Here is a 57,671-nt window from a genome sequence, read left to right as displayed (position 1 = left end):
CGACCGGCACCTGGCCCAGCGGCGTCCTAAACAAATCGTCGCTTACAATCTCTACACCGCCCCCTGTCGGCGGGCAGACGCTCAACCAATCAAGACGAAGCGCATTACCGCAGGTGATCCAATTCTCATTGCGCAACGGCAGAAATTCCAATAGCGCCAATTTCTGCCCCCGATATAAAACATCGCACTGATACTCAGCAATAACCAGGGCAAGGCGTGCAATTTCAGCCGGAAAGTCACGCAACTCTATTCCGCGAAAGTTAGTAAGCGGAATCTCTGACGCACGATCCGGCTCGCCGCGTCGACGATTAATGTCGGCCTCGATGGCACGCATTTCCTTATAAGCAATAACAAGAAAGTTTCCGGACCCACACGCCGGATCAAAAACTCTGATCTTCGTCATGCGCTTGCGCAGATTAAGCAAGATGCGCTGATTATCGCCCGCACCTGAAAGCTTTGAGCGCAGGTCATCAAGGAACAGCGGACCCAACACCTTAAGAATGTTTGGCACGCTGGTGTAGTGCATGCCCAGCTCCCCGCGCTCCTCGTCGTCGGCGACCGCCTGAATCATCGAGCCAAAAATGTCGGGGTTGATCTTGGTCCAATCCAAGCTCCCAACATGCAGCAGGTAAGAGCGGGCGATTCTGCTGAACCGAGGCACTGCGTTGCTTCCCGCGAACAACTGGCCATTGACGTAGGGGAAACTTTCCGCCCAACGTGGAATGTTGGCTGCCGCCCGATCCTCGCGCTTGGTATTCATGGCGCGGAACAACGTAGCGATAACCTCGTCAGTGTTCGTCGAGTCCTTTGCGCTCATCACCGTCACAACTTCGGTGAAGCCAGCCCTCCCAACGAAGATGTCGGTATCCTCAGCGAAGAAGCAAAAAATTAGCCTCGCCATGAAATGGTTCATGTCGTGGCGGCGCTCGACGCTACCCCAATCGGGATTATCCTTCAAAAGCTCGACATATAAGCGATTCAGCCGACTGGTAGCCCTGATGTCGAACGCATTCTCGCTAATCTGGCGTACGGTGCTTATGCCTGCCAGTGGCAGGAAGAAGCCAAAGTGATCCGGAAAATCAGGGAAGGCGCAGGCAACGGTCTCGCCACTGCCCAAGTCCTCGGCCTGGAACTCTACGCCATCGGTAGCGAGAATAAACTTCGACTTAGCCTTGGCAGTGGCCGGACTACCCCTAAGGGCGGCCAGCGTCTGCGTCACGCGCCCTGCGTCGCAGGTCAGGATATGGATGTTGCTCGTCTGAAGTACACCGCCCAAATCAGACTTATTCGAGGCCCCCGCACGAAGTCGCTTGATCGTTGTTGCCTTACTGCCGAAGGCCTCAAGGAACAGATAGGGAAACTCTGCAGGGTCGAAGGACCGCTCTGCAAGATCTGTAATGGCCTGTTCGATTTCTACTGCATTCACGGGCGTTCAGCCTCCGCTCGCGGCGAGGCATCCAAGCCACTGTGATTCTGTAAGGCGCTCATATCTTGTCCTGCATTCTTTGAGGCTATGGAGGACTTCCAACAACATAGAAGCCTTCGACGCGATTCATCATGCCATGAAGAATCGCTACTTGACGATTTCAAATGTTGGGCCGGCAGCGTGTTGCGAGATCATTAAAAAGCCCGCGGTAACGCGGGCTTAGAGGCGCGTTCGCGCTACTGATTGTGAGCCGACGCCAGACGCCAACTCACTCCCACTCAATAGTAGCCGGCGGCTTCCCCGAGATGTCATAAACCACCCGCGACACCCCCCGCAACTCATTGATGATCCGGTTGCTCACCGTACCCAGGAACTCATACGGCAGGTGCGCCCAATGCGCGGTCATGAAGTCGATCGTCTCCACGGCCCGCAGCGCAATCACCCACTCATAAGCGCGCGCATCGCCAACCACGCCCACCGACTTCACCGGCAGGAACACCGCGAACGCCTGGCTGGTCTTGTCGTACAGGTCCGCCTTGCGCAGCTCATCGATGAAGATGGCATCGGCCTTGGCCAGCAGCTCGGCGTATTCGCGCTTCACCTCGCCCAGAATACGCACGCCCAGGCCCGGGCCCGGGAACGGATGGCGGTAGACCATGGTGCGCGGCAGGCCGAGTTCGACGCCGAGGCGGCGCACTTCGTCCTTGAACAGCTCACGCAACGGCTCGACCAAGCCCAGCTTCATGTGCTCCGGCAGGCCGCCCACATTGTGGTGGCTCTTGATCACATGCGCCTTGCCGGTCTTGCTGCCAGCCGATTCGATCACGTCCGGGTAGATGGTGCCCTGCGCCAGCCACTTGGCGTTCTTCAGCTTGTTGGACTCTTCATCGAAGATGTCCACGAACAGGTTACCGATGATCTTGCGCTTGGCTTCCGGGTCGCTCACGCCTTCGAGCTTGGCGAAGTAGCGGTCCGCAGCATTCACGCGGATCACCTTGACGCCCATGTGCTCGGCGAACATCGCCATCACCTGGTCGCCTTCCTGCCAGCGCAGCAGGCCGGTATCGACGAACACGCAGGTCAGCTTGTCGCCGATCGCCTTGTGCAGCAGCGCGGCCACGACCGACGAATCGACGCCGCCGGAGAGGCCCAGGATCACTTCGTCATCGCCCACCTGTTCGCGCACGCGGGCGATCTGGTCGTCGATGATGTTGGCGGCGGTCCACAGGGTCTGGCAGCCGCACACGTCCACCACGAAGCGGCGCAGCAGCGCCTGGCCCTGCAGGGTGTGGGTCACTTCCGGGTGGAACTGCACGCCGTACCAGCGCTTTTCTTCGTTGGCCATGGCGGCCACCGGGATGCGGTCGGTGGTGGCGGTGATGGTGAAGCCCGGCGGCGCAACGGACACGTGGTCGCCGTGGCTCATCCAGACATTCAACTTCGGCTCGCCGCCGTGGTCGCTCAGGCCCTTGAACAGCGCATCGGGGTTGATCACGTTCACTTCGGCGTGGCCGAATTCGCGCTGGTCAGCCGCTTCGGTGGCACCACCCAGCTGCGCGGCCAGGGTCTGCATGCCGTAGCAGATGCCGAAGATCGGCAGGCCGCTGTCGAACACTTCTTGCGGCGCGGCGGGCGCGCCCGGCAGCGTGGTCGATTCCGGACCACCGGACAGGATGATGCCCTTGGCGCCGAAGGCGGCGATGTCGGCCGGGTTGTGGTCCCATGCCCAGATCTCGCAGTACACGCCGAGCTCGCGGATGCGGCGCGCGATCAGCTGGGTGTACTGGGCGCCGAAATCGAGGATGAGGATCTTGTCGTTATGGATGTTGGTCATGGTGCCCGGGCAATGCAGGAGTAAATACGGGAAACACAGCGTCGTTACCGGCGGCGGATAGAGAAAGAGGAACGGGAATCAGCTTCCTCGTTCCTCTTTGCTCATACCGCATCAGGCGCGGTAGTTCGGCGGCTCTTTGGTGATCTGCACGTCGTGGACGTGGCTCTCACGTTGGCCGGCGCCGCTGATCTTGACGAACTTCGGCTTGCTGCGCATGTCTTCGACGGTGCCGCAGCCCACGTAGCCCATGGTGGCGCGCAGGCCGCCCATCAGCTGGTGGATGATGCCGCCGACCGGGCCGCGATACGGCACGCGGCCTTCGATGCCTTCGGGCACCAGCTTGTCGGCGCTGGAGGCGTCCTGGAAGTAGCGGTCCTTGGACCCCTTCTCCATCGCGGCCAGCGAGCCCATGCCGCGGTAGCTCTTGTAGGAGCGGCCCTGGAACAGCTCGGTCTCGCCGGGCGATTCCTCGGTACCGGCCAGCAGGCCACCGATCATGATGGTGGAGGCACCGGCGGCCAGCGCCTTGCCGATGTCACCGGAGTAACGGATGCCACCGTCGGCGATCAGCGGGATGCGGTCCTGCAGCGCTTCGGCAACCAGGTCGATCGCGGTGATCTGCGGCACGCCGACGCCGGCAACGACGCGCGTGGTGCAGATCGAGCCCGGGCCGATGCCGACCTTGACCGCGTCCGCGCCGCTGTCCAGCAGCGCCAGCGCGGCTTCACCGGTACAGATGTTGCCACCGACGACCTGCACCTGCGGGAAGTGCTTCTTGACCCAGCTGACGCGGTCCAGCACGCCCTGCGAGTGGCCGTGCGCGGTGTCCACCACCAGCACGTCCACCCCGGCGGCGACCAGCGCCTCGACCCGGCGGTCGGTATCGCCACCGACGCCGACGGCCGCGCCGACCAGCAGGCGGGTGGCGGTGTCCTTCGCGGCGTTGGGGTAATCGGTGTTCTTCTGGATGTCCTTGACGGTGATCAGGCCGCGCAGGGCGAAATCATCGTTGACGACCAGGATCTTCTCGATGCGGTTGCGGTGCAGCAGCTGCAGCACTTCATCGGAGGCCGCGCCTTCCTTGACCGTGATCAGGCGATCCTTCTTGGTCATGATGTGGCGGACCGGATCGTCCAGCTCGGTCTCGAAGCGCATGTCACGGTGGGTGACGATGCCGACCAGCTGGCCGCCGCCGTCCACCACCGGCACGCCGGAGATGTTGCGCGCCTGGGTCAGGGCCAGCACGTCGCGGATGGTGGTTTCCGGACCGACGGTGATCGGGTCGCGGATGACGCCGGCCTCGAACTTCTTGACCTTGGCGACTTCGGCAGCCTGCTGCTCGACGCTCAGATTCTTGTGGATGATGCCCATGCCGCCGAGCTGGGCCATGGCGATGGCCAGGCGGGCTTCGGTGACGGTATCCATGGCAGCCGAGAGGATCGGAAGCTTCAGCCGCAGGTCGCGCGTCAGGCGCGTTTCCAGACTGACATCCTTGGGCAGGATGATGGAATGAGCGGGGACGAGGGAGACGTCGTCGTAGGTGAGAGCTTCAGCCTGGATGCGCAGCATCGGCATACCCGAGATGTGGGGAAGCGCGACATTTTACCCTGATTCGGGCGTCTTTGGCAGGGGGCGGATGCGACGCTGTGTCGCGCCGACGGTCGGGGGGGTAGAGCCGACCGTTGGTCGGCTGGCCCTGGATCGACCTGCCACCGCGCCAAGTGCAGCCGACCAACGGTCGGCTCTACCAGGGGCGACAGGCCAGGACCATCGCGGCGGCAGGTGTCGGCCCGGGACCGCGGCCGCAGCAGACGCCGACCATGGGTCGGCACAGGCCGGTCAGAACGCCTCGGCCGCCTCGATCGTGTTCTGCATCAGCGTGGCCACGGTCATGGGCCCTACCCCGCCCGGGACCGGGGTGATCCAGCTGGCGCGCTGGGCGGCGGCCTCGAAGCCGACGTCACCGACCAGGCGGCCATCGTCCAGGCGGTTGATGCCCACGTCGATCACCACCGCGCCCGGCTTCACCCATTCACCCGGGACGATGCCCGGGCGGCCCACCGCGACCACCAGGATGTCGGCGTTGCGCACCGACTGCTCCAGCACGTCCTTGGGGGTGAACTTGTGGCAGCTGGTGACGGTGCAGCCGGCAATCAGCAGCTCCAGCCCCATCGGGCGGCCGACGTGGTTGCTGACGCCGACGATGGTGGCGTTGCGGCCACGCACCGGCTGGTCGGTATGGCCCAGCAGGGTCACGATGCCGCGCGGGGTGCACGGGCGCAGGCCGAACTCACGCAGGGCCAGATGGCCGACGTTTTCCGGGTGGAAGCCGTCCACGTCCTTGCGCGGGTCGATCCGGTGGATCAGGCGGTTGGCGTCCGGGATGCCCGGCAGCGGCAGCTGGACCAGGATGCCGTGGATCTTGGGATCGGCGTTGAGCTGGTCGATCAGGGTCAGCAGCTCGGCCTCGGTGGTGCCGGCCGGCAGGTCGTAATCGAAGGCTTCGATACCCACTTTCTCGGCCGCACGGCGCTTGTTGCGCACGTACACGGTCGAGGCCGGGTCGCCCCCCACCAACACCACGGCCAGGCCCGGACGGCTGCCACCGGCAGCCAGGCGGGCATCGACCCGGACCTTGAGGCTGTCCAGCAGGTCTTCGGCGATGCGGCGGCCGTCGAGAATGCGGGCGGAAGAGACGGTGTCGGGGGTCGGTGAGCTCATCGAGGGCAGCAGGCGTGGGGGCGACGGTCGGCTATTGTCCCTGATTCGGCCCGCCCCGCCCACCGGTAGTGCCGGCCGCTGGCCGGCAGCCACGATCGCCCGGGCAGCGCCATCGGGGTGCCGGCCAGCGGCCGGCACTACCCTCCTCATTCTTCTTCGGGCACCTCATCCGCGTTGAGCGTGCGCGCCTTGCGCTTGGGCGCGGTGAACGGCGTCGGCGTGGGCACGCCCGGCAGTGCGGTGCCGAACACCATGTGCGCGCCGGCGCGCAGGTCTCCGCCCGCCATCTCCAGCTCGAAGCGTTCCGCATCCCGCTCGCGGATCTGCTCGGCGATCTCGCGCGCATCATCCGGATCGGCGCCCAGCTCCATCAGCGCGGCCTGGCCGAACTGCAGGGCCGATTCGAAGGTCTCGCGGATCTGGAAGTCCACGCCGGCATGGATCAGGCGCAGCGAATGCTCGCGATCAAACGAGCGCACCAGCAGCTTGGCCTGGGGGAACTCGTGGGTGACCAGTTCGACGATGCGATCGGCATCCTGGTCGTTGTTGACGCATACCGCGATCGCACGCGCTGTCCCTGCGCCAGACGCATGCAGCACATCCAGGCGGGTGCCGTCGCCGTAGTAGATCTTGAACCCGAAACGCTCGGCGTTGTGGATCATGTCCACGTCGTTGTCGATGATGGTCACATCCACGTCGCGCGCCAGCAGCGACTGACTCGCCACCTGGCCGAAGCGACCGAAGCCGATCAGCAGCACGCTGCCGGACAGGCCGTCGGCTTCTTCGACGCCATCGAGCGAGACTTCGCGATCCGGCATCAGCTTGTCGTGCAGCAGCACGAACAGCGGCGTCAGCGCCATCGAGAGCACGACGATCGCGGTGAGGTTGGCGTTGACCTGCACGTCGATCACACCGGCCACCGCCGCGGCAGAGAACAGCACGAACGCGAACTCGCCGCCCTGCGCCATCACCACGCCGCGGTCCAGCGCCTGGCGATGATCACTGCCGAGAATCCGCGCGACCACGTAGATGCAGACCGCCTTGGCCAGCATCAGCGCGAACACGCCGGAGACGATCAGCGGCCAGTTGTTGGCGACTACGGTGAGGTCCAGCGCCATGCCCACGCTGAGGAAGAACAGGCCGAGCAGGATGCCGCGGAACGGCTCGATGTCCGCTTCGATCTGGTGACGGAAGGTCGATTCGCTGAGCAGCACGCCCGCGAGGAACGCACCCATCGCCATCGACAAACCACCCAGCTGCATCAGCAGCGCGGCGCCGAGCACAACCAGCAGCGCGGCCGCCGTCATCACTTCGCGCGCCTTGGCGGCAGCAAGAATGCGGAACAGCGGATTGAGCAGGAAGCGGCCGACCAGCACCAGGCCGACGATCGCGCCGGCGGCGATACCGACGGTGACCCAGCGCGAGCTCTCACCCGCATCGCTGTGCACCGGTGCCATGAACGCGACCACGGCCAGCAGCGGCACGATCAGCAGGTCTTCGAACAGCAGGATCGAGACGATCTTCTGCCCGGTGGGCAGCGCGATGTCGCCGCGCTCGGCCAGCAGCTGCATCACCACCGCGGTGGAGGTCAACACGAACCCGGCGGCGCCGATGAAGGCGACCGGCAGCGGGAAGCCGAGCAGCATGCACACACCGGTCAGCACCGCACCGCAGACCACGATCTGCAGCGTGCCCAGCCCGAAGATCTCGTTGCGCAGGCTCCACAGATGCGAGGGCCGCATCTCCAGGCCGATCACGAACAGGAACATCACCACGCCGAGCTCGGCGGTATGCAGGATGGCCTGTGGATCGGAGAACCAGCCGAACCCGAACGGGCCGATGGCCAGGCCGGCGGCGAAATAGCCCAGCACCGAGCCAAGCCCGAGCCGGCGGAACAGCGGCACCATGACCACTGCCGCACCCAGCAGGGCGACCACTTTCACCAGTTCACTGGCACCTGCTTCCACCGCCATGCGGTTGTTTCCCCGGACTGCACAAGATGGGTCAACGATAGGGCAAAGCGCGGAAGGGCAATAGCGCGGATGCTGCGTTTAATCGTACTGAATTCAGAACGATGTTGAATCCGGAAGCCACATTGTCCCGAAATCGCCACCATGCTGACACCGGAACCCGCGCCCTCAGGCGCTGCAGAACGCCGCGTAATCGATGTACCCGGGGAACGCGCGCCCAGGCGCACACAGCGGGCAGTCCGGATCGGGCCGCAGCCGCGTCTCGCGGAAGCGCATGCCCAGCGCATCGAAGGTCAGTAGGCGGCCGATCAGCGGCTCGCCGATGCCGAGCAGCAGTTTGAGCACCTCGGTGGCCTGCAGCAGGCCGACCATCCCCGGCAGCACGCCGAGGACGCCCGCTTCCGAGCAGTTCGGCGCGAACGCCGGCGGCGGCGGCTCGGGGAACAGGCAGCGGTAGCACGGCGCGGTGCCGCGCTGGCGGCCGGCATCGAACACGCTGACCTGCCCGGTGAAGCGCTCCACCGCGCCATATACCAGCGGGATGCGGTGCTGGAAGCAGGCATCATTGAGCAGGTAGCGCAGCGGGAAATTGTCCGAGCCATCCAGCACCACGTCGACCCCCTCGAGCAGCGCATCGATATTGTCCGAGCTGACCCGCGCCTGCACGGCCTCCACGTCCAGCGAGGGATTGAGTGCGAGCAGGCGTGCGCGGGCCGAGAGCACCTTGGGCTCGCCGACGCTGGCGTCGGTATGGATGATCTGCCGGTGCAGATTGCTGCGGTCGACCACGTCGTCATCGGCGATGCGCAGGTGCCCTACCCCGGCCGCCGCCAGGTAGAAGCTGGCCGGTGCACCGAGGCCGCCCGCGCCGAGCACCAGCACGCGCGAGGCCAGCAGCGTCTTCTGGCCCTCGACACCCACCTGCGGCAGCAGCAGGTGGCGCGAGTAACGTTCGTTGAAGTCGCGCTCGGCATCGCTCTGCATCGGCTGCACCAGGGGCAGGCCGTCACCGCGCCAGGCGGTGGTGCCGCCGTGGACGGAGGCGACATTCGTGTAGCCCAGGTTCGACAGGAAAACCGCAGCCTCCATCGAACGCTTGCCGCTCTGGCAGATCAGGACGACCTCGCGGTCGGCGGCCGGGAGATGGGTGCTGGGCTCGGCCTGGAGCTCGCCCTTGGCGATGCCGAGCGCGCCTTCGGCCATGCCGGTGGCACGTTCGTGCGCCTCGCGGATGTCGATCAGCAGCGCGCCATGGGCGAGACGTTCGCGGGCCTGCGCCGGGGTGAGTTCGGGGATCGTGCTCATGCGGGGATTATCGCGCACGGGCGCGCCGGCCGCTCCAATGAGAAGAGCCGGCTTGCGCCGGCTCCTCTTTGGATCACTTGCCCTTGACGTGCTTGATCAAGCGGCGCTTGCGCTTGAGCTGACGTTCGGTGAGCACGTTCTTCTTGCCTTCGTACGGGTTCACACCCTCGCGGAAGATGAACTGCACGGGCGTGCCGACCAGCTTGAAGCGCTTGCGGAAGAAGTTCTCCAGATAGCGCTTGTACGACTCCGGCAGGTCTTTCAGACGGGTGCCGTGGACGATGAAGGTCGGCGGGTTGGAACCGCCCGGATGCACGTAGCGCAGCTTGGACACGTGACCACGGATCGCCGGCGGCGGGTTGGTCTCGTAGGCCGTTTCCAGCGCCTTGTTGACTTCGCTGGTGCTGAATTCGTGCGTGGCCGAGGCGTGCGCGGCGTGGATGCAGCGGAACAGCTCACGCAGGCCCGAGCCGTGCTTGGCCGAGATGCGCACCACTTCCGCCCACGGCACGAAGCCGAGCTTGCGCGACACCAGGGCTTCAGCCTGCTCGCGCTGGTAATCGGTCAGGCCATCCCACTTGTTGATCGCCACCACCAACGCACGGCCGGCATCGAGCACCGCACCGAGCACGCTGGCGTCCTGGTCGGTCACGCCTTCGGAGGCATCCAGCATCAGCACCGCGACCTGGCACTGCTCGATGGCCTGCAGGGTCTTGATGACGCTGAACTTCTCGACCACTTCCTCGACACGCGCCTTGCGACGCAGGCCGGCGGTATCGATCAGGCGGTACTCACGACCGTCGCGCTCCATGTCCACCGCGATCGAATCGCGGGTGGTACCGGGCACTTCGGAGGCGATCATGCGCTCTTCGCCGAGCAGACGATTGACCAGCGTCGACTTGCCCACGTTGGGGCGGCCGACGAAGGCAATGCGGATGCGGTTCGGATCGGTGTCCAGCGTCTCGGTGGTGCCCTCTTCCGGCAACCGCTCCACGACCTCGTCCAGCAGATCATCCAGGCCCTGACGGTGCGCGGCCGACACGGTCAGCATTTCGCCGAAGCCGTAACGGGCAAATTCCGAGCGCACGGTGTCTTCGTTCATGCCGTCGATCTTGTTGATCAGCAGCAGGGTCGGACGGGCCAGCTTGCGCAGCCAGGACAGGATCTCGTCGTCCATCGGGCCCTCACGGGCATCGACCACGAACAGGATCAGGTCCGCCTCGGCGGCGGCGGCGCGGGCCTGGCGGGCGGTAGCACCGGCCAGACCTTCTTCTTCACCGGCGATACCACCGGTATCGACCACCAGGAACGGGTGGTCTTCATCAAGACGACAAACACCGTAATTACGGTCCCGGGTCACGCCGGGCTGGTCATGGACCAGCGCGTCGCGCGTACGGGTGAACGCATTGAACAGCGTGGACTTGCCGACATTCGGCCGTCCAACCAGGGCGACCAAGGGCAGCATCGCGGTAACTCCTTATTGTGCCAACCGGAACGCGGTCAGCTTTCCATCAACGTTCTGCACCAGCAGAATCCCATCGGCGGCTACCGGCTGGGCCAGGAGGGCGTCGCCGCCACTCTTGGCGCGCGCCGCGAACTCACCGTTATCGGTCCGCAACCAGTGCAGATACCCCTTGTAATCACCGACCACAACGTAATCGCCGTGGATGACCGGACCGGTCAGCGAACGACGGGCCAGGCCCGTCTGCGACCACATGGCCGAACCGCTGGCCTTGTCCAGGCCGAACACGCCGCCCTTGTTGTCGGTGACGAACACATTGCCCGAGGTCAGGGCCACGCCACCGGCGCCGCCATGATCACGTGCCCACAGCGGACGGCCGGTCGGGCCTTCGATCGCCATGGTCTGGTTCTTGAAACTGCTCACGAACAGCGTATTGCCTTCCAGCACAGGGGCGCCGTCGATGTCGGCCATGCGCTCCAGCTCGGTGCGGCCTTCGCCGGTGCCGACCATCTGGTCCCACAGCGTGCGGCCGTCCTGCATGGCCAGCGCGGCGATGGAGCCGTCGTCGTTGCCGATGAACAGCACGCCCGGACCGGTGACGACCGGCGCGTTGCCACGCACGGTCAGCGCCGGCAGCTCGCGCGGGTTGAACCAGCGCTGGGTGCCGTTCTCGGCATCCAGACCGGTCACGCGACCGTCGTTGCTGCGCACGAACACCATGCCCTGGCCCACGGCCGGCGCGGAGATGACTTCGCCCGGCACCTTGGCACGCCACTTTTCGGTACCGTCGGCCGCATTCAACGCGATGACTTCTCCGTCCAGGGTGCCGATGACGACCAGGCCGTCGCCCACGCCCGGCCCGCCGGACAGACGCAGCTTGGGCTGCTTCTTGACCTTGGCCGGCTCGTAGGTCCAGATCTTCTTGCCGGTCTGCAGATCGATGGCATGCACGCCACCGTAGATGGCGGCCGCGTAGACGCGACCATCAGCGACCACCGGGCCCTGACGGACGCCGATGCGCTTCTCACCCTTGCCGACGTTGGCCGTCCAGATCTTGTCGACCTTGACGGTGGCGTCGAACTTGACCAGCTCGGCCGGTTCCAGCGCCTTCTTGGCCGCCGCGTCCTTGCCGGCGAACCAGCCCTTCATCGTGCTGCAGCCGGTCAGGGCCATGCCCAACAGGGCAACCGTGGCAACGCGCTTGATCATGACCATCTGATTCATTACACCGACTCCGCAGGATCGGTGACGGTGCCACCGGCATCCGTCAACTTGGTTTCCAGCAGGCGCCGCTGGGGCGCTGCCACGTCCAGCGTCTTGAGCGCCTTCTCATACTGCTCGCGGGCAGCATCACGCTTGCCCTGCGCCATCAGTGCATCGCCATGGATTTCCAGGCTGGCGCTGTCGGTCGCGCTGCCGAGCTGCTTGATCGCATCGTCAGGCTTGCCCGTGGCGACCAGCAGGCGCGCAACGCGCTGCTCGATCACCGGCTTGAATTCGGGGTCGGCCTTGATCGCGCGCAGGGTCGCCAGCGCGTCGTCGTTCTTGCCGGCATCGACCTGGGCCTTGGCCAGCTGCAGTGCGGCCAGATCGGCGTAGATGTTGGCCTTGCCGCTTTCCAGGTCCTTCACACCCTTGGCGGCCTGCTCCAGATCCTTCTCTTCCAGGCTCTTGAGGACGATCTGGTATTGGACGTTGGCGCCGGCCAGGCTGTTGCTGTGCCGGGTCTGCCACTCTTTCCAGCCCCAGATGCCACCGATCGCGATGGCTACGCCAGCGAGGATGCTGACACCGTTCTTCCGCAGCCAGCCGCGGACGCGTTCACTTTGTTCGTGCTCGTCGAGCAGGTCGTCGATCGCCATGCGTACTCTCGCCCCGCCCATGAGGAGGAGCTATTTGAATTGGATTGGGGAAACGCGGTTCAGTGCGAAACTGGGACCACGGAGCCGTCAGAGGATACCGTAAAGCGTGCCACGTTGGCTCGCTGGTACGGCGAAAGGTCGACGATAGTGCCGGCCTGCTGAACCTCGACCGCCGATGCATTGCCCAGCACCATGCGGGCCACCTGGCCGGGTGCGAAGCTGCGGGTCTCGCCCGACTTGATCAGGGCCTTCTCGACGGTAGCGCCGTCGGGCCCGGAAATATCGACCCAGCTGTCGCCTTTGAACTGCAGGCTCAGTGCGCCGGCCTGCGGTGCCGGCGCCGAGGCCGGACGCGGGACCGGGGTCAGCGATGCCAGATAGGGCGCCGCCGGAGCCGACGGCCTGGCCGTCTCGACAGCCGCCGGTGTGGCCGCCTCCGGGGTGTCACCCCCTGCCACCGGGACCGCCGCCGGAATCACATCCAGCGAGGCGGTGTTCGGGGTGCTCGCGGTGCCATCGAAATGACCGCGGGTGGCGAACCAGACCGGCACGGCCAGCACGGCGGTGATGCCGACATACAGGACACGGCGGCCCAGGCTCTCGGCGATGCGGCGCGCGCGCGGGGTATGGGTATGGCTGACCAGCTGCGGCGGCACGATGGGCCCGATATGGGCCTGCTCGAGGATCTCGCCGATGTCCACCTTCAACAGGCGGGCATAGCTGCGCAACTGGCCGCGGACGAAGACCGGCGCGCCAAGGCGCTGCCACTGTTCTTCCTCCAGGGACTTCACGACCTGGACCGGCATGCGAAGCTGTTGCCCCACTGCCTCCAGGGTCAGTCCGGCCGCTTCCCGGGCCTGGCGAAGACGAGCTCCGCAACCGGCCGCAGTATCAAAAGCGTTCACAGTCTGGTCATCAATCACAATGCTTCAACCCCGGGGATTAGGTGCCGCATCCTGCGGAAATTCGTCATGAATTCGCTGCAGATAGCGACCGGATGCCGTGCTGTCGCCAAGCCGCGCCTCGATTTGAGAGGCAAGTTGTAACACGGAACGTGTGGCCGGTGCAGCCGTCAAACGCCGTTGCGAAAAGGCCCGGGCTTCGAAATAGCGCCCTTGGGCGTACTCGTTGCGGGCCATCGACTCCAGCGCATAGGCATTGACGGGGTCTATCTCAAGCGCCCGACGCAGGTCGGGAACCGCCCGTTCCGGCTGGCCCGCGTCCAATGCACAGCCACCGGCATTGGCCAGGGCGGAGGCCGGCGTGGTGTAGCCCGGTGCCTGCAGCGCCCGGTCGAACCAGACCAGCGACTCGGCCGGGCGGCCATGAGCACATAGCCACGCGCCATAATTGTTGAGGACATCGCCACGCTCGGGGGCCAACTCCGCGGCCTTGCCGTACAGCTGCCCGGCCTCGGCCTCGTTGCCACGCTGGGCGGCGATCGCCGCCAGCAGCATGTAGGCCTCGGGGCGGCGCGCATCGATCTTCATCGCGGCCCGCACCCGCTTCTCGGCCGCATCCGGGGAACCGGCGCGCAGCGACTCACCGGCCAGGACCATCTGGTCCTGGTAATTCACGCGCTTGCGGATCTCGGGGTTGTCGCGGGCCTCATAGGTCGGTGCGACCTCCAGCGGACCGGACGGCGGCTTGACACCTTGTTTGCCACAGCCGGCCAATGCCAGCGCGAAGAAAACAACGGCTGGCAATCGGCGATCAGGCAGCGGCATCCCGGTTTTTCCCGTCCTGCAGCGTTTTGTTGAACTCGGCCTGGCGGCGCGTGCGATCCATGACCTGGCCCTTGAGCTGGCCACAGGCGGCGTCGATATCGTCGCCACGGGTACGCCGCACCATGGTCAGTACCTGCGAATCGAGCAGGATCTTCTGGAAGGCGCGGATCTCGGTTTCGCCGGAACGCTCATAGCGCGTGCCCGGGAATGGATTGAAGGGGATCAGGTTGACCTTGCCCGAGTTCGACGCCTGCACGGCGTTGTCGAACTGGCGCATCAGCCGCGCCAGCTGGCGGGCATGCTCGGGCTGGTCGTTGATGCCCTTCATCAGGGTGTATTCGAAGGTGACCGATTCGCGGCGCTTGTTGGCACGCAGGTAGCGTGCGCACGAGGCCATCAGCTCGACGATCGGGTACTTCTTGTTGAGCGGGACCAGGGTCTCGCGCAGTGCATCGTTGGGCGCATGCAGCGACACCGCCAGCGACACGTCGCTCTCGGTGGACAGGCGGTCGATCTGCGGCACCAGGCCGGAGGTGGACAGCGTCACGCGCTTGTTGGCCAGGCCATAGCCCAGATCGTCGCGCATCACGCTCATGGCGCGCACGACGTTGTCGAAATTCATCAACGGCTCGCCCATGCCCATCATCACCACGTTGGTGAGACGACGCTGCTTGTGCGGGATGTTGCCCAGGTGGCGCGCCGCGACCCACACCTGGCCGATGATCTCGGCGGTGGACAGATTGCGGTTGAAGCCCTGGGTGGCGGTCGAACAGAACGTGCAGTTCAGCGCGCAGCCGACCTGCGAAGACACGCACAGCGTGCCGCGGTTCTTGTCCGGGATGTAGACCGCTTCGATCGCGTTCTTGCCATCGGTGCCCATCGCCAGCAGCCACTTGTGGGTGCCATCGGCGGAGGGCTTGTCGAACACGATGTTCGGGACCAGCACCTCGGCATGCTGCTTGAGCTTGGCGCGCAGCGCCTTGCCGAGGTCGGTCATCTCATCGAAATCGGTGACGTAGTGATGGTGGATCCACTTCATCACCTGATGGGCACGGTAGCGCGCTTCGCCGAGTGTCTCGGCGAAGAAGCGCTCCAGACCCTCGCGATCGAGGTCGAGCAGGTTCTGCTTGGCCACAGCCGGGCTCGGGACGAGCACGGATGGGATGGCGGTGGGCTGTACGACCTCGTTCACGGCATCACTCTCAGCGCGAGACGACTTCAGTCGCGGCGAAGAAGTAGGCGATTTCGATCGCGGCATTCTCAACCGAGTCCGAGCCGTGGGCGGCATTGGCATCGATGGATTCAGCGAAGTCGGCGCGGATGGTGCCTGCGGCGGCTTCCTTCGGGTTGGTGGCGCCCAGCAGGTCGCGGTGGGCCAGCACGGCGTTCTCGCCTTCCAGCGCCTGGATCATCACCGGGCCGGAGATCATGAACTCGACCAGCGCGTTGAAGAACGGACGCTCGCGGTGCACGGCGTAGAAGCCTTCGGCTTCACGGCGCGACAGCTGCTTGTACTTGGCGGCGACGACCTTCAGGCCGGCCTTTTCAAAGCGGGCGTAGATTTCACCGATGACGTTCTTGGCGACGGCGTCCGGCTTGATGATGGAAAGGGTGCGCTCCAGCGCCATGGGAATACTCCGTTGGGCGGGCCACTTGATCAGCCCGAGGTTAACATGAAAAAAACCCGCGTCAAAACGCGGGCTTAGCCTGATATACGTGCGCCAATTCTAACGTGTAAGCCCGCGGTACGGTAGTGCCGGCCACGGGCCGGCAACGCCATGGCCGCGACGGTCGTGCGCCCCGTTCAGGGAATGAAGGGGTGGCGGCCAGCGGCCGGCACTGCCTCGAGCGGGGATGAACGGATGCCCCGCTCTGCTGCGCCGCACAATGCGGACGCGCAGCCACGGGTCTAATATCAAACAATCGTTTGATTGAACTGCCCTGCCCCATGGCCAAACCCGCCCACTTCTCCACCAAGGACCGCATCCTCGGCGCCGCCGAGGAACTGTTCGCCCTGCACGGATTCGCGGGCACCTCGCTGCGCCAGGTCACCAGCCAGGCCGATGTGAACATCGCCGCGGTCAACTACCACTTCGGCTCCAAGGAGAACCTGGTCAACGAGGTGTTCCGCCGCCGGATGGACGAAATGACCTCGGCCCGGCTGACCCAGCTGGACAGCGCCCGCCGTGAACACCCCGGTGAACTGCGCCCGGTGCTGGCCGCCTTCGTGGAGCCTGCCCTGGCCATGGCCCAGGACCGCCAGACCGGCGGCGCCTTCGTGCGCGTCATCGCCCGCGCCTACGCGGAAAAGAACGACAACCTGCGCAAGTTCCTTTCCGACCATTACGGCCACGTCCTGCGCGACTTCGGCAAGGCGATCTCCGCCTGCGTGCCGGGGCTGAGCAAGGAAGAGCTGTACTGGCGCCTGGATTTCCTCGCCGGCTCGCTGACCTATGCCATGGCCGACTTCGGCCTGATCAAGCGACCCGTCGGTGTCACCGAAGCGGCGCATCGTGCCCATGCCGCCCAGGAACTGATTCATTTCGCCGAAGCCGGATTCCGCGCCAGCGCGGCCTCGAGCGCTTCGACGACCTCCCTTTCCACCCCGTAGAGCCGGGCGCTGACCGGCTTCCAGACAACAAAGGCTTATCGACATGTCCAATTCCCTGCTAGTCCGCCGTGCCGCCGTGCTGGGTGCCGGCGTCATGGGCGCCCAGATCGCCGCCCACCTGACCAACGCCGGCGTCGACACGGTGCTGTTCGACCTGCCCGCCAAGGAAGGTCCGGCCGATGGCATCGTGCTCAAGGCCATCGCCAACCTGGGCAAGCTCAGCCCTGCCCCGCTCGCCAGCAAGTCCTACGCCGAGGCGATCACGCCGGCCAACTACGAGACCGGCCTGGAGCAGTTGAAGGACTGCGACCTGATCATCGAAGCCATCGCCGAACGGATGGACTGGAAGCAGGACCTGTACAAGAAGATCGCCCCGTTCGTGGCCGATCACGCCGTGCTGGCCTCCAACACCTCCGGCCTGGGCATCAACAAGCTCGCCGACGTGCTGCCCGAACAGCTGCGCCACCGCTTCTGCGGCGTGCACTTCTTCAATCCGCCGCGCTACATGCACCTGGCCGAGCTGATCCCGGCGACCACCACCGACGCCGCCGTGCTGGAAGGCCTGGAAGCATTCCTGGTCACCACCCTGGGCAAGGGCGTGGTGTACGCCAAGGACACCCCGAACTTCATCGGCAACCGCATCGGCGTGTTCTCGATCCTGTCCACCATCCACCACACGCAGGCATTCGGCCTGGGCTTCGATGAAGTCGACGGCCTGACCGGCCCGCTGGTCGGCCGCCCGAAGTCGGCGACCTACCGCACCTCCGACGTGGTCGGCCTGGACACCATGGCGCACGTGATCAAGACCATGGGCGACACCCTGCCCAACGATCCGTGGCATGAATTCTTCAAGTCGCCGAAGTGGCTCGACGCACTGATCGCCAAGGGCGCGCTTGGCCAGAAGACCGGCGCCGGCATCTTCCGCAAGGTCGGCAAGGACATCGTGGTGCTGGACCTGGAGAAGCAGGACTACCGCCCGGCCGACCGCAGCGCCGCCCCGGACGTGGTCGAGATCCTGAAGATCAAGAACCCGGCCGAGAAGTTCGCCAAGCTGCGCGAGAGCCAGCACCCGCAGGCGCAGTTCCTGTGGGCGACCTTCCGCGATCTGTTCCATTACAGCGCCTACCACCTGGCCGACATCGCCGAGACCGCGCGCGACGTCGACCTGGCCATCCGCTGGGGTTACGGCTGGTCGCTCGGCCCGTTCGAAACCTGGCAGGCCGCCGGCTGGAAGCAGGTTGCGCAGTGGATCGCCGATGACATCGTCGCCGGCAAGAGCATGAGCAACGCCCCGCTGCCGGATTGGGTGTTCGATGGCCGCGATGGCGTGCACGCCGCCGAGGGCAGCTACAGCCCGTCGCGCAATGCCAAGCTGCCGCGTTCGGCGCTGCCGGTGTACCAGCGCCAGCGCTTCCCGGATCCGCTGCTGGGTGAAACCTTCAGCCCGGGCGAAACCGTGTTCGAGAACGACGGCGTGCGCATGTGGCACGACGGCGACGGCATCGCGGTGGTCAGCTTCAAGACCAAGATGAACACCGTTTCGGACCATGTGCTCAACGGCCTGCAGGAAGCGATCAAGCGCGCCGAGCAGGACTACAAGGGCCTGGTGATCTGGCAGCAGAAGGAACCCTTCTCCGCCGGTGCCGACCTGGCCGGTGCGCTCGGCCTGCTGCAGGCCGGCAAGGTCGACCAGTTCGAAGAGATGGTGCACAACTTCCAGCGCACCAGCCAGGCGATCAAGTACTCACTGGTGCCGGTGGTGACCGCCGTACGCGGCCTGGCCCTGGGTGGCGGTTGCGAGTTCCAGATGCACAGCGCCAAGAGCGTGGCCGCACTGGAAAGCTACATCGGTCTGGTCGAGGCCGGCGTCGGCCTGCTGCCGGCCGGCGGTGGCCTGAAGGAACTGGCCGTGCGCGCCTCGCAGGCCGCCGGTCCGGGCGGTGACGTGTTCGCCGAACTGAAGAAGACCTTCGAAACCGTCGCGATGGCCAAGGTCTCCAACTCCGCGGTCAACGCCAAGGAACTGGGCCTGATGCGCGCGACCGACAAGGTCGTGTTCAACAGTTTCGAGACGCTGTACATCGCCAAGGCCGAAGTGCTGGCGCTGGCCGAAGGCGGCTACCGTCCGCCGATGCCGGCCCGCCGCATCCAGGTCGCCGGCGACGTCGGCATCGCCACGTTCAAGATGATGCTGGTCAACATGCTGGAAGGCCGTTTCATCAGCCCGTACGACTACGAGATCGCCGTACGCATCGCCACCGTGCTGTGCGGTGGCGAAGTGGATCGCGGCACGCTGGTGGACGAAGAGTGGCTGCTCACCTTGGAGCGCAAGCACTTCGTGGAGCTGGCCCAGCAGGAAAAGACCCAGGCCCGCATCGCGCACATGCTCAAGACCGGCAAGCCGCTGCGTAACTGATGGCGTCACGGGCGCGACGGACTCCGTCCGCGCCCGTCTGGTGCCGGCCCCGGGTCGGCACGCCTGTCCCCCTATTTGAAGAGATCACTGCAATGACCAAGCAAATCCAGGACGCCTACATCGTCGCCGCCACCCGCACCCCGGTGGGCAAGGCGCCCAAGGGCGTATTCCGCAATACCCGTCCGGACGACATGCTGGCCCACGTGCTCCGCTCCGTCGTGGCACAGGCGCCGGGCGTGGACGTCAACCGCATCGACGACGCGATCATCGGCTGCGCGATGCCCGAAGCCGAGCAGGGCATGAACGTGGCGCGCATCGGCGTGCTGCTGGCCGGCCTGCCGGACACCATCGCCGCCCAGACCGTCAACCGCTTCTGCTCCTCGGGCCTGCAGGCCGTGGCCATGGCCGCCGACCAGATCCGCCTGGGCAATTCGGACCTGATGCTGGCCGGTGGCACCGAGTCGATGTCGATGGTGCCGATGATGGGCAACAAGATCGCGATGGCCCCGAGCGTGTTCGACAACGACCATGTCGCCATCGCCTATGGCATGGGCATCACCGCCGAGAAGGTCGCCGAAGAGTGGAAGGTCTCGCGTGAGGACCAGGACGCCTTCGCCCTGGCCTCGCACCAGAAGGCTATCGCCGCGATCCAGAATGGCGAGTTCAAGGACGAGATCAGCCCCTACGATGTGCGCACCCGCCAGCCGGACCTGGCCGACGGCCGCCGCATCATCACCCGTGACAAGATCGTCGATACCGACGAAGGCCCGCGCCTGGATTCGTCCGCCGAAGGCCTGGCCAAGCTGCGCCCGGTGTTCCGCAACGGCCAGTTCGGCGGCACCGTCACCGCCGGCAACTCCTCGCAGATGAGCGATGGCGCCGGCGCCGTGCTGCTGGCCTCCGAGCAGGCGATCAAGGATTACGGCCTGACCCCGCTGGCCCGCTTCGTCAGCTTCTCGGTCGCCGGTGTGCGCCCGGAAGTGATGGGCATCGGCCCGATCGCCGCGATTCCGAAGGCGCTCAAGCAGGCTGGCCTGACCCAGGACCAGCTGGACTGGATCGAGCTCAACGAAGCCTTCGCCGCGCAGTCGCTGGCGGTCATCCGCGATTGCGGCCTGGACCCGTCCAAGGTCAACCCGCTGGGCGGCGCGATCGCCCTGGGCCACCCGCTGGGTGCGACCGGCGCGATCCGCACCGCGACCCTGCTGCATGGCCTGCGCCGTCGCCAGCAGAAGTACGGCATGGTGACCATGTGCATCGGCACCGGCATGGGCGCAGCGGGCATCTTCGAATCGCTGTGAGGCAGTCATCGGTGTCGACCGCGGGTCGGCACCGATGCAACGGGCAGGCGCGGACCGTGGGTCGGCGCACAACCGGAAACGAAAAGGGCAGCCTCGCGGCTGCCCTTTTCTGTTGCGTCGGGCGCTGGCCAGCGGCCGGCACGCCCCTCGCGACGGCCGCTGCCGTCAGCCTTCGTCCAGCATCTTGCGCAGCACGTCGCGGGCCGGACCCGCCAGCTTCTCGTTGTCGAGCGCAAACCGGATGGTGGCTTCGACCAGGCCCAGATGGGTGCCGCAGTCGAAGCGACGGCCTTCAAAGCGGAACGCATCGACGCGCTCGGTCTTGAGCAGTTCGGCGATCGCGTCGGTCAGCTGGATTTCGCCGCCTGCACCGGTACCGGTCGCTTCGAGCAGTTCGAAGATCTTCGGGCTCAGCACGTAGCGGCCGACCACGGCCAGGTCGCTCGGCGCGTCCTCGGGCTTGGGCTTTTCAACGATGGCGCTGATCTTGCCCTGGCGGCCGTCGAAGGCCTCGGTGGCCACGATGCCGTAGCTGCCGGTCTTGTCATGCGGCACGTCTTCCACCGCGATGACGCTGGCGCCGGTGGCCTCGTTGGCATCGGCCATCTGCTTGAGCGCGCCGTTGCCCCGGTTCCAGATCAGATCGTCCGGCAGCAGCACCGCGAACGGCTCATCGCCCACGATCGCCTTGGCGCACAGCACGGCATGGCCCAGGCCCAGGGCTTCGGCCTGGGTCACGAACACCGCGCGGACGCCGTTCGGCAGCACATGACGGACCAGCTCCAGCTGTTCCTTCTTGCCGGCACGCTCGAGCTTCTGTTCCAGCTCGTAGGCCTTGTCGAAGTAATCGGCGACGGCGTGCTTGTAACGGTTGGTGATGAAAATCAGGGTGTCACACCCTGCCTCGATCGCCTCATCAACGGCGTACTGGATCAACGGCCGATCAATGATCGGCAGCATTTCCTTCGGAACGGTCTTGGTGGCCGGAAGGAATCGCGTTCCCAACCCTGCGACAGGAAATACCGCCTTACGAATACGCTTGCTCATCAGAACCTGTTGGCCTCACGCGCCGGAAAGGCCAGAACTTTAGCAGAGCTGACGTGATCATCTTGTTGGAGCGGAGAGAACTCGGGCATGGTCGCAAACAGAATGTTGTTGATTGCGTCAGTGTCGTAGCTGGCGATCGCCTCGCGCAGTTTCGGCACGTTGGCCAGTACCTGCTCGCGCGCGAACGTGCGCACGCCGGCCTCGAGAATCTTGGGGTGCGCGGTCGGACGATAATCCTCGTCCGAATAGAACAACGTCTCGTGCAGTTTCTCGCCCGGGCGCAGGCCCGTGTAGACAATGGCGATGTCCTTGTACGGCTGCTTGCCGGCGAGGCGGATCATCTGCTCGGCCAATACCCGGATCGGCACCGGCTCGCCCATGTCCAGCGTATAGATCGCCCCATGCGAGGCAGACGCCGCCGCCTGCAGGATCAACTGGCAGGCTTCGGGAATCGTCATGAAGTAGCGGGTGACTTCCGGATCGGTCACGGTGACCGGGCCGCCCTTGAGAATCTGCTCGCGGAACACCGGCACCACGCTGCCGGCCGAGGCCAGCACATTGCCGAAGCGCACGGTCACGAAACGGGTATGGCTGGTCTTCTGGTCCAGGCTCTGGCAGATCATCTCGGCGTAGCGCTTGCTGGCGCCCAGTGCGTTGACCGGGTCGACCGCCTTGTCCGTGGAGATGAAGACGAAATGCTCGATCCGCGCTTCGACGCACGCGCGGGCCACCGTCTCGGTGGACAGGATGTTGTTGCGCACCGCCTCGCGCAGCTGGCGCTCCAGCACCGGCACCTGCTTGTAAGCGGCGGCATGGAAGACCGAATCCACGCGCGACAGCGACAGCGCATGGCGGATGACCGCAGGGTCGCCGCAATCGCCGAGCACGGCCTCCACGACCAGGTCCGGGAAGCTGCGCTGCAGTTCGGCCTCGATGGTCAGCAGCAGCAGTTCGCTCATCTCGACCAGCACGATGCGCCCTGCCCCGTGGCGCGCACACTGGCGGCACAGTTCCGAACCGATCGAACCACCGGCCCCGGTGACCAGCACGGTACGCCCGCCCAGCCAGCCGCGGATCAGCGCCCAGTCCGGCAGGATCGGCTTGCGGCCGAGCAGGTCCTCGATCGCCACTTCCTTGAGCTGGCCCGGCAACGAGTGGCCCAGCAGGATGTCATTGAGCTTGGGCACCATCCGGAACGGCGTGCCGGTGCTCTCACAGATGGCCACCACCCGCTGCATGCCCACCGCATCCAGCGACGGAATGGCGATCACCAGCAGTTTGGCGGCGGTCTCACGGACCACGGCCGGGGCGTCTTCCAGCGTGCCCAGGATCGGCAGGCCCTGCAGCTTCGCGCCCTGCAGATGGGGGGCGTCATCGAGCAGGCCGACCGGTTCGAAATCACCCGAGCGGCGCAGGTCGCGGACCAGCGCTTCGGCCGCCTGGCCGGCACCGAGGATCAACACCCGGCGCGCCGTCACGTCCGACTGCAGCGCCTGGTAGTCCTTCCATGCGCGGTACAGCAGGCGCGGCGCGCCCAGCAGGGCCGACAGTGCGAACGGATAGATCACCAGCACCGACATCGGTACGCCATCGAAGCGCTTGTATGCCAGCGCGACGACGATCGCGAGCAGGCCGATGAAGCTGGCTTTGAAAATATTGAGCAGATCGGCGACGCTGGCGAAGCGCCACAGGCCCCGGTACAGACCCACCCGCCAGAACACCACGGCCTGGATGATCAGCACCAGCGAGGTGTCGATGTTCCAGAGCGGCAGGGCCGGCGCATCGGCCAGCATGGAGTAGCGTCCCGCGTGCAGCAGCTGCCAGCACGCCCAGACCATGAACAGGTCATGGGCAACGATGGCCGCACGGGGCATCAATCCGGTAAATCGGTCCTGCCAAGGCGTCATAAACAGCGTAATCCTTCTAGTTGCGCATTCCCTTGCGCAGGAGCAGCCAAAGGCCGGACGCGAGGATCAACCACGCGACGGCCACGGCAGCCTCCCACCTCGGCTGCAAATTCGTGCATGCATTAAACACTGCCGCACTGAATATTCCAAAAACAAGATACACCCCGGTGACGAAAGTGTGGCTTGCGCCACTTTTCACCGCGCGCTGATAGAGATGCTGCGTGTGGGGTTCCATCCAGCGCTGTCCGGACAGGATGCGCGAAAGCAATGTGAAGCCCGCGTCCACAAGAAAGGCCGAAAGCGGCACCAGCAACAGCAGCCAGTGGATATCGGTACGCACGCTGACCAGACAGACCAGGGCGGCGATCGCATAGCCCAGCGCCCCGCTGCCGACGTCGCCCATGAAGATGCGGGCCTTCGGGTAGTTGAACGGCAGGAACCCCAGGCAGGCCAGCCCCAGCACCACGCCGGCCAGACCATAGGGCGGCGGCAGCACCAGCGCGAAGGCCAGGCCGGCCAGGATCGCCTGGGTGGTGGCGATGCCGTTGATCCCATCCATGAAGTTCCAGATGTTGATCAACGAGGTGGCGAACAACAGCGCGAGCAGCGCCTGCCAGGGATTGCCACTGGCCTGCCAGACCAGGCCGGCCAGCAGCGCGGACGCGATGACATGGACCAGCAGGCGGCGGACCGCGGGCAGCGGGCGATGGTCGTCCCACCAGCCGATGCCGGCCACCAGCACCAGCCCCAGCGCAAAGACCGCCAGGGCAATTCCGGCTTTTGGCCAGATCACTGCGGCAACCCCGCAGGCCAGCAGCAGGGTCAGGACGATCGCGATGCCACCGCCACGTGGCGTCGCCACCCCGTGGCTGCGACGCTCGCCCGGCTCATCCAATAGATTGCGGCGCAGCGCATACGCGCGTGCGCCCCAGGTCAGGCCCGCCGCTACCGCCAGCACCGCCAGCAGTCCTGCCATCCACGCAACCATCATGGCTCAGAGCACCGCGTAGTTGAGCAGCGGCTTGACGGTGCCCCATTCCTTGCAGCTCGGGCACTGCCAGTGGTGCGTGCGCGCGCCGAAGCCACAGCGGGTGCAGCGGTAGGCCGGATTGCGGACCAGCAACTGGTCGGTGATGTGCTTGAGGTCGTGCAGCGTCGCGGTGGAATCCGCGCCCTCGGCCAGGGTGAGGTCGATCAGCGCCGACTCGCCACGCACCGACGGACGGTCCTTGAGCTGGCGGCCAAGGTAGGCCCGCGCCGGCGCCACGCCTTCCTGCTCTTCCATCAGCTGGGTCAACGCCAGCACCGGGGCGATGCCGCGGTAGTGTTCGGTCATCTCCGACAGGAACGCACGCGCCCCGCCGAGGTCGCCGACCTTGCGGTAGTTCTGCATGAGCGCCTGCAGCACTTCGGGCAGGTACTCGGGATCATTGCGGGCGGCGCGCTCGAACGCGCGCACGGCGGCCTCGGCATTGCCGGCGTCGTTCTCCAGTCGCCCTTCGATGATGCCGGCACGCACCGACATCGCATCGGCCTGGTAGGCGCGCGCGATCGCGGCGCGGGCTTCGTCGATCCTGCCGGCACCACGGTAGCGCTCGGCCAGCTCGCACTCGAACTGGCCGATCAGCTTGCCCATCGGCTCGCCGGTGACTTCTTCGAAACGGCTGGCGTTGTCGATCGCCTTTTCCCAATCGCGCTCGGCCTGGTAGATGCCGATCAGGTGCTTGAGTGCCTGCGGGGCGCGCTGGTCGATCTGGGCCAGTTCGGTGAACACGGTTTCGGCACGGTCGAGCAGGCCGGACTTCATGTAGTCCTCGCCCAGCGCGAGCAATGCCTGGACGCGCTGCTGATCGCTCAGGTCGGCGCGGTTGACCAGGCCCTGGTGCAGGCGGATCGCACGATCGACCTCACCGCGGCGGCGGAACAGATGGCCCAGCGCGACCTGGGTCTCGAAGGTTTCCTTGTCCAGCTCGGCGATGTGCAGGAACAGCTCGATCGCCTTGTCGGGCTGCTCGTTGAGCAGGTAGTTCAAGCCGCGGAAGTACGTGCTGGACAGATGGCTGACCTGGTTGTCGCCATGGCGTTGACCGCCGCGACGCCCGATCACCCAGCCCGACAACGCGGCCAGGGGCAGGAACAGGAAGAACCAGAACCACTCGGAGACAAATTCCATCGGCGCTCAGCGTCCGTCGAATGTAGAAGAAGAAGGAGGTGCCACGACCACGGCGGGCGCGGCCTTCTGCGCACGGCGCAGTTTGGCGTACAACGGGATCACCATGCTGGCGAGCACGAGGCCGCCGCCGATGAGGGCACCAGACAGCAGGGCGATGATGATCGCCACGCCGGTGGTGGAATTGATCTGGGTAAAGCCCAGGCTGATGATGATCGGCTGCGAGTTGAGCGCACCGATGATGAGCCCCACCACCAGAACCGCCAGCAGGATCAGCAGACGTACGACGTTCATGCAGCAGCTCCAGTTCCGTAGGGCTCAAGAGTAGCGGACTAATACGCCGCTCTACCAGCCGAGGCCATGGAAATCATGCATCCGCCCCTTGGCGGATGGCGGCTCAGGCAGGATCGCTTTCCAGCGGTACCACGGCGCTCACGCGCTCGCGCAGCTCCTTGCCCGGCTTGAAGTGCGGGACATGCTTGCCCGGCAACGCGACCGATTCCCCGGTCTTGGGATTGCGCCCCAGCCGTGCCGGCCGGTAGTGCAACGAAAAACTGCCGAACCCGCGGATCTCGATGCGATCCCCACCGGCCAGCGCCCCGCCCATCATTTCCAGCAACGACTTCACCGCCAGATCGACATCGTCCGACTTCAAATGCGCCTGTCGGCGCGCCAGGATTTCGATCAGCTCGGATTTGGTCATTACGGGCTCTTGGGGAGGAACTCAGACCCTGAAACGGCCCGGACTGATGTCCGGGCCGTCCAGGAAACTACGACAGCGACAGACCGATTACTCGGACTTGTTGCCGTTCAGCTGTGCACGCAGCAGCGCGCCGAGCTGGGTGGTGCCACCCGAAGCGGACTGGTATTCCTCCAGCACTTCGCGCATTTCCGCGTCGTCCTTGGCCTTGATCGACAGCTGCAGGGTACGACCCTTGCGATCCATGCCCACGAACTTGGCTTCAACCTTGTCGCCGACCTTCAGGTGCTGGGTCGCGTCGTCAACGCGCTCGTTCGCAACGTCGCGAGCGGCCACGTAGCCTTCGATGCCGTCAGCCAGTTCGATGGTAGCGCCCTTGGCGTCCACTTCCTTGACCACGCCTTCGACCTTCGAACCCTTCGGGTTGGCAGCCATGTACTGACCGAACGGATCCTGCTCCAGCTGCTTGACGCCCAGGCTGATGCGCTCGCGCTCCGGATCGACGGCCAGGACGACGGCGTCCAGGTTGTCGCCCTTCTTGAAGTTGCGGACCACGTCTTCGCCGGTGGTGTTCCAGCTGATGTCGGACAGGTGCACCAGGCCATCGATACCGCCGTCCAGGCCGATGAAGATGCCGAAGTCGGTGATCGACTTGATCTGGCCCGACACCTTGTCGCCCTTCTTGTGGATGGCAGCGAAGGTTTCCCACGGATTGGCGGCAACCTGCTTCATGCCCAGCGAGATGCGGCGACGCTCCTCGTCGACGTCCAGGACCATTACTTCGACTTCGTCACCGACCTGCACGACCTTGGACGGGTTGACGTTCTTGTTGGTCCAATCCATTTCGGACACGTGCACCAGGCCTTCGACGCCCGGCTCGATCTCGACGAATGCGCCGTAATCGGTGACGTTGGAGACCTTGCCGAACACGCGGCTGTTGGCCGGGTAACGACGGGCGATGTTGTCCCACGGATCCTCGCCCAGCTGCTTCAGACCCAGCGAAACGCGGTTGCGCTCGCGGTCGAACTTCAGCACGCGGACGTCCAGCTCGTCGCCGACGTTCACGACTTCGGACGGATGGCGCACGCGCTTCCAGGCCATGTCGGTGATGTGCAGCAGGCCGTCGATACCGCCCAGGTCCACGAACGCGCCGTAATCGGTCAGGTTCTTGACGACACCCTTCAGGATCGCGCCTTCCTGCAGCTTGTCCATCAGCTGCTCGCGCTCTTCCGAATGCTCGCTCTCGACGACGGCACGACGCGAAACGACGACGTTGTTACGCTTGCGGTCCAGCTTGATGAGCTTGAATTCCAGCTCCTTGCCTTCCAGGTAGGCCGGGTCGCGCACGGGGCGCACATCCACCAGCGAACCGGGCAGGAACGCGCGGACATCCTTGATGTCCACGGTGAAACCACCCTTGACCTTGCCGCTGATGCGGCCGGTGATGGTTTCGTTCTTTTCCAACGCTTCTTCCAGCTCGTCCCACACCATCGCGCGCTTGGCTTTCTCACGCGACAGAACGGTTTCACCGAAGCCGTTCTCGATGGAATCGAGGGCAACCTTGACGACGTCGCCTTCAGCGACATCGATCTCGCCAGCGTCGTTACGGAACTGTTCGATCGGCACGATGCCTTCGGACTTCAGGCCGGCGTTGATCACCACGACATCGCCGCGGACTTCGACAACGACACCGCTGACGATCGAGCCCGGCTTCAGCTTGGCCAGATTGGCCTGACTGGCTTCGAACAGCTCTGCAAATGATTCGGTCATTAGATTTACTCTGTTGGACACATGGGCATTGGCCCCCGAAGGGAACCGCTTACTGCCCGCCTGTTGGTCGACCCCGGTAACGCAGGTCGTGTGTTAAGTAGGAAAACCGCCACGCATCATTGCGGGACGGAGCTTTTGTTGCCTTGCGATGGTGCGACACCGCCGATGGACTGACGGCCCTCCTTTACAACGGATCAGGCACCCGAAACCGGAAGCAGATCCAATACCTTGGCAACGACGGCGTCGATGCCAATGCCACTGGTGTCGATGACGACGGCATCGTCTGCCGGCTTCAGGGGCGCCACTGTGCGCTGTGCATCACGGGCGTCGCGGGCCATGATCTCGCGCAGGAGGTCGTCAAAGTTAACCGAAACACCCTTGTCTTTCAACTGCTTATGCCGCCGCTCGGCCCGTTCCTCGGCGCTGGCGGTCAAAAACACCTTGAATGGGGCGTCCGGGAAGATGACCGTGCCCATGTCCCGACCGTCGGCGACCAGCCCCGGCTCCATCCTGAATGCGCGCTGGCGCTCTTTCAGCGCCGCCCGGACCTCCGGGATCGCCGCGATCGCCGAGGCCAGCGCCCCGGTGGTCTCCAGGCGCAGCTCATCGGTGGCGTCGGTCTCGTTGACCAGCACCCGCAGCCCGCCATCGGCCGACTCCACGAAGCGCACGTGGGTGTCGAAGGTGCAGCGGACCAGCGCCGAGGCGTCGGAGGTGTCGATGTCGGCCCAGCTGGCGGCCACGCCCACCGCCCGGTACAGGGCGCCCGAATCCAGGTAATGCCAGCCCAGCCGGCGTGCGACAATGCGGCTGACAGTCCCTTTGCCGGCCCCGGAGGGACCGTCGATGGTGAGCACGGAAGGAAGCTGATTCATGGGTTTCCCTGTGAAATTGACCGCCCATTCTAGCCCCTGCCCGGGGCACCCCGAGACCTTTTTGGTGCAACCACTTGAAAGGATGGAAAAAAGCCCGGTAGAATGGCGGGCTTGAACGGGCGTCACCTGCCGATTGTCATCTGCATATCGCGGCCGCGCTCCAACCGAATCCAACGTTTACGCCGAGGTATGCAATGAAAGTCCTGTCTTCCCTGAAGTCGGCCAAGTCCCGTCACCGCGACTGCAAGGTCGTCCGTCGCCGCGGCAAGATCTTCGTGATCTGCAAGTCGAACCCGCGTTTCAAGGCTCGCCAGCGCTGAGCCGGCTGGCCTCACGGCCGCCACCGGTCCTTCACCGGGCCGGGTGATGAACAAAAAGCCGCCTCCGGGCGGCTTTTTGCTGCCATTTTTGTTGTAATCGGCGGGGACCCCACGACCGTCGGTTATCAGACCTGCCGCCGTGGGACCTTCCGCATTCTTGACCACTGGGGAGTAGATCGAGATGAAGCGTTACCTGACCACCCTGCCGTTGCTGGGCCTGCTGGCCGTTTCCGGCGCCCACGCCGACACCCTGCTGATCGACCGCAGCCGTGAAAAGCCTGCCATCGCCCTGCCCGTCCGCGGCCAGAGCATGCAGCAGGTCCAGGCCCAGTTCGGCGACCCGGGCGAGCGCCTGGAACCGCGCGGCGGGCAGAAGCGACAGTGGCCGACGATCAACCGCTGGGTCTACCCGCAGTTCACCGTCTACTTCGAGAAGCAGAAGGTGATCGACGTGGTGGCCAACCGCGCCGACGCCAACGAGATCGGGCCGAAGCCGCCGATCCGCTGACCCCTTCCCCCTTGCCCGCCCGCTGGCGGGCCATCGCACTGAGATCATGAACGACACGCTCCGCTTTCCGGCCGAATGGGAATCCCAGTCCGCCATCCTGATCGCCTGGCCCCACGCCGACACCGACTGGGCCGACCGCCTGGGTGACGTCGAGGACACCTACATCGCGCTCGTCGCGGCCATCACCCGCTTCCAGCCGGTGGTGATCATCGTCGCCGACGACGACCTGGAGGCGTACGCCGATGCGCGCCTGCGCTCGAACCGGATCGATACGGACCGCGTGCGGTTCGTCACTGCCCAGTACGACGACACCTGGCTGCGCGATTCCGGGCCGATCACGCTCAAGCGTGCCGATGGCGGCTTCCGCCTGCTGGACTTCCGCTTCACCGGCTGGGGTGGCAAGTTCGACGCCAGCCTGGATGACCAGCTGGTCGGCGTGCTGCATGCCGCGGGGCTGTTCGCCGATGCCGAGCTGCAGAGCATTCCGTTCGCGCTGGAAGGCGGCGGCATCGAAACCGACGGCGCCGGCACCCTGCTGACCACCTGGCAGTGCCTGCACGAGCGCCACCCGACCCGTGACCGTGCCTCGCTCAGCACCGACCTGGCCACCTGGCTGGCCCAGGACCGCGTGCTGTGGCTGGACCATGGCTATCTGGAAGGTGACGACACCGACGCCCATATCGATACCCTGGCCCGCTTCGCTTCGACCGACAGCATCGTCTACCAGGCCTGCGACGACGCCAGCGATTCGCACTACGCCGAACTGCAGGCGATGGGAGCCGAACTGGCGGCGCTGCGCACCACCGATGGCCAGCCGTACCGCCTGTTCCCGCTGCCGTGGGCGCAGCCGGTGATCGATGAAGGTCGCCGCCTGGCCGCTTCGTACGCGAACTACCTGATCCTCAATGGCGCGGTGTTGATGCCGGCCTATGGGGATGTTGCCGACGAGGCTGCGCGTGCGGTGCTGGCGCAGGCCTATCCGGACCGCGAGATCGTGCCGGTGCCGTGCCGTTCGCTGATCTGGCAGAACGGCAGCCTGCACTGCATCACCATGCAGCTGCCGGCGGGGTTGCTGGCCTGAGCGGCCAGTGAGCACCTCGGCCTGGCGGGCCGGAGCGGGTTTGCGGGGGACGCCGTAAACCCATCCCTGGGGGCTTAAGTCGCGGCATCCATGCCGCTCATACCCCCGCAAACCCGCTCCGACCCGCCTTCGACAGTGGGTCGGCAGCCAGCGGAAGAGCGACAGCCCACGACTCATGGTTGTGGCCTGTCTGCTGACGCTCCGGTCACCCTGCGACGCAGGCCAGCGGCCGGCACTGTCGACGCGTGGGAGTCACCCATTTAGCAGCCAGCACGCTGCGTGCACCCATCCGCGATAAACTGCGTTTTTCCCCTTGCAGGACCGTCTCCGGATGAGCTCACGCCACACCCTTTCCGTCGCCCTGATCCAGGAGCGCAACCACGGCGATGCCGAGGCCAATCTGGCCGTCATCGAAGCGCGCGTGGCTGAAGCGGCCGCGCAGGGTGCCAAGCTGATCCTGCTGCAGGAACTGCACAACGGTGCGTACTTCTGCCAGCACGAGTCGGTCGATGAGTTCGACCTGGCCGAGCCGATCCCGGGGCCGAGCACCCAGCGCCTGGGTGCATTGGCCAAGAAGCACAGCGCGGTGATCGTCGGGTCGCTGTTCGAGCGCCGCGCCGCCGGGCTGTACCACAACACCGCGGTGGTCTTTGAAAAAGACGGCACCCTGCTCGGCAAGTACCGCAAGATGCACATCCCGGACGATCCGGGCTTCTACGAGAAGTTCTACTTCACCCCGGGCGATCTGGGTTTCACCCCGATCGACACCTCGGTGGGTCGCCTCGGCGTGCTGGTGTGCTGGGACCAGTGGTACCCGGAAGCGGCCCGCCTGATGGCGCTGGCCGGTGCAGAGCTGCTGCTCTACCCCACTGCGATCGGCTGGGATCCGGACGACCAGCAGGACGAACAGGGGCGCCAGCGCGATGCGTGGGTGCTGAGTCACCGCGGCCATGCCGTGGCCAACGGCGTGCCGGTGCTGAGCTGCAACCGCGTCGGCCATGAAGCGTCGCCGCTGGGCGCGTCGGGCATCCAGTTCTGGGGCAACAGCCATGTGCTCGGCCCGCAGGGCGAGTTCATCGCCGAAGCCGGTGGCGAGCCGACCGTGCTGGTCTGCGACGTGGACCTGCAGCGCAGCGAGCATGTCCGCCGCATCTGGCCGTTCCTGCGTGATCGCCGCATCGATGCATACGGCGATCTGCTCAAGCGTTACATCGACTGACCGACCAGGACACCCCACCGTGACCGTGCAGCTGCGCGATGCCACCGATGCCGATATCGCGGCCATCACCGCGATCTATGCGGTGGAGGTGACCGACTTCGTCAACACCTATGAGTACGAGATCCCGGACGCGGCGGAAATGCGCCGCCGCATGCAGGACATCGTCGGCCGTGGATTCCCGTACATCGTGGCCGAGGTCGATGGCCAGGTGGCCGGCTATGCCTACGCCAATACCTACCGCGGCCGGATCGCCTATCAGTGGACCGTGGAGAACTCGGTCTACGTGGATGCCGCCTTCCAGGGCCGTGGCGTCGGCACCGCACTGATGCAGGGCCTGATCGATGCCTGCGTCGCCCGCGGTTACCGGCAGATGGTGGCCGTCATCGGCGAGCCCACCAACACCGCCTCCATCAAACTGCACGAGCGTTTCGGTTTCCATACCGTCGGCGTTTTCCGCGGCCTCGGCCGCAAGCATGGCCGCTGGCTGGACACCGTCCAGATGCAGCGCGCGCTCGGCGATGGTGCCGACAGCGCCCCTTCGAATGAATGATGCAATGACAGATACCCTGATCGACGCCGGCGACACCCTGTTCGCCGGCCAACCCGTGCGCGTGGTCGAGCGCGATGGCGTGCGCTACACCCTGCTCGGCACCGCGCACGTCTCGCAGGCCAGCGTGGAAGCAGTGGAACGTGCGATCGAAAGTGGCCGCTTCGATGCGGTCGCGGTCGAGCTGGACGCGCAGCGCCTGCAGGCACTGACCAACCCGGACGCACTGGCCAAGCTGGATCTGGTCGAGGTGATCCGCAAGGGTCGCGTCGCCCTGTTCGCGGCCAACCTCGCCCTGGCCGCCTACCAGCGCCGCCTGGCCGAGCAGCTGGAGATCGAGCCGGGCGCCGAGCTCAAGCGCGCGGTGGTGATGGCCAACGAACGCAACCTGCCGGTGCACCTGATCGACCGCGAGGTCGGCCTGACCTTCAAGCGCGCCTCGCAGCGGCTGGGCTTCTTCGGCAAGATCAAGCTGGTGATGGGCCTGGGCGCAGGGCTGTTCGCCTCCGAAGAAGTCGGCGAGGACGAGATCGAGAAGCTCAAGCAGGGCGACATGCTCGAAGCCAGCTTCGGCGAGTTCGCCAGCGAGAGCCCGGCCCTGTACGAAACCATCATCGGCGAGCGCGACCGCTACATGGCCACGCGCCTGCGCGAAGTGCACGACCCGGCCCAGCGCGAAGTGCTGGCGGTGGTCGGTGCCGGTCACCTGGCCGGACTGGCCAACTACCTGGAAACCGATACCGACGCGCCGGGGCCGCTGCGCGAGTCGCTGGAAGACGTGCCCAAGAAGCGCAATATTCCGTGGATCACGCTGGCGATCCTGGCGATCGTGCTGACCGGCATCGGTGTGGGCTTCTATCGCGGCGGCCTGGGCGTCGGCAGCGAGCTGCTGGCGGTCTGGGCGATGTACACCGGCGGTCTGGCCGGCCTGGGCTGCCTGCTGGCCGGCAGCCACCCGCTGAGCATCCTGACCGCGATCGTGGTGGCCCCGTTCAAGCCGTTCCGCCTGAGCATCCCGACCGGTGCGTTCTCCGCGCTGGTGGAAGCGCGCCTGCGCAAGCCGGCCTACGAGGATTTCCTGAAGCTGCGCGACGACGCGCAGAGCGTCAGGGGCTGGTACCGCAACCGGGTGACCCGCGTGGTGCTCACCTTCATGCTGACCAACCTCGGCAGCATGCTCGGGTTGTGGCTCACCGGGTTCCAGGTGTGGCACAAAGTCGGCGCGTAGCGCCGCCTTCGTGCCGGGTACGCGCCAGCGCGCCGCGCTGCCGCCCCAAGGTTCGCTCCGCAAGCCTTGGGCCCCGCTTTCCGGCCTCCGCACCCCCGCCGCTTCGCGGCCGCCCCCGGACGCCGGGGGCTCTCCACCCGACGCACCGCCTGGGCCGGCCAATGGCCGGCACCTTCACTCGGGATTACGCCGCCTCGATCACGTCTGCACTGCCCTTCGGCGGCAGTCCACGCGCGCGCCGGATGATCCGCGACACATTGGTACTCATGTCATCGAGCATGGCGTAGATGGTCGGCAGGAACAGCAGGCTGACCACCGTGGAGAACGCCAGGCCGCCGGCGATGGCGCGGGCCATCGGGTAGTACGGCGGGCCGTTGCCGAGCAACTGGGTGTCGGTCATGGAGATCGGAATCATCGCCAGGATCGCGGTGCCCATCGTCATCATGATCGGGCGCAGGCGTTCGCGTGACCCCTCCACCAGCGCCTGGGTCCGCCCCATGCCGCGGCGGCGCAGGTTGTTGATGTGCTCGATCATCACGATGCCGTTGTTCACCACCACGCCCATCAACACCAGGATGCCGATGAAGGACATGATCCCGAACGAGGTGCCGGTGATCCAGAACAGCCAGAATACGCCGAAGATCGAGAACAGCACCCCGCTCATGATCGCCGCCGGGAACAGCAGCGACTCGAACACCGCGGCCATCACCACGTAGATCATCACCAGCGCGATCACCAGATTGAACATCATCTGTGCCATCGCTTCGTTGTCGTCGCCGTAGTCGCCGCCGTCGAAGCTGAAGGTGTAGCCGGCCGGGAAGCTCATCGGCTTGAGCGTTTCCTCCATCGCTTTGCGGCCGTCCGGCACGGTGACCTTCTCGGCCAGGTTGGCCTTGATGGTCAGCGTGGTCTGCCGGTTGGTGCGGCCGATCTGCGTGGCCGAGGGCTTGATCGCCACGTCCACCAGGCTCAGCAGCGGCACCGAGCGACCGTCTCCGGTGCGCACGGTGTAACTGGCCAGGTCTTCCGGGCTGCTCTGCTCGGCGCCGGCGAAGCGCACCCATACCGGCACTTCACTGTCGCCGCGGCGGAATTCGCGCAGCGGCGCGCCGCGCAGGGCCAGGCCGACGAAACTGGCGACCTGCTCGGCGTTGAAGCCGAACGCCGCCGCGCGCTCGCGGTCGACGTGGATGGACAGCTCGCTGCCCTTCTCGCCGTTGTCGATGCGCACGTCGCGCAGTTCCTTGCGCTGGGCCAGCAGCGGCACGACTTCTTCGCCGATCTCCTGCAGCATCTTGGTCGAGTCGCCGACCAGCTGCACCTGCACCTGGTTGTTGCCGCTGCCACCGCCATCACCCGAGTTGCCGACCACGTAATCGGCACGCGCCGAGCGCGGCAGGCCCTTGCGCAGCGCTTCCTGCACCGCAGGCATGTTCTGGGCGTGCTCGGTGTCGAAGGTGACCACCGTGCTGCTGCCTTCCTGCTCGCTGTACCAGGAGTACACCTGGGTGATGTGCAACGCTTCGCGATTGTCGTCCAGGTAACGTTCGACCCGCCGCACTTCCTCGGACATCTGGCCGAAGGTATAGGCGCCCTTCCAGTTGTAGCCGATGAACACCTCGTGGCCGCCCTCGCCACCGAACATGTCGATCTTGGTCAGCTTCATCGGCACCAGGCTGATCAGGATCACCAGCACGATGCCGAACACGCTCCAGCCGCGGTGCTCCAGCGTCCACTGCAGCAAGGAGGCATAGCGGCGCTGCAGGCGGGCGATCACGCCACTGTCCGAATGCACCAGTTTGGGTGTCTGCATGCGTGCGGACAGCATCGGGATCAGGCTCACTGCGACCAGCCAGGAGGCCAGCAGCGAGACCGAGATCGTGATGGCGATCTGCGACATGAAGATGCTGATGTTGTTGGTCTCGCCGAACAGGTTCGGCACGAATACGATGCAGTGGCACAGGGTGCCGGCGCTCAACGCGATGGCCACGTTGCGGGTGCCGATGATCGAGGCCAGCCGCGGCTGGTCGGGCATCCGTTCGCGTTCCTGGTAGATGCTCTCCACCACCACCACGGCGTTGTCGACCAGCATGCCGACCGCCAGCAGCAGCCCCATCATGGTCAGGATGTTGAGGGTGACGCCGGCGAAGTACATGAAACCCAGCGTGATCACGAAACAGATCGGGATCGCCAGGGTCACCATCAGCGTGGACGGCCAATGGCGCAGGAAGAAGAACAGCACCGTGATCGACAGCAGCAGGCCCACCGCGCCGGCCTCGGCCAGCTCCAGCAGCGAGGACGTCACCATCTTGCCCTGGTTGTCGATCACCTTGATCTGCACATCGCGCATCGAGGGCTGCTTGCGGATCGACTCGACCTCGGCCAGGGCCGCGCGCGAAACCTCCACCAGGTTGGCACTGCGCTCCTTGAAGATGTCCAGGCCCACGGCCGGGTTGCCGTCCAGGCGACGCCCATAGTTCATGCGGGTGGGCTTGAGCCGGATCTCGGCGATGTCGCCCAGGCGCAGGCCCTTGTTGTCGATCACCAGGTCGCGCAGTTCCTGCAGGTCGGTGATCTCACCCACCGGCTGGATGCGCACGCGCTGGCCGTTGTCGTCGATCTGTCCGGCCGAGATCGAAAAGTTCAGCGTGCGCAGGCGGTCACTGAGCTCGTTGATGCTCAGGTTGTGGGCGGTCAGCCGGTCCGGGCTGATCGCGATCTCGACCTCGTTCGGCGGGGCGCCGGAGATGTTGACCCGTGCTACGCCCGGGATGCGTTCGATCCGCCGCTTGAACTCGCGGTCGAGCATGTCGTACGCACCGGTCAGGTCAGTGGTGCTGGCCAGGCGCACCTTCAACACCGGGTCGTCGCTGCTGGACCACTTGAACACGTTGTAGCGCTGCAGGTCGTCGGGCAGGTCGCTGCGGATCGCATCGATGCGCTCACGGGCGTCCGAGGCCGCAATGGCGATGTCGCGGTCCCAGTCGGTGAACTCGATGAAGATGCTGGCGCCTTCGGAGGTGGCCGAGGAGCGCATGCGCTTGATCCCGGTCATGGTCGCCAGCGCTTCTTCGGTCGGCCGGATGATGTTGCGCTCGACCTCCTCCGGGGTGGAGCCGGTGTACGGCACCTGCACGAACAGGAACGGCGCGGAGATGTCCGGCAGCGCTTCCAGCGGCAGCCGGAACGAGGCGATCAGGCCCACCACCGCCAACGACACGAAACACATGATCGTGGTGATGGGCCGGCGGATGGAGAACTCGGCAATGCTCATGCCGGCTCCTGTGCGGTGTCATGGCCGGTATCGGCCAGCGGCGTCTTGAGGTGGCGGCCGCGCTCGCGGTAGTAGGCGTCGCCGCGTCGATCAAGCAGGTCGTACACCACCGGGATCACCACCAGGGTCAGCAGCGTGGAGACCAGCAGGCCGCCGATCACGGTGATCGCCATCGGCGCGCGCACTTCGGCGCCCTCGCCCATCGCCACCGCCAGCGGCAGGAAGCCGAACAGCGTGCACAGCGTGGTCATGATGATCGGCCGCAGGCGCGAACGTGCGCCCTCCACCAGCGCTTCGCGCTTGGGCACGCCGGCCTCGCGCAGCTGGTTGACCTTGTCGATCAGGATGATCGCGTTCTTGGTCACCAGGCCCACCAGCAGGATCAAGCCGATGAACACCACCACCGAGATCGGCTTGCCGGTCAGCATCAGCGCCAGGATCGCGCCGACCAGCGCCAGCGGAATGGTGAACAGGATGACGAACGGATGCAGCAGCGATTCGAACTGCGAGGCCATCACCAGGTACACCAGGAAGATCGCCAGGCCGAAGGCGAAGATCAGCGAGCGTGCCGAGTCGGCCAGCTCCTCACCCTGCCCGCCGATGTGCATGCCGACACCAGCCCCCAACGGCTGCCTGGCGACCATGTCCTGCACTTCGCGCACGGCGCCGCCCAGGTCGATGTCGCGCAGGTTGGCCGAGACCACCGCCACGCGGGTCTGGTCGGCGCGATGGATCTCGCTCGGGCCGTTGGTGGCGACCACCTCGGCCACCGAATCCAGGGTCACCGGCCGGGTGCTGCCCGGATTGACGATCAGGCGGCGGATGCTGTCCACGCTGGCACGATCGCCTTCCTGGGCACGCACCAGCACATCGATCTTGCGGTCACGGAAGCTGTAGCGCGTGGCCACGTCACCGCGCACCTTCTTGACCACCACATCGGCGATCTGCCGCGTGGTCAGGCCGAGCGCACCGGCGCGCTCCTGGTCGAAGCGGATCTGGATCTCCGGGAAGCCCTCTTCCACCGTGGATTTGACATCGGCGTAGTGCGGGTTGTTGCGCAGCATCGCCGCCAGCGCCTTGCCGGCGGTTTCCAGCGTGGCCATGTCCTGGCCGCGCAGTTCCACTTCCAACGGCGTGGAGAAGCTGAACAGCGCCGGCCGGGCGAAATCGACCTGCACGCCCGGGTGCTGCTGCATCGATTCGCGCAGGCGCTCGGTGATCGCCGCCTCGGTGCGCGCATTGCCGCCGCCGGCCATGACCACGGTCAGCTTGCCGATGTTCTCGCCACTCTCGGTCGGGCTGGCATCCAGGCGGGTACCGCTGCCACTGACGCCGTACAGCGACGCGATACTGTCGTCCTTGGCGTGGGCCAACTGCATTTCACGGACCAGCGCATCGGTCTGCTTCAGCGGGGTGCCGGCCGGCAGCTTGGCGGTCATTTCGAAGCGGTCCTGCGCCAACTGTGGGATCAGGTCCGCACCCAGCATCGGCACCAGCGCCATCGTGCCGACGAAGGCCAGCGCAGCCAGGCCGAGCACCTTGCCCGGGTGATGCAGCGCGCCCGGCAGCAGCTTGAGGTATCCGCGCTCGGCACCGGCGTACGGCTTCATCGCCACATCGCTGGCCTTGCGCATCACCGGACCGACCACGGCCACCAGGCCGCGCCAGACGCGGATCACCGACCACGCGATACCGAAACAGATCCAGCGCACCAGCGTGCCCACGCCCCGGCGGCTGCCGGCGACCGGCTTCAGCCAGCGGCTGTCCGGCTGCCACGGCTGATGCGCGGGTTCTTCGGGGAAGGCCAGCGGCGGGCGGCCCTTGAGCGAGCTCAGCATCGGAATCAGGGTCATCGAGACCAGCAGCGAGATCGCGATCGCGATCGCCACGGTCAGCGCCTGGTCGCGGAACAGCTGGCCGGCGATGCCATCGACGAACACCAGCGGCAGGAACACCGCGATGGTGGTCAGGGTCGAGGCGACCACCGCCATGCTCACTTCGCGGGTGCCGGCGATGGCCGCCTGCAGGATGCTCAGGCCACGTTCGCGCGCCTTGGCGATGCTCTCCAGCACCACGATCGAGTCATCCACCACCAGGCCGGTGGCCAGCGCCAGACCACCCAGCGACATCACGTTCAAGCTCAGGCCCAGCTGACCCATGAAGAAGAACGTGGTGATGATCGAGACCGGCAGCGACAGGCTGATCACGAACGTGCTCCAGCCGTCGCGCAGGAACAGGAAGATGATCAGGATGGCGAGGATGCCGCCGATCACCGCGTCCTTCTTGACGTCGCTGATGGCGTGTTCGATGAAGCGTGACTGGTCTTCGATCGTGGTCAGTTCGGCATCGCCGGGCACCTGGCCCTTGATCTGCTCCAGGCGCGCACGCAGCGCTTCGGCGGTCGACACCGTGTTGGCGTCGCCCTCCTTGTAGATAGCCAGCTCGACGGCTTCCTTGCCGCCCAGGCGGATGATCGCTTCGCGCTCCTTGTAGCCCTGGCGCACGGTGGCGACGTCCTTGAGCCGCACCGGCACGCCATTGGCGATGTTGGTGGAGCCGCTGCTGGACGCGCTCTGTGCCGCCGAGGCCGCCGCGACCGCGGCATCCGAGCCGGTCGAGGCAGCGATCGCGAACATCTGCTGCATCGCTGCATCGGCGGCACTGCCGTTGCTGCTCTGCGTGGTCACCAGCAGGTTGCGGATGTCCTCCAGGTCGGCGAACTGGTTGACGGTGCGCACCAGGTAGCGCTGCGAACCTTCCTCCAGGCGGCCGCCGGAGATGTTGATGTTCTCTTCCTTGAGCCGCTTGATGACGTTGTCGATCGGCAGGTTGAGCTGGGCCAGCTTCTGCTGGTCGATGTCGACCTGGATCTCATCTTCCAGACCGCCACCCACCTTCACTGCGGCCACGCCGGTGACCGGCTCCAGCTTCTTCTTCAGGTCTTCATCGGCATAGCGGCGCAGCTCGGTGAGCTGGCGCACGGCCTCGGCATCGCTGGACGGATCGGTCTTGGCCGAGATCACCAGGCGCATGATCGGTTCGGTGGACGGATTGAAGCGCAGCAGCACCGGAGATTTCGCCTCCAGCGGCAGGTTCAGCGCTTCCATCTTGTCGCGCACCTCCAGGCTGGCCTGGTCCATGTTGGTGCCCCAGGCGAACTCGAGCACGACATCGCTCTGCCCGGTACGCGAGATCGATTTGAGCTTGCGCAGGTTCTTGACCACGCCGACGGCCTCTTCGACCGGCTCGGTGATCAGCGTTTCGATTTCCGCCGGGGCCGCACCGGTGTATTCGGTGCGTACGGTCAGGGTCGGGTAGCTCAGGTCGGGCAACAGGTTGACCTTGAGATTGCCCAGCGCGATGAAGCCGAACAGCATCAGGGTGACGGTGAACATCGCGATGGTGACGCGGCGGCGGGTGGCGAATTCCACCAGGCCGCCGCCGTGGGCACCGGGGCGTTCGCCCTGGTGCGGATCGTTGCCGTGGTCGTTGCCGGCCGCTGTCATTGACGGCTCTCCGCCTTGGCCGGCGCCGGCTTGGCAGCGGCGGTGACGGCCGGCTTGGCGCCGATCACCTGCACCGCGGTGCCGTCGCGCAGGGCGACCTTGCCGGCGGTGACCACCTGATCACCGGCGGCCAGACCTTCGCGGATTTCCACCCACGGGCCTTCGGCATAGCCGAGCTTGACCGGCACGCGCGCGGCCTTGCCATCACGGACGCGGAACACCGCCGGCTCACCGTCGTCGAGCAACGCCAGGCGCGGCACCACCAGCGCATCGGCGCGCTGGTCATAGTCGATCCGGATGCGGCCGAACATGCCCGGCTGCAGGCCCTCGGCATCTTCACCGAAGCCGCTGACCACCCGGAACGTGCCGCTGCCGGCATCGACCACCGGCGAGATGCGGTCCACCGTGCCCGGGAAGGTCTTGCCCGGCAGCGCATCGGCGATCAGCGTCACCGGCTGGCCCGCACGCAGCGTGGCCAGCTCGCGCTCGGGCACGTTGAGCGTGGCTTCCAGCCGCGAGTTGTCGACGATGCGGAAGATCGGCGTGTTGATCTGCACGAAGTTGCCGGTCTTGATCGAGCGCGAGGCGATCACGCCCGAGATCGGCGCGATCACCGTCGTGTAGGACAGTTCCAGCGTCGCCAGGCGGTACTGCGCGCGGACGTTCTCCAGGTCGTACTTGATCTGGTCGACATCGGCGGCGCTGACCATCTGCTGGCCGACCAGTTTCTGGGCGCGCTGATAGTTGTTCTCCAGCTTGCGCATCTGCGCTTCGCTCTGCGCCACGGCCAGGCGCGCACGGTCCGGATCCAGCCGCACCAGCGGCTGCCCGGCACGCACCTGCTGCCCTTCTTCCACCAGCACCGCCAGCGCGACGCCGGAGGTCTTGGCGACCACCTGCGACTCGCCCCGCGGCTCCAGCGCGGCCGTGCCGGTGTAACTGGCGGCGACGGCGCGACGGCTGGCGGCGACCGCTTCGACCGGTACCGCATCGACCTTCTTCTCGGCCTTGCCGTCTTTTTCAGCGGCCTGTGCTTCGGCGGGGCCGGCGCCACCGCAGCCGCTCAGCAGCAGGGTGGAGGTGATCAGCAGTGCAGCGGCACAGCGTCCAGTGCGGCCGAGCAGGAAAGATTGTCGCGACATCGTCGTGTCCCTAAGGATGCGTGGGCAGGTGTGGTAGCAAAGTAATGCACCACGTCACGACCACACCATATCCCAAAGGTCATGGTGACCTGCGGCGATGGCTTCCCGCGCCCGGTTTCAGCTAGATGAAATGGCAGGCTATACTCGGCCCAGTTCCGTACCCCACGCCGGAACGACCAGACCCGTTTATCGGAAAAGGACATCATGCGCCCGCAGCCGCTCGCCGCTTGTCTCGTTCTGGCCGTCCTCCTGCCCCTCGGGGCCGCCGCACAGGCCGCAACACCTGCTCCTGCAGTACCTGCCAGCCCCGCTCCGGCCGCCACCGCGCCGGCGCCTGCCGCCGTCACCGGCCGGTTCGACAATGGCCGGGTCCTGGCCTATACGTGCCAGGGGTGCCACGGCATCACCGGGTACAAGAACGCCTACCCCAGCTACAAAGTGCCCAAGATCGGCGGGCAGACCCGTGAGTACCTCAGCCAGGCGCTGACCGAGTACCGCCACGGCAAGCGCAAGCATCCGACGATGCAGGCGCAGTCGATGAGTTTCAGCGAACAGGAGATCGCCGATCTCGCTGTTTACCTGTCCACCGTCAAATAAGCGCGCTCATGTCGAAAGCCACGCCATTCCAGCGTTACGCCATCGCCCTGTCCGTTGCCCTGCTGATGACCGCGTGTTCGCAGTCACAGGTGGAGAACAGCGCAGATTCCGCCGCCGATCCGGGCCACGCCAGTGGTGAACACGGGTCCGGCTCCTCCGCCGGCCTGCCGGCCGGTCGCATCGCCGCCGGTGAGGCGCGTGCCCAGGTCAAGGGCAAAGCCACCGGCCAGAGCTGCATCGACTGCCACGGGGCGGACGGCAACAAGCCGATCGACGCGACCTATCCGAAACTGGGTGGGCAGTATGGGGATTACCTGGCGCACAGCCTGCAGGCCTACCGCGCGGGGGATCGCCAGCACGCGCTGATGACCCCGCAGGCGACCGACCTGAGCGATCAGGACATCGCCGATCTGGCCGCGTATTTCGGCTCACGGCCGACCCAGCTGCGGGATCTGCACGGCTTGAAATGACGACGATAGCGCCGACCGTTGGTCGGCGGCCTTCCGTCCGGCCCCACGAAGCCCTGACAGGTAGAGCCGACCGTTGGTCGGCTGTGCTTCGTTCGGGCGTCATGGACCTCTGACGCCAGCCGACCAACGGTCGGCTCTACAGGTGAGCTGACCACCGGTCGGCTCTACATCCATCACCGGATCAGGCGTCCAGTTCTTCCCAGCGCGCGTACGCGGCGTCCAGCTCGGCCTGCACCTGGGCAAGCTTCGCATTGTGGGCGGCCATGTCGGGCGCGCTGCGCTGATAGAAGGCCGGGTCGTTCATCGCGGCGGTCAGGCCTTCGACGTCCTTCTCCAGCGTTTCGATCTTCAGCGGCAACTGTTCCAGCTCACGCGCATCCTTGTAGCTCAGCTTGCGCTTGGCCTCGGCCGGCGCAGCCGCGGCAGCCGCGACAGGCTTGGCTGCCACCACCGGTGCGGCGGCGGCCGCGGCGGCCACGCGTGCGGCGTGGCGTTGCCAGTCGGTATAGCCACCTACGTATTCGCCGACCACGCCATCGCCTTCCATCACCATCGTGGAGGTCACCACGTTGTCCAGGAAGTCACGGTCATGGCTGACCAGCAGCAGCGTGCCGGTGTAATCGCTCAGCAGCTCTTCGAGCAGCTCGAGGGTTTCCACGTCCAGATCGTTGGTCGGTTCATCCATCACCAGCAGGTTGGACGGCTGCGCGAACAGCTTGGCCAGCAGCAGCCGGTTGCGCTCACCACCGGACAAACGGGTGATCGGTGCGCGGGCGCGCTCGGGCGAGAACAGGAAGTCCTGCAGGTAGGCATGCACGTGCTTGCGCTTGCCGTTGAACTCGATGAAATCGCGGCCCTCGGCCACGTTCTCGATCGCGGTCCAGTCTTCGCGCAGGACCGCACGGTACTGGTCGAAATAGGCGATCTGCAGGTTGGTACCGGCGCGCACTTCGCCGCTCTGCGGCTGCAGGTCGCCCAGCAGCAGCTTGAGCAGCGTGGTCTTGCCGCTGCCGTTCGGCCCGATCAGGCCGATGCGGTCGCCGCGCAGGATCACGGTGCTGAAGTCCTTGACCATCACGCGCTCGCCGAAGGCGAACGAGATGTCCTTGACGTCGATCACCTTCTTGCCGGAGTTCTCCGCCTGCGCGGCTTCCATGCGCACGTTGCCGCCGAGTTCGCGGCGCTGCGAGCGATCGTTGCGCATCGCCTTGAGGCGGCGCACACGGCCTTCGTCACGGGTGCGGCGGGCCTTGATGCCCTGGCGGATCCAGATTTCTTCCTGCGCCAGCAGTTTGTCGAAGCGCGCGTTTTCCTGCGCCTGCGCGTTCATGCGCTCTTCGCGGCGGCGTTCGTAGTTGGCCCAGTCGCCCGGCCAGCTGGTGACCTGGCCGCGGTCGATCTCGACGATGCGCGTGGCCAGTGCACGCAGGAAGCGACGGTCATGGGTGACGAACACCACGCTGCCGTTCCAGTTCTTGAGGAACATTTCGAGCCAGTCGATGGCTTCGATGTCCAGGTGGTTGGTCGGTTCGTCGAGCAGCAGCAGATCCGGCGAAGACACCAGCGCGCGCCCGAGCAGCACGCGACGCTTCATGCCGCCGGACAGGCGCGCGAATTCGGCATCGCCATCCAGGTCAAGCTTGGTCAGGGTTTCGCTGACCCGCTGGTCCAGGCCCCAACCGTTGGCGGCATCGATCTTGGCCTGCACGGCCGACAGCGCATCGCCGTCGAAATCCTCGGCCATGCTCAGGTGATGGAACTCGGCCAGCCACTGGCCCAGTTCGCCCAGGCCATCGGCGACCACGTCGAACACGCTGCCGGCGGCACCGTGCGGCACCTCCTGTTCCAGGCGGGTAATGCGCACCCCCTGCTGCACGCGGACTTCGCCGTCATCGGGCTTGTGATCGCCGGACAGCAGTTTGAGCAGGGTCGATTTGCCGGCGCCATTGCGGCCGATCAGGGCGATACGCTCGCCCGGCTCGATCGACAGTTCGGCTTTTTCCAGCAACAGTGGGCCGCCGACGCTGAAGTCGACGTTTTGCAGAGTAATCAGAGGCATCCGACCATTGTACGGGCTGGCGGTGCGCGGCGTCGCTTACTCCTGAGCGAACGCGCCCGCAGGCAGCCCCAGCAGCGCCCACAGCGCCGGGGGCACCCGCTTGCCCGGATGGCGGACCACCCACAACTGGCGTGACAGCGGCGGCAGCGGCGTCTCCACCACGCTCAGGCTGCCCAGCGCGATCAGATCGGCCACGGCATGCCGTGACAAGCACGCCAGGCCGAGCCCGGCGGCCGCGGCCTGCTTGATCGCCTCGGTGCTGCCCAACTGCATGGAACGGGCAAAGTGGTGCAGGTGGGGCAGCAGCGCCTGCTCCACCGCTTCGCGGGTGCCCGAGCCCGGCTCGCGCAGCAGCCAGCGTGCCTGCGCCAGCGCTGCGATTTCCATGCGTGAGGGGGTGGTTTCCCGCGCGCCGACGATGACCAGCTCATCGCGCTGCCACGGCAGTACCTGCAGGCCACTTTCGTGGCACGGCCCTTCGATCAGGCCCAGATCCACCTCCAGGCGCTGGACCGCCGCGACCACGTCGGCGCTGTTGCCGATCCGCAGGTCGACCTGGGCCTGGGGGTTATCGGTCAGCAGCGTGGCGACGCGGGACGGCAACAGGTAGTTGCCGATCGTGGTGCTGGCCCCGAGCCGCAGCAGCAGGGGCTGCGCACCGGGCGCCAGCTGCCCGGCCCCGGCCAGCCGCTCCAGATCGACGGCGGCGACCAGCAGCGCGCGAGCGGGATCCAGCAACGCCCGTCCCTGCGGGTTGAGCACGAGCCGGCGCCCGATCCGGTCGAACAGCGGACTGGCCAACTGACTTTCAAGTTCATTGAGCGCCGCGCTCGTGGCCGACTGCGACAACGCCAGCTGCGACCCCGCCGCGGCCGTGGTGCCGGCGTCGGCGATCGCCACGAAAACCTGCCATTGGCGGAGGGTGAGGTGCATGACAGCCATTAACGCACCAAACAGGTCGAAATGACACAAACAATGCGTTTTACAGGTTCATCAGCGACGCGCAGGCTATCGCTGTGATCTGACTGGAGATACCCGTGAACACCTCTGCCGCCGCCCTGCCCTCACCCACTACCGCCCAGCGCTGGCGCAGCCGCCTCCCCGGGCTGCTGCTGACCGGCGCCGTGGCGGCAGCGGCCATGGGACTGGCACCGCTGCTGTGGCTGCAGACGCACGGGATCAGCGCACTGACCCTGGCCATCGTGCTCGGCATCGCCGTGGGCAACACCGTTTACCCGCGCCTGGCCGACCCTGCCGGCGCCGGGGTCGGCTTCTCCAAGCACTGGCTGCTGCGGGCGGGCATCGTGTTGTACGGCCTGCGCCTGACCTTCCAGGATATCGGCCAGGTCGGTATCGGCGGGGTGCTGATCGATGCGCTGGTGTTGACCAGCACCTTCGCGCTGGCCTGGTGGGCCGGCACACGCTGGTTCGGCCTCGACAAGGAAAGCGCCCTGCTGATCGGCGCCGGCAGCTCGATCTGCGGTGCTGCCGCGGTGATGGCGGCCGAGCCGGTGGTGCGCGGGCGCGCCGAACAGGTGACCGTGGCCGTGTCCACCGTGGTCGTGTTCGGCACGCTCGCGATGTTCCTGTACCCGCTGCTGTACCAGCTCAACCTCGCGCACGGGTGGATCCCGATGAGCGCACAGGCCTACGGCGTGTTCACCGGCTCCACCGTGCATGAGGTCGCCCAGGTGGTCGCCGCCGGCCGCGCGGTGAGCGAGCCGGCCGCCGACACGGCCGTGATCGCCAAGATGGTGCGGGTGATGATGCTGGCGCCGTTCCTGATCGGGCTGTCGATGCTGCTGGCACGCGGTGGCGCGCCGGCCGCGTCCGGCCAACGCGCGAAGATCGTGGTGCCCTGGTTCGCGTTCGGCTTCGTGGCCGTGGCCGGACTCCATTCGCTGCAGGTGTTGCCGGCGGCCGTGGTCAGCGCGGCGATCGATCTGGACACCGTGCTGCTGGCGATGGCGATGGCCGCACTCGGCCTGACCACGCATGCGTCGGCGCTGCGCAGGGCCGGCATGAAGCCGCTGCTGCTGGCACTGCTGCTGTTTGGTTGGCTGCTGGCGGGCGGGCTTGGGATCAACCTGGGCGTCCACGCGCTGCTGGGCTGAGGCACGCCGGGCGGACTTCTGCGACACTACCGCATGTCTGAATTCTCCTCCCTGCCGCTGAAACCAGCGCTGCTGCCCGGCATCGATGCCATGGGCTATACCTCGCTCACCCCCGTGCAGGCCCAGAGCCTGCCGGCCATCCTGGAGCGCCGCGACGTCATCGCACAGGCCCCGACCGGCAGCGGCAAGACCGCGGCCTTCGGGCTGGGCCTGCTGCAGGCGCTGGACCCCGCCGTGACCCGCGCCCAGGCGCTGGTGCTGTGCCCGACCCGCGAACTGGCCGACCAGGTCGGCAAGCAGATCCGCAAGCTGGCCACCGGCATTCCGAACCTGAAACTGCTGGTGCTGACCGGCGGCATGCCGCTGGGCCCGCAGCTGGCCTCGCTGGAAGCGCACGATCCGCAGGTGGTCGTCGGCACCCCCGGGCGCATCCAGGAACTGGGCCGCAAGCGCGTGCTGCACCTGGGCGGCGTGACCACCCTGGTGCTGGACGAAGCCGACCGCATGCTGGACATGGGCTTCGAAGAGCCGATCCGCGAGATCGCCGGGCGTACCAGCAAGGACCGCCAGACGCTGCTGTTCTCGGCCACCTTCCCGGACGAGATCCGCGAGATCGCCCGCGTGCTGCTGCGCGACCCGGTGGAAGTGACCGTGGAAGGCGCCGATCATGCCCCGGCGATCCGCCACCTGTTCTGCGAGACCGAGCTGGCACTCAAGCAGAAGGCGCTGGCCGGCCTGCTGCTCAAGTACACGCCGGAATCGGCCGTGGTGTTCTGCAACACCCGCCGCGATGTCGACGACGTGGCCATTTCGCTGCAGCAGTTCGGTTTCTCCGCGCTGCCGCTGCACGGCGAGATGGAACAGCGTGATCGCGACGAAGTGCTGGTGCGCTTCGCCAACCGCAGCTGCAACGTGCTGGTCGCCAGTGACGTGGCCGCGCGCGGGCTGGACGTGCAGGACCTCGCCGCGGTGATCAACTACGAGCTGCCGACCGATATCGAAACCTATGAACATCGCGTCGGCCGTACCGGTCGCGCCGGTGCAACGGGCCTGGCGATCAGCTTGGTGACACACCGCGAGCGCAGCCGCGCCGATGCACTGGAAGCCGCCCAGGGCAAGCCGCTGGACTGGCAGAAGACGCCGCTGGCCACCGCCCGCCCGCCGGTGCTGCCGCAGGCCGCGATGACCACCCTGCGCATCGACGGCGGCAAGACCGACAAGCTGCGCCCGGGCGACATCCTCGGCGCACTCACAGGCGATGCCGGGCTGGCCGCCAAGTACATCGGCAAGATCGACATCTACGCCACGCGCTCGTACGTGGCCATCGCACGCGAGCAGGCCGGCCGGGCGATCGCCCAGCTGGAAGCCGGCAAGATCAAGGGCCGCCGGTTCCGCGTACGCAAGATGGATGTCTGAGCGGTAGAGCCGACCGTTGGTCGGCTGTGCTTTCGTCGGGATGTTTGAGGTGCCGACCTGCGGTCGGCACGCCCTCAATACACCAGGTTCGCCAGCAGCGGGACGTCACTCGTCCAGCGCTCGCGGCCGCCGAGGCCGGCCAGCTCCACCAGCACGGCCGCACCGACCACCTCCACCTGCAGCTGATGGGCCAGCGACAACGCCGCCAACAGCGTGCCACCGGTAGCGAGCACATCATCGATCACCACGACGCGTGCGCCAGCCGGCAAGGCATCGGCGTGCACCTCGATGCTGTCGGTCCGATATTCCAGGGTGTAATCCTGGCGCAGCACCTTGCCCGGCAGCTTGCCCGGCTTGCGCACCGGCACGAAACCCACGCCCAGCACCCGCGCCATGGCGGCGCCCAGGATGAAGCCGCGCGATTCGATGCCCATCACCGCCTGCAGATTGGCATCGCGCCACGGGGCGACCATCGCATCGATGGCGGCCGCGAAATCCGGGCCGTCGGCCAGCAGCGGCATGATGTCCTTGAACAGGATGCCCGGCTTGGGAAAATCGGCGATGTCGCGCAGGCGGCCGGCCCAGGCGGGCGTGGCGGAAGACTCGGTCATGATCGGCACAGCACAAAGGGTGGCATAGGGTAACCGAGCCTCCCGCAGCAGCGCCTCACAGCCCGGTGCGCACGGCAGAACGGTTCATCCCGCCCTGCCCTCACCGGGATTCACGAGCTGCAGGACAACATCGAGCAGCCGGCCTTCACACGCGCCCACTCCGGCCGCTTGGCCGCGAAGTGTTCGCGCCCCGGCTGTACCTCATACGGGCGCCGCAGCACCTCCAGCAACGTATGCACGCCGCTGAGATCGCCCTGCTGCGCCTGCTCGATCGCCTCCTGGGCCAGCCAGTTGCGCAGCACGTACACCGGGTTGGCGCGGCCCATCTGCTGCTGCCGCGCCTGCGCGCTCAAGCCATCCGCCCGCAGCCGCGCGGCGTACTGCTGCAGCCACGCCTGCAGCGATGGCAGCACCGCTTCGCGCCTGGCCGGACTGTAGAAGGCGTCTTCGAGCACCGCCACCGACGGCGCAGCGGAATCGAGGTCCATCAACCCGCGGAAGGCGATGGTCATGTCCATCTCGCCCTCGTGCAGGATCTCCAGCCAGGCCGCCATCATCGCCACGTCCGCGTCGCGGCAGGTGTCCAGGCCCAGCTTCGCGGCGATGTCGGCGCGCTCGCATTCGGCGTGCACCTGCTGGAAACGGGCCAGCCCGTCATGCAGCGGCGTGACATCCTCGAACAGCGGCGCCAGTGCCTGCGCCAGCCGGGTGAGATTCCAGTACGCCACCTGCGGCTGCGTACCGAAGCGATAACGCCGGCCCTGCGCATCGGTGGTGTTGGGGGTCCACTCCGGATCGTAGTCCTCGACCCAGCCATAGGGACCGTAATCGATCGTGAGGCCGAGAATGGAGAGGTTGTCGGTGTTCATCACGCCATGCACGAATCCCACGCGCATCCAGTGTGCGACCAGTACCGCGGTGCGTTCGCAGACCTCGGCGAACCAGCGCGCATGGCGCGTCTCACCGGCATCTGCCAGCGCAGGGAAATCGCGTGCGATGCAGACATCGGCCAACTGCCGCAGCAACGTCGTGTCACCGCGCGACGCCGGCAGCTCGAAGGTGCCGAAACGGATGAAGGACGGCGCGACGCGGCAGACGATCGCACCGGGCTCGGGCTCGGGGTGACCGTCATAGAACATGTCGCGCACCACCGCATCACCGGTGCCGACCAGGCTCAACGCGCGCGTGGTCGGCACGCCGAGATGATGCATCGCTTCGCTGCACAGGAACTCGCGGATGGACGAACGCAGCACCGCCCGCCCATCCGCGCCGCGCGAGTACGGCGTGCGTCCGGCGCCCTTCAACTGCAGCTCCCAGTGCGCACCGTCCGCGGTGAGCAGCTCGCCCAGCGAGATCGCACGGCCATCGCCGAGCTGCCCGGCCCAATGGCCGAACTGATGCCCGCCATAGTTGGCCGCCCACGGCGCCATGCCGGCGTACAACGCATTGCCACCGAACACCCACGCGAAATCCTCGCTCTCGATGAGGTCCTGGCCCATGCCCAGCAGCGCGGCCATTTCCGGCGAGTACGCCAGCAGGCGCGGTGCCGCGACCGGGGTCGGCATCACCGACGACCACGCGGCCTCGCGCACCTCGCGCACGCGCGGGCCGGTCTCGGGATCGCCGGGCAGATCACGGATGAAGCGGTTATCGAAACGCAGGGGCTGGGTGCTCATGGGCATGAAATGGGGACAGACCGGCTGCCCCGCAAGCTCAGCGGGTGCCGCCGCCAAGGTTCAATGGCCCGCCCCGCTCCACCGCGCGCTGGTAGGCCGGGCGCTGCTCGATCCGCGCCAGGTACGACTGCAGGCGCGGATACGCGGCCATGTCACCGCCGCGGGCGGCGGCGGCCTGGATCGGGAAGCTCATCTGGATGTCAGCGGCGGTGAAACGCTCGCCGGCGAACCACGGCGACTGGCCAAGCTCGCGCTCCATCCAGTCCATGTGCAGCTTCACCTGCGGGCCGACGAAACCCTTCATCACCTTGTCGGCGATGGAGCGCGCGATCGGCTTGGCGAAGAACGGCATCGGTGCCTTGCGCAGCCGCGCGAACACCAGCGTCATCAGCAGCGGCGGCATCGCCGAGCCTTCGGCGTAGTGCATCCAGTAGCGGTAGCGCACGCGCTCGGGGGCCTGCGCCGGCATCGGCTCGGGCGAGAGCTGGCGGCCGCTGTCATAACGGTCGGCCAGGTATTCCAGGATCGCGCCGGATTCGGCCAGGACCAGCGCGTCGTCCTGCAGCACCGGCGATTTGCCCAGCGGGTGTACGTCGCGCAGCGCCTGCGGCGCCAGCCAGGTGCCGGGGTCGCGCTGGTAGTTGACGACCTGGTACGGCAGGCCCAGCTCTTCGAGCATCCACAACACGCGCAGCGAGCGCGAGTGGTCCAGATGGTGCACCTTGATCATCGAGGGTTCCGCAGGGTCAAAGCAGCATCGTAACCGGGCGATTGGCACGATGACGTCGTCACCCTCGGCCCGCACTGGCGGAATGCCGCCCAATAAAAAACGCCGGAAGCTTTCGCTTCCGGCGTTCTAGGCGACCTTACGGTGGCGGGGGGTCGATTAGACCGCCTGCACCTGGTCAGCCTGCATACCCTTCTGGCCCTGCACGGCGACGAAGGTCACCTTCTGGCCTTCCTGCAGCGACTTGAAGCCGGTGCCCTGGATCGCGCGGAAATGCACGAAGAGGTCCGGGCCGCTTTCCGGGGTGATGAAGCCGAAGCCCTTGGCGTCGTTGAACCACTTCACGGTGCCCTGCTGACGATCAGACATGTACTAACTCCTGAAACAATAGTTGAAATAATCGCGGCCGCCGCGTATCGGAGCCGAGACTGAGTTGCAGGCGTTGGTAAAGCGGATCGATGAGCAGATCGTGAGATCAACTGCACCAGGCCACGATTCACGGTGACCCTAGCAAACACAGTGTGGGTGACGATACTCGTGTTTTACCGAAAAAGCGATAGCTGGTTTATTCAGCCATCCTCCCCTCCCGCCTGACAGGACAAGGGGTCGGGCGATCCTACACGAAATCCGAGCCCCTATTCAGATTTTCCCTACCTTAAGATCAGCCAAATGACCGATACCCCGCCCCCTAAAGTTCACATCTGGGTGGACGCCGACGCTTGTCCGGCCGTCATCAAGGAGATCCTGTTCCGGGCCGCCGAGCGCGCCGGGATCGAGACGACCCTGGTGGCGAACCACGGGCTGCGTACGCCACCGTCCCGATTCATCCGGTCGATCCAGGTCCCGCCCGGCCTGGATGTGGCCGACAGCGTGATCGTGGAGCGGGTCCAACCGGGCGATCTGGTCGTCACCCAGGACATCCCCTTGGCCGCCCTCGTATTGGACAAAAAGGCCGTCGCGCTCAACCCGCGTGGCGAGCTGTACACGCCCGACAACATGGCCGAGCGGCTGTCCATGCGCAATTTCATGGAAGAACTGCGCGGCGCCGGCGTCCAGACCGGTGGGCCACCCCCGCTGCATGCACGGGACAAGCAGGCATTCGCAGCACAGCTGGATCGCTGGCTGGCCAGGCGTTCAGCCTGATGAACCGCTGGCAGGTGAACCCCACGTTCGCTCCCTGAGCCCCCCTGCAGCCGGCCAGCGGCCGGCACTACCTGCAGAGCGACTGGCCGCTGGTGAACGTGCGCCGCTCTCCGGTCAGCGGGTCGTCGAACGCCAGTGCCTTGGCCAGCAACTGCAGCGGCGCGTCGGCCGCCGCATCCGTGAGCAGATCGGGATACAGGTCATCCCCGAGGATCGGCGCGCCCAGCCCCGCCATGTGCACGCGCAACTGGTGCTTGCGGCCACTCACCGGGTGCAGCCGGTAACGCCAGACCGGTCCGGTGCGCTCGACCACCTCGATGCGGGTCCGGGCATTGGGCTCGCCGGCCGCCTCGGCCATGCGGAAAAACGGCTCGCCCGGGACCAGCCGGGTCTGGCGCTCAAGCGGGAATGCCACCTGCGGCAGGGCCGGTGCCAGGGCTTCGTACACCTTCTCGATACGGCGCTCGCGGAACAGGCGCTGGTAGGCATCACGGGTCGCCGGTCGGGTCGAGAACAGCACCAGCCCTGCGGTCAGCCGGTCCAGGCGGTGCAGCGGCACCAGGTCGCGGTTGCCGGTGCGCGCCACCAGCCGCGCCAGCAGCGTCTCGCGCACGTAGCCGCCGGCCGGCGTGACCGGCAGGAAGTGCGGCTTGTCGGCCACCAGCAGGTCCGCGTCCTGATGGACGATGGCCTCGGCGAAGGGAATCACCGGCTCATCGGCGACTTCGCGGAAATACACGATCTCCAGCCCGACCTGCCACGCGTGATCCGGCGTCAGCGCCCTGCCCAATGCGTCCTGCACCCGACCACGGGCAAAGCGGTCCGCCCATTGCGCGCGGTCAATGCGCGGGAAACGTGCGCACAAGCCGTCCAGCAGGCTTGGCCAGTCGCCGGGCGGCAACTGCAGGCGGCTGGGTGCGTGGGTGGCAAGGATCGGATCGGACGGGCTCATGGCGAACCATTATCATGGCGCTCTTTGCTTCAGGTATCCCCATGGCCCTCACCGCCACCATCCGCAAGGCCGAACTTCAGATCAGCGACATGGACCGCGGCTATTACGCCAGCCATACGCTGACCCTGGCCCAGCATCCGTCCGAGACCGACGAGCGCCTGATGGTGCGCCTGCTCACCTTCGCCCTGAACGCCGATGACCGGCTGGAGTTCGGCCGCGGCCTGAGCGTGGATGACGAGCCGGACCTGTGGCGCCGCGACTACACCGGCGACATCGAGCTGTGGATCGAACTGGGCCAGCCGGACGAGTCGCGCCTGCGCAAGGCCGCCGGCCGCGCGCGCGCGGTGCAGCTGGTCACCTACGGCGGCCGCGCCGCCGACATCTGGTGGGACCGCACCGCCTCCGCGCTGAAGAAACTGTCCACGCTGGAAGTGATGGACCTGCCGGGCGAGTTCGTCACCGAATGGGGCGCGCAGATCGAACGCACGATGCAGTGGGACGTGCAGATCCAGGACGGCGAAGTGCAGTTGACGTCCGACAAGGCCCAGCTCAGCGTCATCCCGACCTGGCGCAAGCAGAAGCCGCAGGCCTGAGCGCGCCGGGATGTCCGTGATCAGATGCGATGTACTGGTGATCGGCGCCGGCGCGGCCGGGCTGATGTGTGCGATGACCGCGGGCAAACGCGGGCGCATGGTGCAGGTGATCGACCATGCCAACAAGGTCGGCAAGAAGATCCTGATGTCCGGCGGCGGGCGCTGCAACTTCACCAATACCGGCACCACGGCGGCCAACTTCCTGTCGGCCAATCCGCACTTCTGCAAATCCGCGCTGGCCCGCTACACGCCCTGGCACTTCATCGAGATGGTGGAGCGGCACGGCATCGCGTATCACGAAAAAGAGCTGGGCCAGCTGTTCTGCGACATCTCGTCCAAGCAGATCGTGAAGATGCTGGTGGACGAATGCCAGGCCGCCGGGGTGCAGATCCGCACCGACTGCGGCGTGCAGAAGGTCGAGCGCGGCGCGGACGGCTTCCATGTGCACACCGCGCAGGGGCATTTCCATGCCGCCTCGCTGGTGGTGGCCACCGGCGGGCTGTCGATCCCGAGCATGGGCGCCACCGGTTTCGGCTATGAGCTGGCCCGCCAGTTCGGCCACGAGGTCCTGCCGACCCGCGCCGGGCTGGTGCCGCTGACCCTGAGTGGCAAGCACCAGGAGCGCTTCAACGAGCTCAGCGGCGTGGCCTTGCCGATCGAGGCACGCTGCAACGGGGTCGAGTTCCGCAACTCCATGCTGATCACCCACCGCGGCATCAGTGGTCCGGCGATCCTGCAGATTTCTTCCTACTGGCAGCCCGGCGATGAGCTGCGGCTGGACCTTCTGCCGGGCCAGGACGCGCTGGACTGGCTGCGCCGGATGAAGGCCGAACGCGGCGCCGCCGAACTGCGCACGGTGCTGTCCGAGGTGTTGCCACGCCGGCTGGCGCTGCGCCTGTGCGAGCACTGGTTGCCGGACCGGCTGGTGCGCCAGATCGACGAGCCGCAGCTGCGCGAGGCCGCCGATCTGCTGCAGAATTTCCCGCTGGTGGCCAGTGGCACCGAGGGGTACCGTACCGCCGAGGTGACGCTGGGCGGGGTCGACACCCGCAAGGTGTCCTCCAGTACGTTTGAATCGCAAGTGGTTCCCGGCCTGCACTTCATTGGGGAGGTGCTGGACGTGACCGGCTGGCTGGGCGGCTACAACTTCCAGTGGGCCTGGGCCTGTGGCCATGCCGCGGGCAGCGTGGCCTGAGCCGGAACCAGCGTTCCGTGATCGGCTACCGTTTGCCGCATGGACGTAGTGACACGCATCGTGTATCAAGTTTGCAGTCCGGGGAGTAGTGAATGCAGAACGCGAATGACATGACGGTCCGCCTGCTGATCGTGGACGACAGCGGCGAGAACGCCGAGACCATCGTCAGCACGCTGCGCAACAGCGGCATCGCGGTGCGCCCGACGCGCCCGCAGCACAGCGAGGAACTGGCCCAGGCTCTGGGCACCCAGCCGATCGACCTGGTGCTGGTCGCCGCCGCGCAGAGCATCCCGCTGCTGCAGGTGACCCAGCAGATCGCGGCCAGCGGCAAGGACATCCCGATGATCCTGCTGGCCGAATCGATCAACGAGAACGAATGGGTCGAGGCCGGTGCCAACGGCATCCGCGCCATCGCCCTGCGCCACCGCCCCGAGCACCTGCTGGCCGTGGTGCGCAATGAATGGACCGATCTGCATGCGCGCCGCGGGCTGCGCCGGATCGAGGCCCAGATGCGCGAAACCGAGCGCCGCTGCGACGCGCTGATCTCCTCCTCGCGCGACCCGATCGCCTACGTCCATGAAGGCATGCACATCCGGGCCAACGAGGCCTACCTGGAGATGTTCGGCTACGAGAGCTTCGACGACGTGGAAGGCATCTCGCTGCTGGACATGGTCGCCCCGCAGCATGTGGACGGCTTCAAGCAGCTGCTCAAGTCGATGAGCAAGGGCGACGCCCCGCCACCGCAGTACCAGGTGGACGCGCGCAACCAGGACGGCGCGGTGTTCCCGGCCACGATGGAGTTCACCCAGGCCAGTTACGAAGGCGAATCCTGCCTGCAGGTGGTGTTCCGCCGCCGCATGGAGTTCGATCCGGAGCTGGCACGCGAAGTCGAAGACCTGCGCCAGCGCGACCAGGTCACCGGCCTGCTCAACCGCCCGACCTTCATGCTGCATGTGGAGAACGCGGTGGCCCAGGCGAGCCGCAGCGAGGGCCGGTTCGGCCTGCTGCTGATCGAGCCGGACCACTATGCGCGGCTGCTGCCGGAGATCGGCCTGGACTCGGCCGACGCGCTGATCGGTGCCCTCGCCCGCGTGCTGGCCCAATCGGTTGGCGATGGGGCGCATGTCGCCCGTTTCGGCGAACACAGCTTCGCGGTGCTGACCGAAGCCCCTTACGCGCAGACCGTTGCCCTGGCCGACCAGATCCGCGAGGCCTTCGCCGCACAGGTGTTCAGCATCGGCGAGCGCTCGGCCACGGTCACGGTCAGCGTGGGCGGCGTGCAGGTCGGCGAGAAGATCGCGAGCATCGGCCAGGTGCTGGCGCGCGCCACCGAGTGCACCCAGGCGGCACTGGAGCTGGGCAACACCACCCGCGTGTTCGACCCGGCGGCGGTCGATCGCGTGGAAGAAGAGCGCATCCAGCACTGGGTGGCCCGCATCCGCCAGGCATTGGACGGCGATGGCTTCCAGCTGCACTACCAGCCGGTGCTCAACCTGCAGGGCGAAGCGCTGGAGTTGTACGAGGCCTACCTGCGCCTGGACCACAACGGCGAGCTGCTCAGCCCGACCGCCTTCCTGGGGATCGCCGAGGAGCACGGCCTGCTGGCCGACATCAACCGCTGGGTCGTGACGCATGCGATCAGCATGCTCGCCGCGCGCAAGCGCGAGGGCCATGTCACCCACCTGATGGTCAAGATCACCCCGGAGTCGTTCAACGACCCGCAGATGATCGCCACCCTGCGCCGCGAGCTGCAGGCCCAGGGCGTGCCCGGCGAACAGTTGTGGCTGCACGCGCCAGAGGCCAAGGTGTTCACCCATCTGCGCAACGCGCAGCAGTTCCTTGCCGCGGTCGCCCCGCTGGGGTGCCGGATCGGCCTGGAGCAGTTCGGCTCGGGGCTGGACTCGTTCCAGCTGCTGGCGCACTTCCAGCCACAGTTCCTCAAGCTGGACCGCGACTTCACGTCCGATTTCGCCCGCACCCGCGAGCACAGCGAAAAGATCAGCGAAATCACCGCGCGTGCGCAGGCGGCCAACATCCAGACCATCGCCGAGTTCGTCGCCGATGCCAATTCGATGAGCCTGCTTTTCAGCGCCGGCGTGGACTACGTGCAGGGCGAGTTCGTTGGCCCCGCCGGCCCGGTGATGAATTTCGATTTCAGTTGATCGGGAGCGTCACGACCCACGGTCGTG

General features: G+C 66.3%; 48 protein-coding genes (1 of these 48 running past the window's edge). 17 read left to right on the top strand and 31 right to left on the bottom strand.

Translation table 11 applies throughout. From position 1 onward, the window contains the following. The 13 genes from AC07WC_RS06335 to ndk all read right to left on the bottom strand — a co-directional run. A protein-coding gene (locus AC07WC_RS06335; protein WP_495209242.1) for a class I SAM-dependent DNA methyltransferase crosses the window boundary here: on the bottom strand, nt 1-1,426 show its 5' portion. Its footprint begins 1,301 nt before the window's first position; the window shows 1,426 of its 2,727 coding nt (coding positions 1-1,426); the start codon lies at nt 1,424-1,426; its stop codon lies beyond the left edge, outside the window. 268 nt (nt 1,427-1,694) lie between these two features. After that, nucleotides 1,695-3,260 carry a glutamine-hydrolyzing GMP synthase gene (guaA, locus tag AC07WC_RS06330; RefSeq protein ID WP_495209241.1) on the bottom strand — a complete coding sequence of 522 codons (1,566 nt, stop codon included), beginning with the start codon at nt 3,258-3,260 and terminating at the stop codon, nt 1,695-1,697. Between the two features lie 111 nt (nt 3,261-3,371). After that, nucleotides 3,372-4,829, bottom strand: coding sequence for an IMP dehydrogenase (gene guaB / locus AC07WC_RS06325; RefSeq protein WP_026069766.1), 1,458 nt, complete (start codon nt 4,827-4,829; stop codon nt 3,372-3,374). 270 nt (nt 4,830-5,099) lie between these two features. Next, entirely contained in the window at nt 5,100-5,981 is an 882-nt protein-coding gene (gene folD / locus AC07WC_RS06320; protein WP_019183081.1) for a bifunctional methylenetetrahydrofolate dehydrogenase/methenyltetrahydrofolate cyclohydrolase FolD, read from the bottom strand. Nucleotides 5,982-6,127: 146 nt separating this feature from the next. Further along, a complete protein-coding gene (locus tag AC07WC_RS06315; protein WP_495209240.1) occupies nt 6,128-7,954 on the bottom strand; it encodes a monovalent cation:proton antiporter-2 (CPA2) family protein in 1,827 nt (608 codons plus the stop codon). Nucleotides 7,955-8,119: 165 nt separating this feature from the next. Further along, on the bottom strand, nt 8,120-9,256 hold the full coding sequence (moeB, locus tag AC07WC_RS06310; protein WP_495209239.1) for a molybdopterin-synthase adenylyltransferase MoeB: 1,137 nt from the start codon (nt 9,254-9,256) through the stop codon (nt 8,120-8,122). A 73-nt stretch (nt 9,257-9,329) separates the two neighbouring features. Then, the gene (gene der, locus AC07WC_RS06305; protein WP_019183084.1) at nt 9,330-10,721 is read right to left on the bottom strand and encodes a ribosome biogenesis GTPase Der; all 1,392 of its coding nucleotides are present in this window, start codon (nt 10,719-10,721) and stop codon (nt 9,330-9,332) included. A 12-nt stretch (nt 10,722-10,733) separates the two neighbouring features. After that, nucleotides 10,734-11,942, bottom strand: coding sequence for an outer membrane protein assembly factor BamB (gene bamB / locus AC07WC_RS06300; RefSeq protein ID WP_495209238.1), 1,209 nt, complete (start codon nt 11,940-11,942; stop codon nt 10,734-10,736). Then, a complete protein-coding gene (locus AC07WC_RS06295; RefSeq protein WP_495209237.1) occupies nt 11,942-12,580 on the bottom strand; it encodes a YfgM family protein in 639 nt (212 codons plus the stop codon). The genes bamB and AC07WC_RS06295 overlap by 1 nt, the downstream gene beginning before the upstream one ends. A gap of 59 nt (nt 12,581-12,639) precedes the next feature. Further along, a complete protein-coding gene (locus tag AC07WC_RS06290) occupies nt 12,640-13,503 on the bottom strand; it encodes a RodZ domain-containing protein (protein WP_495209236.1) in 864 nt (287 codons plus the stop codon). 6 nt (nt 13,504-13,509) lie between these two features. Further along, on the bottom strand, nt 13,510-14,307 hold the full coding sequence (gene pilW / locus AC07WC_RS06285) for a type IV pilus biogenesis/stability protein PilW (RefSeq protein ID WP_495209235.1): 798 nt from the start codon (nt 14,305-14,307) through the stop codon (nt 13,510-13,512). After that, nucleotides 14,294-15,499, bottom strand: a complete 1,206-nt coding sequence (rlmN, locus tag AC07WC_RS06280) for a dual-specificity RNA methyltransferase RlmN (RefSeq protein ID WP_495209234.1) — start codon at nt 15,497-15,499, stop codon at nt 14,294-14,296. Before rlmN ends, pilW begins: the two co-directional genes overlap by 14 nt. A gap of 10 nt (nt 15,500-15,509) precedes the next feature. Further along, the gene (ndk, locus tag AC07WC_RS06275; RefSeq protein ID WP_008265389.1) at nt 15,510-15,935 is read right to left on the bottom strand and encodes a nucleoside-diphosphate kinase; all 426 of its coding nucleotides are present in this window, start codon (nt 15,933-15,935) and stop codon (nt 15,510-15,512) included. A gap of 320 nt (nt 15,936-16,255) precedes the next feature. Here ndk and AC07WC_RS06270 point away from each other — a divergent pair, with 320 nt between their 5' ends. From AC07WC_RS06270 to AC07WC_RS06260, 3 genes are all read left to right on the top strand, one after another. Beyond that, entirely contained in the window at nt 16,256-16,918 is a 663-nt protein-coding gene (locus tag AC07WC_RS06270) for a TetR/AcrR family transcriptional regulator (protein ID WP_495209233.1), read from the top strand. 43 nt (nt 16,919-16,961) lie between these two features. Continuing rightward, nucleotides 16,962-19,334: a 3-hydroxyacyl-CoA dehydrogenase/enoyl-CoA hydratase family protein gene (locus AC07WC_RS06265; protein ID WP_495209232.1), complete on the top strand. Its 2,373-nt coding sequence runs from the start codon at nt 16,962-16,964 to the stop codon at nt 19,332-19,334. Between the two features lie 92 nt (nt 19,335-19,426). Further along, nucleotides 19,427-20,635: an acetyl-CoA C-acyltransferase gene (locus AC07WC_RS06260; protein ID WP_019183092.1), complete on the top strand. Its 1,209-nt coding sequence runs from the start codon at nt 19,427-19,429 to the stop codon at nt 20,633-20,635. Nucleotides 20,636-20,800: 165 nt separating this feature from the next. On the opposite strand, the gene galU is transcribed toward AC07WC_RS06260, so the two are convergent. The 8 genes from galU to cmk form a co-directional block, all read right to left on the bottom strand. Next, nucleotides 20,801-21,682, bottom strand: coding sequence for a UTP--glucose-1-phosphate uridylyltransferase GalU (gene galU / locus AC07WC_RS06255; protein ID WP_495209231.1), 882 nt, complete (start codon nt 21,680-21,682; stop codon nt 20,801-20,803). Next, nucleotides 21,682-23,589, bottom strand: coding sequence for a polysaccharide biosynthesis protein (locus AC07WC_RS06250; RefSeq protein WP_495209230.1), 1,908 nt, complete (start codon nt 23,587-23,589; stop codon nt 21,682-21,684). Before AC07WC_RS06250 ends, galU begins: the two co-directional genes overlap by 1 nt. Nucleotides 23,590-23,605: 16 nt before the next feature. Next, the gene (locus AC07WC_RS06245; RefSeq protein WP_495209229.1) at nt 23,606-24,580 is read right to left on the bottom strand and encodes an MraY family glycosyltransferase; all 975 of its coding nucleotides are present in this window, start codon (nt 24,578-24,580) and stop codon (nt 23,606-23,608) included. 3 nt (nt 24,581-24,583) lie between these two features. Then, nucleotides 24,584-25,762 (bottom strand): lipopolysaccharide assembly protein LapB, encoded by a 1,179-nt coding sequence (lapB, locus tag AC07WC_RS06240; protein WP_495209228.1) that lies wholly within the window; start codon nt 25,760-25,762, stop codon nt 24,584-24,586. A 6-nt stretch (nt 25,763-25,768) separates the two neighbouring features. Next, nucleotides 25,769-26,053, bottom strand: coding sequence for a LapA family protein (locus AC07WC_RS06235; RefSeq protein ID WP_019183097.1), 285 nt, complete (start codon nt 26,051-26,053; stop codon nt 25,769-25,771). A 103-nt stretch (nt 26,054-26,156) separates the two neighbouring features. Then, a complete protein-coding gene (locus tag AC07WC_RS06230) occupies nt 26,157-26,462 on the bottom strand; it encodes an integration host factor subunit beta (RefSeq protein ID WP_019183098.1) in 306 nt (101 codons plus the stop codon). An 87-nt stretch (nt 26,463-26,549) separates the two neighbouring features. Beyond that, nucleotides 26,550-28,229 (bottom strand): 30S ribosomal protein S1, encoded by a 1,680-nt coding sequence (rpsA, locus tag AC07WC_RS06225; RefSeq protein ID WP_495209227.1) that lies wholly within the window; start codon nt 28,227-28,229, stop codon nt 26,550-26,552. 194 nt (nt 28,230-28,423) lie between these two features. Further along, complete coding sequence (gene cmk / locus AC07WC_RS06220; RefSeq protein WP_046273768.1) at nt 28,424-29,104, bottom strand: (d)CMP kinase; 681 nt, start codon at nt 29,102-29,104, stop codon at nt 28,424-28,426. 194 nt (nt 29,105-29,298) lie between these two features. Between cmk and ykgO the strand changes: the two genes are divergently transcribed. From ykgO to AC07WC_RS06190, 6 genes are all read left to right on the top strand, one after another. After that, nucleotides 29,299-29,424 carry a type B 50S ribosomal protein L36 gene (gene ykgO / locus AC07WC_RS06215; protein WP_017355593.1) on the top strand — a complete coding sequence of 42 codons (126 nt, stop codon included), beginning with the start codon at nt 29,299-29,301 and terminating at the stop codon, nt 29,422-29,424. A gap of 181 nt (nt 29,425-29,605) precedes the next feature. Beyond that, entirely contained in the window at nt 29,606-29,932 is a 327-nt protein-coding gene (locus AC07WC_RS06210; protein ID WP_495209226.1) for a hypothetical protein, read from the top strand. Between the two features lie 46 nt (nt 29,933-29,978). After that, nucleotides 29,979-31,013, top strand: coding sequence for an agmatine deiminase family protein (locus AC07WC_RS06205; protein ID WP_495209225.1), 1,035 nt, complete (start codon nt 29,979-29,981; stop codon nt 31,011-31,013). Between the two features lie 331 nt (nt 31,014-31,344). After that, nucleotides 31,345-32,232, top strand: coding sequence for a carbon-nitrogen hydrolase (locus tag AC07WC_RS06200; RefSeq protein WP_495209224.1), 888 nt, complete (start codon nt 31,345-31,347; stop codon nt 32,230-32,232). A 19-nt stretch (nt 32,233-32,251) separates the two neighbouring features. Then, complete coding sequence (locus tag AC07WC_RS06195) at nt 32,252-32,782, top strand: GNAT family N-acetyltransferase (RefSeq protein ID WP_293982341.1); 531 nt, start codon at nt 32,252-32,254, stop codon at nt 32,780-32,782. Beyond that, complete coding sequence (locus tag AC07WC_RS06190; RefSeq protein ID WP_495209223.1) at nt 32,775-34,007, top strand: TraB/GumN family protein; 1,233 nt, start codon at nt 32,775-32,777, stop codon at nt 34,005-34,007. Before AC07WC_RS06195 ends, AC07WC_RS06190 begins: the two co-directional genes overlap by 8 nt. 184 nt (nt 34,008-34,191) lie before the next feature. Here AC07WC_RS06190 and AC07WC_RS06185 read toward each other — a convergent pair whose 3' ends face one another. From AC07WC_RS06185 to AC07WC_RS06175, 3 genes are read right to left on the bottom strand one after another with little or no spacing between them, the layout of a single operon-like run. Continuing rightward, the gene (locus AC07WC_RS06185) at nt 34,192-37,281 is read right to left on the bottom strand and encodes an efflux RND transporter permease subunit (protein ID WP_495209222.1); all 3,090 of its coding nucleotides are present in this window, start codon (nt 37,279-37,281) and stop codon (nt 34,192-34,194) included. Beyond that, nucleotides 37,278-40,787, bottom strand: coding sequence for an efflux RND transporter permease subunit (locus tag AC07WC_RS06180; RefSeq protein WP_495209221.1), 3,510 nt, complete (start codon nt 40,785-40,787; stop codon nt 37,278-37,280). The genes AC07WC_RS06185 and AC07WC_RS06180 overlap by 4 nt, the downstream gene beginning before the upstream one ends. Then, a complete protein-coding gene (locus AC07WC_RS06175; RefSeq protein ID WP_495209220.1) occupies nt 40,784-41,929 on the bottom strand; it encodes an efflux RND transporter periplasmic adaptor subunit in 1,146 nt (381 codons plus the stop codon). The genes AC07WC_RS06180 and AC07WC_RS06175 overlap by 4 nt, the downstream gene beginning before the upstream one ends. A gap of 204 nt (nt 41,930-42,133) precedes the next feature. Between AC07WC_RS06175 and AC07WC_RS06170 the strand changes: the two genes are divergently transcribed. Continuing rightward, a complete protein-coding gene (locus AC07WC_RS06170) occupies nt 42,134-42,526 on the top strand; it encodes a c-type cytochrome (protein WP_495209219.1) in 393 nt (130 codons plus the stop codon). Nucleotides 42,527-42,534: 8 nt separating this feature from the next. Continuing rightward, entirely contained in the window at nt 42,535-42,996 is a 462-nt protein-coding gene (locus tag AC07WC_RS06165; protein ID WP_495209218.1) for a c-type cytochrome, read from the top strand. 181 nt (nt 42,997-43,177) lie between these two features. Here the strand turns inward: AC07WC_RS06165 and AC07WC_RS06160 are convergent, their stop codons facing one another. Beyond that, complete coding sequence (locus AC07WC_RS06160; RefSeq protein WP_495209217.1) at nt 43,178-45,055, bottom strand: ATP-binding cassette domain-containing protein; 1,878 nt, start codon at nt 45,053-45,055, stop codon at nt 43,178-43,180. A 36-nt stretch (nt 45,056-45,091) separates the two neighbouring features. Next, on the bottom strand, nt 45,092-45,988 hold the full coding sequence (locus AC07WC_RS06155) for a LysR family transcriptional regulator (protein WP_495209216.1): 897 nt from the start codon (nt 45,986-45,988) through the stop codon (nt 45,092-45,094). Between the two features lie 104 nt (nt 45,989-46,092). On the opposite strand from AC07WC_RS06155, the gene AC07WC_RS06150 reads away from it, so the two are divergent. Then, nucleotides 46,093-47,169, top strand: coding sequence for a YeiH family protein (locus AC07WC_RS06150; RefSeq protein WP_495209215.1), 1,077 nt, complete (start codon nt 46,093-46,095; stop codon nt 47,167-47,169). Between the two features lie 33 nt (nt 47,170-47,202). Then, the gene (gene dbpA, locus AC07WC_RS06145) at nt 47,203-48,585 is read left to right on the top strand and encodes an ATP-dependent RNA helicase DbpA (protein ID WP_495209214.1); all 1,383 of its coding nucleotides are present in this window, start codon (nt 47,203-47,205) and stop codon (nt 48,583-48,585) included. A 74-nt stretch (nt 48,586-48,659) separates the two neighbouring features. On the opposite strand, the gene AC07WC_RS06140 is transcribed toward dbpA, so the two are convergent. The 4 genes from AC07WC_RS06140 to AC07WC_RS06125 all read right to left on the bottom strand — a co-directional run bounded on the left by AC07WC_RS06140 (nt 48,660) and on the right by AC07WC_RS06125 (nt 51,968). After that, nucleotides 48,660-49,196, bottom strand: coding sequence for an adenine phosphoribosyltransferase (locus AC07WC_RS06140; RefSeq protein ID WP_495209213.1), 537 nt, complete (start codon nt 49,194-49,196; stop codon nt 48,660-48,662). 110 nt (nt 49,197-49,306) lie between these two features. Continuing rightward, complete coding sequence (locus AC07WC_RS06135) at nt 49,307-50,872, bottom strand: protein adenylyltransferase SelO (RefSeq protein ID WP_495209212.1); 1,566 nt, start codon at nt 50,870-50,872, stop codon at nt 49,307-49,309. Between the two features lie 37 nt (nt 50,873-50,909). Then, complete coding sequence (locus AC07WC_RS06130; RefSeq protein WP_495209211.1) at nt 50,910-51,602, bottom strand: glutathione S-transferase family protein; 693 nt, start codon at nt 51,600-51,602, stop codon at nt 50,910-50,912. Between the two features lie 156 nt (nt 51,603-51,758). Continuing rightward, complete coding sequence (locus AC07WC_RS06125; RefSeq protein ID WP_017356920.1) at nt 51,759-51,968, bottom strand: cold-shock protein; 210 nt, start codon at nt 51,966-51,968, stop codon at nt 51,759-51,761. 300 nt (nt 51,969-52,268) lie between these two features. Between AC07WC_RS06125 and AC07WC_RS06120 the strand changes: the two genes are divergently transcribed. After that, nucleotides 52,269-52,742, top strand: coding sequence for a YaiI/YqxD family protein (locus AC07WC_RS06120; RefSeq protein ID WP_495209210.1), 474 nt, complete (start codon nt 52,269-52,271; stop codon nt 52,740-52,742). A gap of 67 nt (nt 52,743-52,809) precedes the next feature. Here AC07WC_RS06120 and AC07WC_RS06115 read toward each other — a convergent pair whose 3' ends face one another. Beyond that, the gene (locus AC07WC_RS06115; protein ID WP_495209209.1) at nt 52,810-53,694 is read right to left on the bottom strand and encodes a pseudouridine synthase; all 885 of its coding nucleotides are present in this window, start codon (nt 53,692-53,694) and stop codon (nt 52,810-52,812) included. Nucleotides 53,695-53,735: 41 nt separating this feature from the next. On the opposite strand from AC07WC_RS06115, the gene AC07WC_RS06110 reads away from it, so the two are divergent. The 3 genes from AC07WC_RS06110 to AC07WC_RS06100 all read left to right on the top strand — a co-directional run bounded on the left by AC07WC_RS06110 (nt 53,736) and on the right by AC07WC_RS06100 (nt 57,644). Next, nucleotides 53,736-54,287 (top strand): YaeQ family protein, encoded by a 552-nt coding sequence (locus AC07WC_RS06110; RefSeq protein ID WP_495209208.1) that lies wholly within the window; start codon nt 53,736-53,738, stop codon nt 54,285-54,287. 10 nt (nt 54,288-54,297) lie between these two features. Next, entirely contained in the window at nt 54,298-55,482 is a 1,185-nt protein-coding gene (locus tag AC07WC_RS06105; RefSeq protein ID WP_495209207.1) for a BaiN/RdsA family NAD(P)/FAD-dependent oxidoreductase, read from the top strand. A 92-nt stretch (nt 55,483-55,574) separates the two neighbouring features. Then, nucleotides 55,575-57,644, top strand: a complete 2,070-nt coding sequence (locus AC07WC_RS06100) for a GGDEF/EAL domain-containing response regulator (protein ID WP_495209206.1) — start codon at nt 55,575-55,577, stop codon at nt 57,642-57,644. The last annotated feature ends 27 nt before the right edge of the window (nt 57,645-57,671 follow it).

It is taken from the genome of Stenotrophomonas sp. GW821-FHT01H02A (assembly GCF_059422145.1).
This window is presented reverse-complemented; position numbering and strand designations above follow the sequence as displayed.

Coding starts and splice junctions, on each gene's coding strand:
- guaA (WP_495209241.1), bottom strand. CDS start 3,260: ATGACCAACATCCATAACGACAAGATCCTCATCCTCGATTTCGGCGCC.
- guaB (WP_026069766.1), bottom strand. CDS start 4,829: ATGCTGCGCATCCAGGCTGAAGCTCTCACCTACGACGACGTCTCCCTC.
- folD (WP_019183081.1), bottom strand. CDS start 5,981: ATGAGCTCACCGACCCCCGACACCGTCTCTTCCGCCCGCATTCTCGAC.
- AC07WC_RS06315 (WP_495209240.1), bottom strand. CDS start 7,954: ATGGCGGTGGAAGCAGGTGCCAGTGAACTGGTGAAAGTGGTCGCCCTG.
- moeB (WP_495209239.1), bottom strand. CDS start 9,256: ATGAGCACGATCCCCGAACTCACCCCGGCGCAGGCCCGCGAACGTCTC.
- der (WP_019183084.1), bottom strand. CDS start 10,721: ATGCTGCCCTTGGTCGCCCTGGTTGGACGGCCGAATGTCGGCAAGTCC.
- bamB (WP_495209238.1), bottom strand. CDS start 11,942: ATGAATCAGATGGTCATGATCAAGCGCGTTGCCACGGTTGCCCTGTTG.
- AC07WC_RS06295 (WP_495209237.1), bottom strand. CDS start 12,580: ATGGCGATCGACGACCTGCTCGACGAGCACGAACAAAGTGAACGCGTC.
- pilW (WP_495209235.1), bottom strand. CDS start 14,307: ATGCCGCTGCCTGATCGCCGATTGCCAGCCGTTGTTTTCTTCGCGCTG.
- ndk (WP_008265389.1), bottom strand. CDS start 15,935: ATGGCGCTGGAGCGCACCCTTTCCATCATCAAGCCGGACGCCGTCGCC.
- AC07WC_RS06270 (WP_495209233.1), top strand. CDS start 16,256: ATGGCCAAACCCGCCCACTTCTCCACCAAGGACCGCATCCTCGGCGCC.
- AC07WC_RS06265 (WP_495209232.1), top strand. CDS start 16,962: ATGTCCAATTCCCTGCTAGTCCGCCGTGCCGCCGTGCTGGGTGCCGGC.
- AC07WC_RS06260 (WP_019183092.1), top strand. CDS start 19,427: ATGACCAAGCAAATCCAGGACGCCTACATCGTCGCCGCCACCCGCACC.
- galU (WP_495209231.1), bottom strand. CDS start 21,682: ATGAGCAAGCGTATTCGTAAGGCGGTATTTCCTGTCGCAGGGTTGGGA.
- AC07WC_RS06250 (WP_495209230.1), bottom strand. CDS start 23,589: ATGACGCCTTGGCAGGACCGATTTACCGGATTGATGCCCCGTGCGGCC.
- AC07WC_RS06245 (WP_495209229.1), bottom strand. CDS start 24,580: ATGATGGTTGCGTGGATGGCAGGACTGCTGGCGGTGCTGGCGGTAGCG.
- lapB (WP_495209228.1), bottom strand. CDS start 25,762: ATGGAATTTGTCTCCGAGTGGTTCTGGTTCTTCCTGTTCCTGCCCCTG.
- AC07WC_RS06235 (WP_019183097.1), bottom strand. CDS start 26,053: ATGAACGTCGTACGTCTGCTGATCCTGCTGGCGGTTCTGGTGGTGGGG.
- AC07WC_RS06230 (WP_019183098.1), bottom strand. CDS start 26,462: ATGACCAAATCCGAGCTGATCGAAATCCTGGCGCGCCGACAGGCGCAT.
- rpsA (WP_495209227.1), bottom strand. CDS start 28,229: ATGACCGAATCATTTGCAGAGCTGTTCGAAGCCAGTCAGGCCAATCTG.
- cmk (WP_046273768.1), bottom strand. CDS start 29,104: ATGAATCAGCTTCCTTCCGTGCTCACCATCGACGGTCCCTCCGGGGCC.
- ykgO (WP_017355593.1), top strand. CDS start 29,299: ATGAAAGTCCTGTCTTCCCTGAAGTCGGCCAAGTCCCGTCACCGCGAC.
- AC07WC_RS06210 (WP_495209226.1), top strand. CDS start 29,606: ATGAAGCGTTACCTGACCACCCTGCCGTTGCTGGGCCTGCTGGCCGTT.
- AC07WC_RS06205 (WP_495209225.1), top strand. CDS start 29,979: ATGAACGACACGCTCCGCTTTCCGGCCGAATGGGAATCCCAGTCCGCC.
- AC07WC_RS06200 (WP_495209224.1), top strand. CDS start 31,345: ATGAGCTCACGCCACACCCTTTCCGTCGCCCTGATCCAGGAGCGCAAC.
- AC07WC_RS06190 (WP_495209223.1), top strand. CDS start 32,775: ATGAATGATGCAATGACAGATACCCTGATCGACGCCGGCGACACCCTG.
- AC07WC_RS06185 (WP_495209222.1), bottom strand. CDS start 37,281: ATGAGCATTGCCGAGTTCTCCATCCGCCGGCCCATCACCACGATCATG.
- AC07WC_RS06180 (WP_495209221.1), bottom strand. CDS start 40,787: ATGACAGCGGCCGGCAACGACCACGGCAACGATCCGCACCAGGGCGAA.
- AC07WC_RS06175 (WP_495209220.1), bottom strand. CDS start 41,929: ATGTCGCGACAATCTTTCCTGCTCGGCCGCACTGGACGCTGTGCCGCT.
- AC07WC_RS06170 (WP_495209219.1), top strand. CDS start 42,134: ATGCGCCCGCAGCCGCTCGCCGCTTGTCTCGTTCTGGCCGTCCTCCTG.
- AC07WC_RS06165 (WP_495209218.1), top strand. CDS start 42,535: ATGTCGAAAGCCACGCCATTCCAGCGTTACGCCATCGCCCTGTCCGTT.
- AC07WC_RS06160 (WP_495209217.1), bottom strand. CDS start 45,055: ATGCCTCTGATTACTCTGCAAAACGTCGACTTCAGCGTCGGCGGCCCA.
- AC07WC_RS06155 (WP_495209216.1), bottom strand. CDS start 45,988: ATGCACCTCACCCTCCGCCAATGGCAGGTTTTCGTGGCGATCGCCGAC.
- dbpA (WP_495209214.1), top strand. CDS start 47,203: ATGTCTGAATTCTCCTCCCTGCCGCTGAAACCAGCGCTGCTGCCCGGC.
- AC07WC_RS06140 (WP_495209213.1), bottom strand. CDS start 49,196: ATGACCGAGTCTTCCGCCACGCCCGCCTGGGCCGGCCGCCTGCGCGAC.
- AC07WC_RS06135 (WP_495209212.1), bottom strand. CDS start 50,872: ATGAGCACCCAGCCCCTGCGTTTCGATAACCGCTTCATCCGTGATCTG.
- AC07WC_RS06130 (WP_495209211.1), bottom strand. CDS start 51,602: ATGATCAAGGTGCACCATCTGGACCACTCGCGCTCGCTGCGCGTGTTG.
- AC07WC_RS06125 (WP_017356920.1), bottom strand. CDS start 51,968: ATGTCTGATCGTCAGCAGGGCACCGTGAAGTGGTTCAACGACGCCAAG.
- AC07WC_RS06120 (WP_495209210.1), top strand. CDS start 52,269: ATGACCGATACCCCGCCCCCTAAAGTTCACATCTGGGTGGACGCCGAC.
- AC07WC_RS06115 (WP_495209209.1), bottom strand. CDS start 53,694: ATGAGCCCGTCCGATCCGATCCTTGCCACCCACGCACCCAGCCGCCTG.
- AC07WC_RS06110 (WP_495209208.1), top strand. CDS start 53,736: ATGGCCCTCACCGCCACCATCCGCAAGGCCGAACTTCAGATCAGCGAC.
- AC07WC_RS06105 (WP_495209207.1), top strand. CDS start 54,298: ATGTCCGTGATCAGATGCGATGTACTGGTGATCGGCGCCGGCGCGGCC.
- AC07WC_RS06100 (WP_495209206.1), top strand. CDS start 55,575: ATGCAGAACGCGAATGACATGACGGTCCGCCTGCTGATCGTGGACGAC.